This window comes from Pseudoalteromonas sp. Of11M-6, assembly GCF_022347905.1.
Taxonomy (GTDB): Bacteria; Pseudomonadota; Gammaproteobacteria; order Enterobacterales; family Alteromonadaceae; genus Pseudoalteromonas.
Map to the genome: position 1 here is coordinate 1 of NZ_JAKRFW010000045.1, position 57,671 is coordinate 57,671.

Annotated in this window: 48 protein-coding genes (1 of these 48 running past the window's edge); 27 read left to right on the forward strand and 21 right to left on the reverse strand. The window is 42.8% G+C overall.

Features of this window, described 5'->3' with window-relative positions; translation table 11 throughout:
• Positions 1-146 precede the first annotated feature (146 nt).
• Complete coding sequence (metE, locus tag MHN32_RS18490; protein ID WP_275440430.1) at positions 147-2,423, reverse strand: 5-methyltetrahydropteroyltriglutamate--homocysteine S-methyltransferase; 2,277 nt, start codon at positions 2,421-2,423, stop codon at positions 147-149.
• A 289-nt stretch (positions 2,424-2,712) separates the two neighbouring features.
• Here metE and MHN32_RS18495 point away from each other — a divergent pair, with 289 nt between their 5' ends.
• The 3 genes from MHN32_RS18495 to MHN32_RS18505 all read left to right on the forward strand — a co-directional run bounded on the left by MHN32_RS18495 (position 2,713) and on the right by MHN32_RS18505 (position 4,982).
• A complete protein-coding gene (locus MHN32_RS18495; protein ID WP_010606609.1) occupies positions 2,713-3,600 on the forward strand; it encodes a LysR substrate-binding domain-containing protein in 888 nt (295 codons plus the stop codon).
• Between the two features lie 100 nt (positions 3,601-3,700).
• On the forward strand, positions 3,701-4,465 hold the full coding sequence (locus MHN32_RS18500) for an ElyC/SanA/YdcF family protein (RefSeq protein WP_239422490.1): 765 nt from the start codon (positions 3,701-3,703) through the stop codon (positions 4,463-4,465).
• Between the two features lie 145 nt (positions 4,466-4,610).
• The gene (locus tag MHN32_RS18505; protein WP_010606607.1) at positions 4,611-4,982 is read left to right on the forward strand and encodes a hypothetical protein; all 372 of its coding nucleotides are present in this window, start codon (positions 4,611-4,613) and stop codon (positions 4,980-4,982) included.
• 59 nt (positions 4,983-5,041) lie between these two features.
• On the opposite strand, the gene MHN32_RS18510 is transcribed toward MHN32_RS18505, so the two are convergent.
• Positions 5,042-6,376, reverse strand: coding sequence for a PepSY-associated TM helix domain-containing protein (locus tag MHN32_RS18510; RefSeq protein WP_206473363.1), 1,335 nt, complete (start codon positions 6,374-6,376; stop codon positions 5,042-5,044).
• A gap of 354 nt (positions 6,377-6,730) precedes the next feature.
• Between MHN32_RS18510 and MHN32_RS18515 the strand changes: the two genes are divergently transcribed.
• Positions 6,731-8,887, forward strand: a complete 2,157-nt coding sequence (locus MHN32_RS18515) for a TonB-dependent siderophore receptor (protein ID WP_239422491.1) — start codon at positions 6,731-6,733, stop codon at positions 8,885-8,887.
• 239 nt (positions 8,888-9,126) lie between these two features.
• Here the strand turns inward: MHN32_RS18515 and MHN32_RS18520 are convergent, their stop codons facing one another.
• From MHN32_RS18520 to MHN32_RS18540, 5 genes are all read right to left on the reverse strand, one after another.
• Positions 9,127-10,752: a methyl-accepting chemotaxis protein gene (locus MHN32_RS18520; RefSeq protein ID WP_174169963.1), complete on the reverse strand. Its 1,626-nt coding sequence runs from the start codon at positions 10,750-10,752 to the stop codon at positions 9,127-9,129.
• Positions 10,753-10,970: 218 nt separating this feature from the next.
• A complete protein-coding gene (locus tag MHN32_RS18525; protein ID WP_010606603.1) occupies positions 10,971-11,162 on the reverse strand; it encodes a hypothetical protein in 192 nt (63 codons plus the stop codon).
• A gap of 40 nt (positions 11,163-11,202) precedes the next feature.
• Positions 11,203-11,370 (reverse strand): DUF1328 domain-containing protein, encoded by a 168-nt coding sequence (locus tag MHN32_RS18530; protein ID WP_010378934.1) that lies wholly within the window; start codon positions 11,368-11,370, stop codon positions 11,203-11,205.
• A 10-nt stretch (positions 11,371-11,380) separates the two neighbouring features.
• A complete protein-coding gene (locus tag MHN32_RS18535; protein ID WP_102057237.1) occupies positions 11,381-11,827 on the reverse strand; it encodes a PA2169 family four-helix-bundle protein in 447 nt (148 codons plus the stop codon).
• A 165-nt stretch (positions 11,828-11,992) separates the two neighbouring features.
• On the reverse strand, positions 11,993-12,877 hold the full coding sequence (locus tag MHN32_RS18540) for a mechanosensitive ion channel family protein (protein WP_010606601.1): 885 nt from the start codon (positions 12,875-12,877) through the stop codon (positions 11,993-11,995).
• 236 nt (positions 12,878-13,113) lie between these two features.
• On the opposite strand from MHN32_RS18540, the gene MHN32_RS18545 reads away from it, so the two are divergent.
• The 5 genes from MHN32_RS18545 to MHN32_RS18565 all read left to right on the forward strand — a co-directional run bounded on the left by MHN32_RS18545 (position 13,114) and on the right by MHN32_RS18565 (position 15,735).
• Positions 13,114-13,677, forward strand: coding sequence for a BON domain-containing protein (locus MHN32_RS18545; protein ID WP_010606600.1), 564 nt, complete (start codon positions 13,114-13,116; stop codon positions 13,675-13,677).
• Between the two features lie 61 nt (positions 13,678-13,738).
• A complete protein-coding gene (locus MHN32_RS18550; RefSeq protein WP_010606599.1) occupies positions 13,739-14,314 on the forward strand; it encodes an outer membrane beta-barrel protein in 576 nt (191 codons plus the stop codon).
• Positions 14,315-14,727: 413 nt separating this feature from the next.
• On the forward strand, positions 14,728-15,057 hold the full coding sequence (locus MHN32_RS18555) for a hypothetical protein (RefSeq protein WP_010606598.1): 330 nt from the start codon (positions 14,728-14,730) through the stop codon (positions 15,055-15,057).
• A gap of 2 nt (positions 15,058-15,059) precedes the next feature.
• Complete coding sequence (locus MHN32_RS18560) at positions 15,060-15,497, forward strand: hypothetical protein (protein WP_010606597.1); 438 nt, start codon at positions 15,060-15,062, stop codon at positions 15,495-15,497.
• Positions 15,481-15,735 carry a hypothetical protein gene (locus MHN32_RS18565; protein WP_045989359.1) on the forward strand — a complete coding sequence of 85 codons (255 nt, stop codon included), beginning with the start codon at positions 15,481-15,483 and terminating at the stop codon, positions 15,733-15,735. Before MHN32_RS18560 ends, MHN32_RS18565 begins: the two co-directional genes overlap by 17 nt.
• Before the next feature lie 28 nt (positions 15,736-15,763).
• Here the strand turns inward: MHN32_RS18565 and MHN32_RS18570 are convergent, their stop codons facing one another.
• From MHN32_RS18570 to MHN32_RS18595, 6 genes are all read right to left on the reverse strand, one after another.
• Positions 15,764-17,716, reverse strand: coding sequence for a response regulator (locus MHN32_RS18570; protein ID WP_102057238.1), 1,953 nt, complete (start codon positions 17,714-17,716; stop codon positions 15,764-15,766).
• 113 nt (positions 17,717-17,829) lie between these two features.
• Positions 17,830-18,279, reverse strand: coding sequence for a response regulator (locus MHN32_RS18575; protein WP_010606594.1), 450 nt, complete (start codon positions 18,277-18,279; stop codon positions 17,830-17,832).
• Positions 18,269-19,753, reverse strand: a complete 1,485-nt coding sequence (locus tag MHN32_RS18580) for a sensor histidine kinase (RefSeq protein ID WP_239422493.1) — start codon at positions 19,751-19,753, stop codon at positions 18,269-18,271. Before MHN32_RS18580 ends, MHN32_RS18575 begins: the two co-directional genes overlap by 11 nt.
• Positions 19,750-19,965 (reverse strand): histidine kinase, encoded by a 216-nt coding sequence (locus MHN32_RS18585; protein ID WP_010606592.1) that lies wholly within the window; start codon positions 19,963-19,965, stop codon positions 19,750-19,752. The genes MHN32_RS18580 and MHN32_RS18585 overlap by 4 nt, the downstream gene beginning before the upstream one ends.
• 15 nt (positions 19,966-19,980) lie before the next feature.
• Complete coding sequence (locus MHN32_RS18590) at positions 19,981-21,384, reverse strand: sigma-54 dependent transcriptional regulator (protein WP_029215868.1); 1,404 nt, start codon at positions 21,382-21,384, stop codon at positions 19,981-19,983.
• Positions 21,385-21,464: 80 nt separating this feature from the next.
• Positions 21,465-23,075 carry a diacylglycerol kinase family protein gene (locus tag MHN32_RS18595; RefSeq protein ID WP_239422494.1) on the reverse strand — a complete coding sequence of 537 codons (1,611 nt, stop codon included), beginning with the start codon at positions 23,073-23,075 and terminating at the stop codon, positions 21,465-21,467.
• Between the two features lie 360 nt (positions 23,076-23,435).
• On the opposite strand from MHN32_RS18595, the gene MHN32_RS18600 reads away from it, so the two are divergent.
• Both MHN32_RS18600 and smrA read left to right on the forward strand, forming a co-directional pair.
• Positions 23,436-23,675 (forward strand): hypothetical protein, encoded by a 240-nt coding sequence (locus tag MHN32_RS18600; RefSeq protein ID WP_010378899.1) that lies wholly within the window; start codon positions 23,436-23,438, stop codon positions 23,673-23,675.
• A 94-nt stretch (positions 23,676-23,769) separates the two neighbouring features.
• Positions 23,770-24,351, forward strand: a complete 582-nt coding sequence (smrA, locus tag MHN32_RS18605) for a DNA endonuclease SmrA (RefSeq protein WP_010606588.1) — start codon at positions 23,770-23,772, stop codon at positions 24,349-24,351.
• A 27-nt stretch (positions 24,352-24,378) separates the two neighbouring features.
• Here smrA and MHN32_RS23790 read toward each other — a convergent pair whose 3' ends face one another.
• Both MHN32_RS23790 and MHN32_RS18610 read right to left on the reverse strand, forming a co-directional pair.
• Positions 24,379-24,513: a hypothetical protein gene (locus MHN32_RS23790; RefSeq protein WP_010378895.1), complete on the reverse strand. Its 135-nt coding sequence runs from the start codon at positions 24,511-24,513 to the stop codon at positions 24,379-24,381.
• Between the two features lie 136 nt (positions 24,514-24,649).
• Positions 24,650-25,576, reverse strand: a complete 927-nt coding sequence (locus MHN32_RS18610) for a glyoxylate/hydroxypyruvate reductase A (RefSeq protein ID WP_239422495.1) — start codon at positions 25,574-25,576, stop codon at positions 24,650-24,652.
• A 116-nt stretch (positions 25,577-25,692) separates the two neighbouring features.
• Here MHN32_RS18610 and MHN32_RS18615 point away from each other — a divergent pair, with 116 nt between their 5' ends.
• The 6 genes from MHN32_RS18615 (at position 25,693) to MHN32_RS18640 (ending at position 32,991) form a co-directional block, all read left to right on the forward strand.
• A complete protein-coding gene (locus MHN32_RS18615) occupies positions 25,693-27,414 on the forward strand; it encodes a lysophospholipid acyltransferase family protein (protein WP_235366624.1) in 1,722 nt (573 codons plus the stop codon).
• Between the two features lie 83 nt (positions 27,415-27,497).
• The gene (locus MHN32_RS18620) at positions 27,498-27,980 is read left to right on the forward strand and encodes a TlpA disulfide reductase family protein (protein ID WP_211866660.1); all 483 of its coding nucleotides are present in this window, start codon (positions 27,498-27,500) and stop codon (positions 27,978-27,980) included.
• Positions 27,981-28,089: 109 nt separating this feature from the next.
• Positions 28,090-30,153 (forward strand): TonB-dependent receptor, encoded by a 2,064-nt coding sequence (locus MHN32_RS18625; protein WP_239422496.1) that lies wholly within the window; start codon positions 28,090-28,092, stop codon positions 30,151-30,153.
• Positions 30,154-30,213: 60 nt separating this feature from the next.
• On the forward strand, positions 30,214-30,492 hold the full coding sequence (locus tag MHN32_RS18630; RefSeq protein WP_039496854.1) for a peptidylprolyl isomerase: 279 nt from the start codon (positions 30,214-30,216) through the stop codon (positions 30,490-30,492).
• A gap of 291 nt (positions 30,493-30,783) precedes the next feature.
• The gene (locus MHN32_RS18635) at positions 30,784-31,047 is read left to right on the forward strand and encodes a GrxA family glutaredoxin (protein WP_010378880.1); all 264 of its coding nucleotides are present in this window, start codon (positions 30,784-30,786) and stop codon (positions 31,045-31,047) included.
• 129 nt (positions 31,048-31,176) lie between these two features.
• Positions 31,177-32,991 carry a DEAD/DEAH box helicase gene (locus tag MHN32_RS18640; RefSeq protein ID WP_206473350.1) on the forward strand — a complete coding sequence of 605 codons (1,815 nt, stop codon included), beginning with the start codon at positions 31,177-31,179 and terminating at the stop codon, positions 32,989-32,991.
• 67 nt (positions 32,992-33,058) lie between these two features.
• Here the strand turns inward: MHN32_RS18640 and MHN32_RS18645 are convergent, their stop codons facing one another.
• On the reverse strand, positions 33,059-33,889 hold the full coding sequence (locus MHN32_RS18645; RefSeq protein WP_239422497.1) for a M90 family metallopeptidase: 831 nt from the start codon (positions 33,887-33,889) through the stop codon (positions 33,059-33,061).
• 303 nt (positions 33,890-34,192) lie between these two features.
• Here MHN32_RS18645 and MHN32_RS18650 point away from each other — a divergent pair, with 303 nt between their 5' ends.
• Positions 34,193-36,529: a helicase-related protein gene (locus MHN32_RS18650; RefSeq protein WP_239422498.1), complete on the forward strand. Its 2,337-nt coding sequence runs from the start codon at positions 34,193-34,195 to the stop codon at positions 36,527-36,529.
• A 188-nt stretch (positions 36,530-36,717) separates the two neighbouring features.
• On the opposite strand, the gene MHN32_RS18655 is transcribed toward MHN32_RS18650, so the two are convergent.
• From MHN32_RS18655 to MHN32_RS18665, 3 genes are all read right to left on the reverse strand, one after another.
• Complete coding sequence (locus MHN32_RS18655; protein WP_174169953.1) at positions 36,718-39,633, reverse strand: TonB-dependent receptor; 2,916 nt, start codon at positions 39,631-39,633, stop codon at positions 36,718-36,720.
• A 493-nt stretch (positions 39,634-40,126) separates the two neighbouring features.
• On the reverse strand, positions 40,127-42,994 hold the full coding sequence (locus MHN32_RS18660) for a TonB-dependent receptor (protein ID WP_010606579.1): 2,868 nt from the start codon (positions 42,992-42,994) through the stop codon (positions 40,127-40,129).
• Between the two features lie 381 nt (positions 42,995-43,375).
• Positions 43,376-45,712 (reverse strand): DNA polymerase II, encoded by a 2,337-nt coding sequence (locus tag MHN32_RS18665; RefSeq protein WP_239422499.1) that lies wholly within the window; start codon positions 45,710-45,712, stop codon positions 43,376-43,378.
• 167 nt (positions 45,713-45,879) lie between these two features.
• Here MHN32_RS18665 and dinG point away from each other — a divergent pair, with 167 nt between their 5' ends.
• The 7 genes from dinG to MHN32_RS18700 all read left to right on the forward strand — a co-directional run bounded on the left by dinG (position 45,880) and on the right by MHN32_RS18700 (position 51,585).
• Complete coding sequence (dinG, locus tag MHN32_RS18670; RefSeq protein WP_102057249.1) at positions 45,880-47,949, forward strand: ATP-dependent DNA helicase DinG; 2,070 nt, start codon at positions 45,880-45,882, stop codon at positions 47,947-47,949.
• Between the two features lie 2 nt (positions 47,950-47,951).
• Complete coding sequence (locus MHN32_RS18675) at positions 47,952-48,731, forward strand: TSUP family transporter (RefSeq protein ID WP_010606576.1); 780 nt, start codon at positions 47,952-47,954, stop codon at positions 48,729-48,731.
• Positions 48,728-49,327, forward strand: coding sequence for a primosomal replication protein (locus tag MHN32_RS18680; RefSeq protein ID WP_010606575.1), 600 nt, complete (start codon positions 48,728-48,730; stop codon positions 49,325-49,327). The genes MHN32_RS18675 and MHN32_RS18680 overlap by 4 nt, the downstream gene beginning before the upstream one ends.
• Complete coding sequence (locus MHN32_RS18685) at positions 49,327-50,232, forward strand: histone deacetylase (RefSeq protein ID WP_010606574.1); 906 nt, start codon at positions 49,327-49,329, stop codon at positions 50,230-50,232. Before MHN32_RS18680 ends, MHN32_RS18685 begins: the two co-directional genes overlap by 1 nt.
• Positions 50,233-50,259: 27 nt before the next feature.
• Complete coding sequence (locus tag MHN32_RS18690; RefSeq protein WP_010606573.1) at positions 50,260-50,532, forward strand: late competence development ComFB family protein; 273 nt, start codon at positions 50,260-50,262, stop codon at positions 50,530-50,532.
• Positions 50,529-50,690: a DUF2496 domain-containing protein gene (locus MHN32_RS18695; protein ID WP_010606572.1), complete on the forward strand. Its 162-nt coding sequence runs from the start codon at positions 50,529-50,531 to the stop codon at positions 50,688-50,690. The genes MHN32_RS18690 and MHN32_RS18695 overlap by 4 nt, the downstream gene beginning before the upstream one ends.
• A gap of 100 nt (positions 50,691-50,790) precedes the next feature.
• Positions 50,791-51,585: an NPP1 family protein gene (locus tag MHN32_RS18700; RefSeq protein WP_010606571.1), complete on the forward strand. Its 795-nt coding sequence runs from the start codon at positions 50,791-50,793 to the stop codon at positions 51,583-51,585.
• Positions 51,586-51,647: 62 nt separating this feature from the next.
• Here the strand turns inward: MHN32_RS18700 and MHN32_RS18705 are convergent, their stop codons facing one another.
• Positions 51,648-52,112 carry a hypothetical protein gene (locus MHN32_RS18705; protein ID WP_102057251.1) on the reverse strand — a complete coding sequence of 155 codons (465 nt, stop codon included), beginning with the start codon at positions 52,110-52,112 and terminating at the stop codon, positions 51,648-51,650.
• 285 nt (positions 52,113-52,397) lie between these two features.
• Here MHN32_RS18705 and MHN32_RS18710 point away from each other — a divergent pair, with 285 nt between their 5' ends.
• Together MHN32_RS18710 and MHN32_RS18715 are read left to right on the forward strand one after the other, a co-directional pair.
• Positions 52,398-55,508 carry an efflux RND transporter permease subunit gene (locus MHN32_RS18710; protein WP_174169947.1) on the forward strand — a complete coding sequence of 1,037 codons (3,111 nt, stop codon included), beginning with the start codon at positions 52,398-52,400 and terminating at the stop codon, positions 55,506-55,508.
• A 14-nt stretch (positions 55,509-55,522) separates the two neighbouring features.
• Positions 55,523-56,596, forward strand: a complete 1,074-nt coding sequence (locus tag MHN32_RS18715; protein WP_239422500.1) for an efflux RND transporter periplasmic adaptor subunit — start codon at positions 55,523-55,525, stop codon at positions 56,594-56,596.
• Between the two features lie 86 nt (positions 56,597-56,682).
• On the opposite strand, the gene MHN32_RS18720 is transcribed toward MHN32_RS18715, so the two are convergent.
• Positions 56,683-57,671, reverse strand: the 3' portion of a protein-coding gene (locus MHN32_RS18720) for a tetratricopeptide repeat protein (protein WP_239422501.1). Its footprint extends 1,045 nt past the window's final position; only the last 989 of its 2,034 coding nucleotides appear in the window; the start codon falls outside the window, past its right edge; the stop codon is at positions 56,683-56,685.

Consider the following 57,671-nt stretch of genomic DNA (forward strand, 5'->3'; position numbering starts at 1 on the left):
TCAACTTTTGCCTAGATTACTAGGCGGCAAGTCGAGCGTCGCGACCAAAACACACTCAGAAGAACAAAAATCAAACAGCAAAGGTCAACAGGCCCTAGCAAATACCTCATTGTTTATAAACAATGAGGTATTTGAACCGGTTTAGTTTAACTTCTACCTAATTCGCTTCTAAGCTCTTTGGTTGCTGCCACCATATTCTCAAGTGCAGCCCGGGTTTCTGTCCATCCTCGGGTTTTAAGCCCACAATCAGGATTCACCCATAATCTTTCTACTGGGATTTTCTTCGCTGCTTTGTGAATTAAATCTTTTATCCATACCACCTCAGGTACGTTTGGCGTGTGAATATCATAAACGCCAGGCCCGATGTCATTGGGGTAGTCAAAATCTTCAAAGGCGTCGAGTAAGGTCATATTTGAACGTGACGTTTCAATTGTGATCACGTCCGCATCCATATCCGATATGGCAGCGATAATATCGTTAAACTCCGAATAACACATATGCGTATGGATCTGTGTTTCGTCATTCACACCACTTGCAGATACCCTAAACGCATATGCCGCCCACGCTAAGTAAGTTTTCCACTGACTGGCTTTGAGTGGCATCCCCTCTCTAAATGCAGGCTCATCGATTTGGATCACCTTAATCCCTGCATTTTGCAAATCCACTACTTCATCTCTCAGTGCTAAAGCTATTTGATTCGCGATGCTCGGCTTGTCTAAGTCATCTCTGACAAACGACCAAAATAAAATAGTCACCGGCCCTGTTAGCATGCCCTTCATCGGTTTTTTGGTTAAGCTCTGTGCATAACTCGTCCACTTCACTGTCATTGGTGCTGCACGCGAGACATCTCCCCAGATCACAGGGGGTTTAACACAGCGCGACCCATAACTTTGCACCCAACCAAACTGAGTAAAGGCAAAACCTTCGAGTAATTCACCAAAATACTCAACCATATCATTGCGCTCTGCTTCGCCATGTACAAGCACATCTAAGTTAAGCGCTTCTTGTTCTTCAACGGCATAACGGATCTCCGCTTCCATCTGGCTTTGATAAGCATCAGTACTCAACGTACCCGCTTTATAATCACGTCGCGCCTTACGAATAGCTTGGGTTTGTGGGAAAGAGCCTATCGTTGTGGTTGGCAATAAGGGTAAATTTAGCGATTGTGCTTGCTTTTTAATTCTGGTTGCGAATTCACTCGTGCGTTGACCGTCTTTTGCTGTAAGCGCTGAAACACGCTGCTGCACCTCATTATTATTCACTCGAGTAGAAGTCAAACGCGCTTTTACAGGCTTAGAATATTCGACCAACTGGGTAATATCACGCTGCTCCAATGCATTTTTCAATAATGCCAGCTCTTGCCCTTTTTGTTTGGCAAATGCGAGCCAAGACTTTAACTCACTATCAAGCTTTTGCTCTTGCTCTAAGTCGACTGGCGTATGTAATAATGAGCACGAAGGAGCGAGCCAGAGATTATCACCGCGACGTTCATGAACCAGAGCAAGTTGCTGATATACACCTTCGAGATCCGAGCGCCAAATGTTACGACCATTCACAATCCCGAGAGACAGTACGCTATCTTGCCCAACTACTTCCTCTAACGCAGCCAAGTCGTAGTTTGCCGTTACGCAGTCAAAATGCACGCCTTCTACGGGGTAAGATTGAATATCTTCAACATGCGGTTGTACGGAGTCAAAATAACTGGCCAACAATACTTTTACCCCTCGGCCGCTCAACGCATCAAAACTCCGGCGCAGCGCGCTGCGATAAGCATCGTCGATTTCCAATGCTAAAATAGGTTCATCAATTTGTACCCACTCAACACCTTGCTGTGCAAGCTTGCCGAGTACCTGCTGATATACAGCCAATAACTTATCTAATAAAACTAATTTATCAAACTCTTGACCAACGCATTTAGCTAAGTAGAGATAGGTTACCGGGCCGACCAATACGGGCTTTGCTTGGTAGCCAAGTAATTGTGCTTCTTCTACTTGAGTAAACAACTCCGTCCAAGTTAGGGAAAATTCCTGCGTTTGAGTTAACTCGGGGACAATGTAATGATAATTGGTGTTGAACCATTTCGTCATTTCACTTGCAGCACACGCACAGCCGCTTGGTGCTCGCCCTCTGCCAATCCGAAACAAAGTATCGAGATTTACAGACTCATCATTTTTGTGACGACTAGGAATAGCGCCGACAAGTAATGAAATATTCAACACGTGATCATACCAAGCAAAATCGCCGACAGGGAGAAGGTCAACACCAGCATCAGCTTGCAATGCCCAATTTTCTGCACGAATGCGCTTTCCTTCCGCGATTAAGTCGTCTTGCGTTAAGTCGCCTGACCAATAGCGCTCTACTGCAAATTTAAGTTCACGTTTTTTGCCTACGCGTGGAAAACCCAAATTATGTGTTAATGCCATGATTTTAATTCCGTCTAGGTGTATGGATGTCTAAATTTAATTATCATAATCAAAAACAACAATTGATGCTTTTTCAGATTTCATATGAATAAAATTAATTTGTAATTTTTTGCAAAATTTTTACAGAAGTAGTGACAACGCTGTCATTTTTAGTGTTATAGTGGATTTGTGAATTTTTGAACAATTCACCGTAGGTATTTAGACGTCTAGACATTGATAATAACTAAATAGAATCGTAATATTGAGTAATGCTGAGATTTGCTCACTTCAAATATGAGAATTGTTGATAATGATTGATATAAAGCACCTAAAGACTATCTCCACCTTGAAAGAAACTGGTTCTCTTGTGAATACAGCACGAGAGCTATTCCTGACTCAATCCGCTTTATCTCATCAGATCAAAGATCTAGAGAACAAACTCGACTGCCAACTATTCGAGCGCAAGACCCAACCGGTACGCTTTACCCCTCAAGGCATGTTGCTATTAGAGCTCGCCAATGATGTATTGCCTAAAGTTGAAGCAACAAAGTGTCGTTTGAAGGAAAGCCTTAACCAGCCCATCTCACAACTCAGATTAAGCGTGGAATGTCATGCTTGTTTTCACTGGTTGCTGCCAACGATTAAAGAATTCAATACCTTTTGGCCTGACATTAAAGTCGATTACGAACGAGGCTTTAGCTATGATGCGATTCCTGACCTTATTGAAGATGAGCTGGACTTAGTGCTTACTTCGGACATTCGAGAACCAGAACAGCTCGAATACGCGCATCTTTTTGACTTTAAATTAAAGTTAATCGTTGCACCAGATCACGAATTGGCCAAGAAGGCCTATGTCACAGCACTCGACCTAAAAGATGAAACCATCATTTCTTACCCTATTCCTCGCGAGCGTCAGGACATATTTAAGCACTTTATTCAAAATGCACGCTTTGATGGTACGCTAAAAACCGTCGATCAAGGTTTATTAATCTTCCAACTTGTGAGTGCGGGTATGGGGGTTGCGGCCTTACCAGACTGGTTGGTCACACCGTATGAAAGCCAAGGGCTGATTAAATCGATTCCTCTAGGCGCTCTTGGGCTAAATCGTCCAATGTATTTAGCAATGAAGAAAAGCATGAAAGATAACCCTGTTTATCGCCATTTCCTCAATACTTGCCGTAAAACCACGGCAAGATAGTTGACTGGGCTCTTTTTGAGCCCTAATTGTTATACATTTCTACAGCTCCCATCTCATGCTAGCATTGCGTCAGGCTTATCTAAATCTAAGGCATGTTTAAATGTTTGAAGTCAAAAAGGTTATCGGTCAACTTCTGATGCCGTTACCGTTATCTTTGGTTGCACTTATGGGGCTCATGTTTTTTATCGCCAAAACACGCAAAGGGCCGTATATCACAGTCTGGTTGGTCCTACTAACTACTTGGAGCATATCCACTCCTTATGTCGCGCAACACATTATCGAGTGGGATAAGGGCACGCTCACCGCATTCAATCCAAGCAGGCACAAAAACATAGACAGAATTGTTGTGCTTGGTTGTAATTTATACCCCGATGATTCCCTCCCCAGTAATGCTCAACTAGGTAGTTGCGGTTTAGCTCGACTAGTTGAAGGCATTAGACTTGCTAATATTTACCCAAAAGCCCAGCTGTATGTTTCTGGTTATGGCTATGGCAACGCAACAAGCGCAGGACTCATGGCTAAAACTGCACAGAGCTTAGGTATTTCCGCTACCCGTATCAAGCAAAACCCCAATGCCAAAGACACCGCAGACGAAGCGAAAATGCTCGCGCCCGTTTTGGTAGATTATGATGTTGCACTTGTCACGTCAGCTTCGCACATGAAACGCGCAAAAAACCTATTTGAAGCACAAGGCGTTGAAGTATTCCCTGCCCCGACAGAGTTTTATAATTTTAAGTCACTCCCATTAAGTCGGCAGTTTATCGCAAATGATAAGGCGCTAGATATAGTCACTCGAATTTGGCATGAACAAGTTGGTAGTATGTGGATCACGATACGTCGCATTATCGACCCTGAAGCACTTTAAGCGTCGAAAAAGGCATCAAAACCAGGCTAAAGTTCGATAAATTGGCGCTGAAAAACGTAAAAAATTGAAAATTTGCGCAAATATGGGTATAAATAGAGTTTAATCTTAACCCGCGTATCCGCGTACAACACGACTAGGATCTACGATGAGTAAACTAGATAAAACTGAAGTACTAAGCGCTTTCGAAGCTGCGTACGAAGCTGCACATGGCAAAAAGCCTGAAATCACTGCAAAGCCAGGTTGGTATAGCATCGATGGTGGCAAAAACATGCGTCTTGCTGAGGTAGCTGAATTAACAGAAGAGCTAACTTCAGGGTCAGCTGTAGCAAGTGAGACAACGCAGGCGCCTGCCAAAAAAGCGAAAACGACTAAGAAAGCGCCGAAGGCAGCAGCTGTAAAATCAGCAAGCTTTACTATCGTTACAGAAAACGAAGATGGCTTCAAAGCGGAAGAACAGTGGATTGCTGAACTAGCAGCAAAAGATCACGACTGTCGCTTACCTCGTGGTGTTGTGTAAGCACAGTTTCATGAGTGAAGAAACCTCGCTGCTGCGAGGTTTTTTTTGGTCAGCTGCAATTAATACCGATTCAACCTGAGCGAAGAAGAGCTATTTTTATGACGTAAATTGAGCAGGGCGGCGCTCCAAACCAGAATAATCAAGCAAGTTAGTGACACCCAGCCTAATAAAAAAGTCAACGAAGCAAGCGGCAATTCCGGCCACTTTCCTGCCATACCATAACCCGCAATTGTGCGATGGGCGTAAAAACAAATGCATAAGACCAATCCGAAACTCAACGCTAGTGATACCATTACACCTCGGTACTCATCTTTGCGGCGCAATTTAAACTGCCGCTTGATATACATGTAAGTACCACTGAGAACCAAAAATGAGAGCACAACCCCAAATATAAACCACAGTATCTTCCCCCATATCCCCGCAAAATTGCCAAAATGTAGAGGGTCTGCGGTGTCGGATAATCGCCAATATAGCCCTTGGCTCGATGCTGTTTGGCTATAAACAACTTCCCCCGTGTAAGGGTTGACATAGATCTTGTTTGCCCTATCCCGAACTATCCAATCCTGCGATTGTCCTTCAGCATAAAAATAACCCCCAGAATAGCGAATAGCTTTCACCTCAAGATCGGGTCTCGTCGCTTTTACTATTGCGAATAATTCCACAACAGACAATTGTGGTTTATCCTGTCTCGGCAGTTCTGCCAAGGGATTAACGGCAAAATCCCCAACATCAGTATAAGCTGTTTTACCATCGACCATATCCATTCGTACAAACTCAAATAGATACCAGATACTCGTAAGCGAAATAACAACCGCAAGCCATAAGCCCCACGTCCCACTTATTTTATGCATACTTGCCATTTTGGCACGTGCATCCCCGCTAAACGTAAATACAAATAACTTTTTCCACCAGAGGCGATATACATAATGCGCACTCACGGTCGAAATACACAAAGGAACTGCAAAGATAAGCACAAGATAGTATGAAATGATGCTGTCAAACACGCCGAAAAAATGCATGTGGAAATCGCGAAAAAAGCGCTGAATATTAAAAAAACTACTTTCACCTTGGATAGCTCCTGAAAGTGGATCGACATAAACGTGTTGCCAAGGACTATCAGGCATCCGCATCACGATATCATACGAAAAATAGGTATCAGGACCTGTAAAGGCAATCCCTATTCGGGCGTCAGGATACGCCTTTTGTACCATCTCGTAAGCTGCTGCTAAGCTTATGTTTGATTGCCCGTCTACTGCCCTCACCTGATCGTTGAATAGCCAATCTAGTTCGTGGGCAATACTCGCAAACGCGCCAGTCCAGCATATTATGAACAGCAACACCCCAAACCACACGCCACTCAAACTATGCCAGTTGAACCATTGTTTTGCCGTCATGGACCACCCAATAGCGAAGACATAAAACGACTTCACTTCCTTGCCTTGTATTAATATTCAAACATAGATAAGCCCCTATGACAGCGCCATCCAACCTAATTGACATCCCCCCTAACAATCAGATCCTAACAACTATGAGATTTGGGTAAGCCATTATTTTTGCAATAATTCATTTTTTGCATTACCCCTTATAGTAACAAAAAGAATTATCATTTAGAATTGAAAATAATTTCTGTTTTCAGTTAGAACTATTCAAAAGCTTGGTTCAATCTCAGAAAAATAGCTCCTACATATCATAGGAACTTTCATCTTTATCTCTTGTGACGAAAAAACAATTTAGGAAAGGAAACACCCATGCAAACCAAAGCGCATCAATCTACAGCACTAGCTCTGATGTTATCACTCCTTTATTTTTCTCCAAATGCGGCAGCAAAAGCCGAGCGCGACAATATTGAACGGATCAGTGTTGTAGGCCAGCCAATCAAGCGTAACTCGGGTCCAACAGGACTTGACCTTACCATTAAAGAAACCCCCCAGTCTGTTACCGTGTTAAGCCACGATTATATAAAAGACTTCGAACTGAATGATCTTGAGGACATCATGGTACAGGCAACAGGCATCTCAAGATACAAATTTGGAGCGGGTGATAATACTGAGTTTACTTCTCGTGGGTATCTCGTCAATGCATTGGTTAAAGATGGCTTACCGACCTCAATTGCTGGACCACAAGAGAGTCGCTTAGACACTATTGTCTATGACCGAGTAGAGGTTCTTCGGGGCGCTGCGGGGTTAATGGCGGGTGCAGGACAACCATCGGCAACATTAAATGTCATCACAAAACAACCAGACCGAAGTGGATTTGTTGAAGTTGGTGCTGAGATTGGCTCTTGGAATAAAGTGCGTACACACATAGATGCAACAGGCTCCCTAACGAAAGATGAAGCATTGGCCGGACGAGTTATTCTTGCCTATGAGGAAAGAGATAGCTTTGTCGACAAAGAAAATAGTAATAAGATCGTCGCATACACCCAATTACATCATTATTTCTCCGAAGATACCGAAGCCTCGCTTAGTGTTCATTACCAAGACAATGAACTGAAACTATCACCCTGGGGATTACCCATTTTTTACTCTGATGGTAGTTCCGTCGAAATAGACAAGAAAACAAATTTATCATCGCCAGATAGTCACAACGGCAATACCCACCAAAGTTATCATTTAAAATTATCTCACCAAATCAATTTAGATTGGGAACTTAACTTTGGCGCACAATACAGTAAAACAGAAGCTGACATTACCTTGACCTACTTTAGTGGTAACCCAGACAAAGAAACAGGTCTTGGCCTTCAAGGCGGTGACAGACGCTGGGTTGAAACGGTTGATGGGACTAATTTTATTTTGGGACTGGTTGGTCGGTTTGAGTTATTTGACCGCGCACATCAGGTGAATATCACCTATTTAAATGCCGATTTTGAGTCCACAGACGATCGCTTCGAAGAACTGGATGAAAACGCGAGAACAGTATTTTATCCACTCCAATCGATTAATAACCTTCACCCAGCCGCTCATTTAACTGCGACAGATAAGCAATTTATTGGCTATTGGGACAAAACGACGAAAGAACAGAGCATTGCCCTTAGCAGTAAGTTAACGTTAACGGATGCCCTTCACGCCATTGTTGGTGTCAAATTTTTTGATTATGAACGTACCAATGAGCGTGACTTTGCTTGGAGCGGGTTCTCAAGCGATAAAGGTGAAGAAACCGGTGAGAGCTTATACTTGGGGCTGGTTTACGATCTCAATGACCAGATCAGCACGTATGCAAGTTATACCGATGCTTATGAGCCGCAACTGGATAAAGTGGATGCCAATTTAAATCAATTAGCACCAATCACCGCCCGGAACTTAGAAGTCGGCATTAAAACCACACTTTGGGATGATAAACTACGTCTAAACGTCGCTTACTTTGATAGTTTAAAGGAAGACTTCGGTGTTGTTATCCCCGAATATGCAGACGAAAGACCTGCTAGGTATCGACCCGTAGATGGTGCAGAAGCTGATGGATTTGAAGTTGAATTAGAAGCAAAACTGACAGATGATTGGCAAGTAAACTTTGGTTACAGTGATTTTGATGTTGTCGATGAGCATGGCGAAGATATTAACTTGTATGCACCAAGACAAACGCTCAATGCGAGCACCAAGTATACTTATGGGGCTTGGCGATTAGGGCTAAATGCAACTTGGGATACGGACAGAAAAGTCGATATTTTAAACGTCCCAGGAGTTGACCTTGGACTTCCAACAGGTGGTCGTCGAGGCGCAGTGCGTGCAGATCAAGATAGCCAGCTTTTACTAAATGCACACGTCAAATATCAATTCTCTAGCCAGCTGAGCGTTAAACTGAATATCAGTAATCTCACAGATGAAAGCTATTACGATACTTACGGTTTCGTGCCGAAAAAGTACAGCGAGCCTAGAGCATACAATTTAAGTATGGAATATCTGTTTTAACGTAAAGCACTATGCAAATGCTGTGGCGTGATAAGGTTACAACGCCTTTAAAACTTAGCTGCAGCAAAATGCCTATAATACCAATTGAATTAATTCTCTAATCAATTTGAAGGGTGAAATAGCATATTAGCTTCGTTAAAAATTTCTCATTTAGAACAACTAAATAGCAAAATTTACGTAACTGTGTTTTCAATCCCAAGAGCCGAACCTCCCAAATTAAGTACTAAGTCGAGTTGCCATTAAACCTTAAATACCGACACTTGACCGTTTAACTGCTCAGCTAACGCCTCTAAGTCATTACTCACATCTGCATTACTCTGCGCACTTCGAGTAATTTCAGAAATACTGCTACTGAAATCATTAATATTTTCGCTGATTTCCGCAACCACCGTTGTTTGTTCTTCCGTTGCCGTTGAAACCTGAATATTCATACCGACGATTTCATCCACCGCCTTGTCTATATCAGTCATGATTTGAGCTGACTCATTGGCCCTATCAACTCCTGCAGCTGCACTCGACTGTGCATTCTCCATTGACGACACGGCATTTTGTGCCATGCCCTGTAACTTACTGATCATATCTCGGATCGATTCCGTAGCTTTTTGCGTGTTGTGTGCCAATTGCCTAACTTCATCAGCAACAACCGCGAAGCCTCGACCTGATTCCCCAGCTCTCGCCGCTTCTATTGCAGCGTTTAATGCCAAAAGATTTGTTTGTTCAGCCACACCTTGGATCATTAGCACGACTTGGTTGATTTCATTCGACTGGTCGTTCAACGCTTTAATTAACTGCGCGTTATCTCCCACCTCACTGGCAAGACGCTCGATGGCCTGAATATTTTGCGAAATAACATCCATCCCCTGCTTTGCAAGCTGACCCGACATCTCTGCTTTGTTTGCGGTATTCATTGCATTATGTGCAACCTCCTGAATTGCACTACTCATTTCTGTCGCTGCGGTTGCGATCATTACCGTTTGCTGCTCTTGTTCTTGTGAAGTGCCCGCAATTGACTGACTAATTCCATTTAGCTCGTTGGATGTTGAGGACAGACTATTCACCATCGTAACTAGGTTGGTAACTAACTCATGTAAGCTCGACACCATAGTATTGAAGTCGTTTCCTATCTCACTCAGCTCGTCCTGCCCCTCAACCACTACACGTTGGGTTAAATCAGCATCTCTTGCAATGTTACCAATACGCATACGCAAACGACTGAGTGGTTCGTTAATTGACCTAAATATCAACATACCAATCATCACCATTACGATCACAATAGTAACGGAAGAGATAATCATCGCCGTTTTTGTCGCACTGGCTTCTGAGCGGCCAACATCTCTTAGTGCACTTGCCTCTGCAAGTTGTAACTCAATTAGTGCATTGTAGCTTTCACTTAAGGGGTCAAAGGCGGCATAGAGATCGCGTACAAATTTATCATAAGGAATTTCTTCAAAAGTATTTGCGTTAACTCGGTTAATATAATTAGACAGCAGTTGCTTGACACTTATCTCTGCTTTTTCAACTTGCTTTACTAAGCTTCGCTCTTCGCTCGTAAGGTCCGTGGACAAATAGCTATTCCATTCTTTTTCAGCGATATTTTTAGCTTCTTCGATTTGCTTTAACGCGGCACTGTTGGATAATTGATGGCCTCGTAACTTGTGAAAAGTATCTACAATAACCACCGCATAGTTGTCTGACACGACTTTTATTTGCCTCAGCGGTACAACTCTGTCGTCATAAATACGGTCAATGTAATTGATAAGATTTGATAATGTTCCAATTGTAAAGATAGTAGCGAGAATAAAAAACACAGCAGGTATGCCCGAAAGCGACAACAATCTGCTTTTAACTGAAACCCTATTTAGCATAGTCTGATTTTTATTGAGTAAACATAGAAATAAAGTATTACTCAAAGTTCATAGATTACAATAATAATTGCAAATTAAGCAGCGCATTATTGATATGCATCATACTTCGTAACTGTGTCTCTTAACTGTATAGGTTTGATTTTTAAACCTATTACAAAAAAAGAGGAGAAGCTTTTATCGGCTTCTCCTCTTTTATTCCACGTCGAAATCACTTTCGCTTAACACTCTTCGTTTTCAGCGTTCATGTTCTCTTTTACATCTTCACACGCGTCTTCCACGCTATTTTCTACTTCCTGAACTGTTTCATCGAAACGCTCACCAGCATCTTCCGCCGGACCTTCGCTACAACCAAAAAGTGCTAAAATTGAAACAAAACCAAATGCTTTTGCTAATGTAATTGCTGATTTCATAATCTATCTCCTAAAACCGTTTTTGTACGTTAATTCCCTTTTACCTGGGAGCTCGTGCTTTGCCAAAAATAAACGAAATAATCATAAAGGCGATAAACACAAAGAATAGAATTTTCGCCATACCTGCCGCAGCGCCAGCGATTCCAGTGAAACCTAGCACGGCTGCGACAAGTGCTAGGAATAAAAACATTACAGCCCAACTCAACATAACATTCTCCTTAGGCAGTTAGCTCTTGCAACTGCTTCATTTGATCGTGACAAGCTTGCATTCTGGTTTGAATTTGCAGTAATACACTCTTGCATTTAGGTGGAAGATCTTTGCTTAATGCTTTATCAAGCTTGCTTAACACTTTGTCTTCCACTTCTTCTAGCTGAGAAATATAGGTGTGCTCTTTGTCGGTGCTCACCATACCAACCAACTTGGTGTACGATTCACGAATGTCGATGCTAAGCGCTGAATCTGTCTCAATTTCACCTTCGTCAATAAGAACAAATGGTTGTAGATCCGAGATTGCTTGCGCTTTATCTACAATCATTTGGTCAAATACGCGGTTTAATTCGATATTATCTAGCTTCTTTTTAGCTTCAGTGTAAAAATCAACACCACCATTTAATACTTTGATGAGCTCTTTTACCGGCCCCATGTCGTAATTTGAATCTGCCATAAATAACTCCTTTCGTTGCGATATTTAATAAGTGCATTTTGCAAATATTATTTTCTGTCCCTTTCACTAATGCAGATTAAATGCCAAACCATAAACCTTTATTATATAAGGCTTTTTAATCTAAGCACCTTCAGACCGGTGAAAATATTACAAACTAGATGTAAATTATTCCTGTGATAATTGCGTACTTAAGGTTGTGCTCCCTTTAGCATTGAAATCCATAGTCCTAATTGGGAAAGGAATTAAGATATCGTTATCAGCTAATACACGGTTAATGGTGCAAATTGCTTTGTGCCTGACCACCATAAAGCCCGGATCTGCTGGGTAATCTATCCAAAACCACACTAATAGATTAATAGAGCTGTCACCAAAAGACTCTGCATAGACATCTGTTTCTTTTTGGCTTACTACGAAATCAAGCTTGTTAATTGCCTCAACAATCACCTCTCGGGCTTGCTCTGGGTCGTCCGCATACGAGATACCAACTGGTACTTCTATTCTTCGCTTGCCAAGCTTAGTGTAGTTTTGTAACTCATTCTTAAAGAGAATTTTGTTGGGGATATAAGACAGCTGGCCATAAAAGTTTTCTACTAAGGTGTTTCTCAAATTGATTTTGCTTACCGTGCCAAAGCAATCCTTGGTTCTTATAATGTCACCGACCATAAAAGGTTTTCTGACCCCCATCACAAATCCAGCGATGAGGTTCTCGGTCATGTCTTGGAATGCAAAGCCAATAGCAAGGCCAATGATCCCCGCCCCAGCCAACAATGACATTACAGCACCTGATAGTTTTACTATATCTAAAGCGAAGAAAATCCCAATGGCAATAATAGAGACTTTAAATATGGAACTAATAAGTGAAGCCACTTGTTCTGTCTTTATTGCTTTTTTAATTGCCTTTGAAAACCAAATTGAAGATATTTTAGCCAAAACAGTGAAGAATATGAGTATCATTAAGGCTAGGATCATATTCGGTAGTAACTGCACACCGGATTCAAGCCAAGAGATTAACTTATCATTAATTAACGTCCAGAATTTTTCTAAATTCATAATCAAATATTCCTATTTAAGTACTCGACAAATCTAGAATGCAGTAATCATTCCTATTGATATTAATTAGCCGTTCATGGAAAAGGTAATTATTACAAACTAATTTACACATCTTCTCGGTAAATTCTTCCTTAAAACTTACTCAATAAAAATAAATCACATAATTATCAATAAGTTAAAGGTTGGCACAACAGCTGCAACAGATAATTCGACTACGAAATTAAAGGAGTTTAATTATGAAAAAGACATTAATTGCAACTGTACTAGTATCTTCACTTACTACTGCTTCAGCATTTGCTGCTGATAACTCTTGGGAAAAAGAAGCGAGTGACGCTTGGATAGACGGTAAAGCAGAAGCAACACTGCTTTTCAACGGTGAACTGAACAACTTTGACATTAACACTGATGTAAAGAACGGCGTTGTAGTGCTAACCGGTAAAGTTGAACACTCAGTAGATAAAAAGCTAGCTGAAGAACTGGTACTAGGTATCGATGGCGTAAAAGAAGTGAAAAACGACCTGACTATCGTAGATATGTCAGATGAGCGCAAAAAAGAGCGCAATTACGAAAGCGATAGCGGTTTTACTGACGCAAAAATCGCAACAGTAATTAAGTCTCGCTATCTGTTCGACACAGATGTAGATGGTACTGACATCGATGTTGATGTGGAAGGTTTAGTCGTAACACTAAACGGTCATGTAGGTAGCGAAGCAGAGCGCAAACTTGCTGTGCAAATCGCGAAAAACGCCAATGACGTTAGAGATGTAAAAGATAACCTTCGCGTTACCACAAAATCATAAGCCAATTTTGATTTGAGGGGGCTTTCCCCCTCCCATACTTATATTGATTTAAGGAGTAAAGATGAAACAATTAACAATTGCTGCTGCGCTACTTGCCTCTCTAGGTCTTGCATCCACAGCCGCTCACGCGGAGTCTGATTTTGGACTAGATGATTATAAAATTTACACAGGTATCGGCTATGGCCAATACTCTTTCCAATGGGAAGATCGTGAGAATGACACTTCATTCGACGACGACTCTTCTATGCTAAAAGCGTATGTGGGTACAAAAATTAATCCATATTGGAGTTTTGAACTTGCCTATGAGAACTTCGACGAAGCAAGTGACATTGACAACTCTGCTGAAATAGACGGTATTTCTTTATCTACACGTATTTCAGCTCCACTAAACGAACATTTCTCAGTGTATGCAAAAGGTGGTTGGCTTGAGTGGGATGCTGATATCTACGCGGATATTCCAGCTGTAGGTCGAGTTTCATCTAGCCTTGAGGGTGGCGACTGGCTCTATGGTGCCGGTGTTGAGTTTCACCTCAATGAAAACGTTAACATGCGGTTAGAATACACTCGCTATGAACTTGAAGACAATATCGACCCTGATATGGACGTAGCTGCCGTCTCTATCGAGTATCAGTTTTAAGCAGTAATTTTGGCTCTATAGCCTCCCAATTATTTCCCCTTTGACTCAGTCCTGGCTCTTCCACAAGAGTCTGGTTTTGGCGCTACCACTTGGTAGCGCTTTTTTTGTTTTCAGTGTACGGCCTCCATATTGAATAATGTAAGTACTTTCTCGCTATTTCTTATTTTCAGGAAACAGAATTTAAAGGTAAACAACCTCTAGATGTAATAGTTGCCATTCAGTGCAAGAAATGAAATCTGTCAATTTTTCAAACTCTACACCCTGTAGGTTCTGCTATGTAACATTTACACCCTTCATTTCGCATCTACCGACAAACGACACCGAAAAACATTAACCTTATGAATTTAAACAACTTTTAAGTTGGCAAAGGGTTTGCAACCTATATAGTGAACTAAACGAATAAGGAGTAGTTTATGAGTAATCAAGCAAACCAAACACAGACAAGCAATACAGCTAAACCACAGCCAAATGGCCAAGACTCTAGCCATCCTGTTACGGATCAAATTGCAGATACATTGCATGCATCAGTAGATTCACTGCACGCTTCGGCATCTCGTACTGAAACCTCACTACGTGAAAAAAGCCATAATTCGAGTGAAGCGATTGGTGCCAAGCGCAAGGAGTGGGAACGTGCGTGGAATACATCAGGTGTGAAAAAGTATGCAACGGAAAACCCAGTAAAAACGGCTGGTATCGCATTCTCACTTGGTATGTTAGCAACTATGCTGTTAAGGAATAAGTAATCATGCAAGACCAAGCTCAAATAAGAGACCGTCAAGCAGCAGCTCACGAGCGCACTCCAGCGCTCGCTGAGCTTAAAGATTCTGTGTCTCTATTATTCAACAGCTATCAGCAAATCGCAGAAGCACAACTAAACCTATTAGGTGCTAAGTTTAGAGCTAATCTAAAAACCTTATGTATTGCGCTCGGGTTAATTCTATTTTCTCTAATCTTGACAGCAATGGTGTGGGGAAGCTTGCATGTGTTATTTGCTTACGCGTTAACCTACGCGGGACTAAGTTGGTTTGTTTCGGCGGGTATCGTACTGACTATCAATATCGCGATGATTTATTACCTAATCATAACAGGGCTGAAGCTCTTTAATAATAGTATTAACGACCTGACGTCTGGGTTTTATACCCCAGTTGCGAAGCAGGAGGCTAGCAATGACGAAGCTCGCTGAATTCATCACTGATAAGTTGCACCAAGAAGTGGTGATTGAGAAGAAAAAGCTCATTACCGCTAAACATTTTAATCAACTTACCCAAGTGAAAGCCAAGAAGGTATTCACCGGCGCGATTAGCTCTCCTCAAGGGTTGGGCTTCATGTTTATGTTTGGCGCACTCAGCGCTAAATATGGCAAGTTTGGCGCACTAAGAAAAATAGTACTTTTACAAAGAATAGCTCAAGGTATCATTTAACTCCTTGAGCTATTCTTTGGCTCTCTATCTAAACTAGCTTTTCTTTAATTTCTTTCAAATCCACAAGTGTAATTGGCTTTAATAACACTTCATCCACTTGCGACTCAGCCAACTTTTCCGGCTCTGGATCAAAACCACTAGCAATCACAATATGCTGATTAGGATCTTGTGCTTTAATTTCTCGAGCAAGCGTAAGCCCGGACTTATCAGGCAGACCTATATCCAGTAAAATCGTGTCAAAGCGCTCAGAACCAACAAAATGCTGCCAACAAGTTTGCGCGCACTCTGCCGTAACCACATTCACTTGCAGTGAATTAAGTAACAGCTTAAGCAGATTGCGTGTATCTGCGTCGTCTTCTACCACTAAAAACTGCAATGTGCCGCTAGCTTGCTCTACGTCATTGCTAGAAGCTACCAACTCCCCGCTCAAGTAGTGTGTTAAACATTCTCCTAACTCAGAGACATTAACAGGTTTGCTCATCATATCGCTAAAGCCTAATGCCATTAACTCCTCTTTTGTGCCTTTTTGAGCTGCTGCTGTCAGTGCGACAACAGGTAAGTCAATACCACGCTCTCTGAGTGCAACAATCGTGTCTCGGCCATCCATTCTAGGCATATGCAAGTCCATAAAGACTAAGTCATACTTATCAGGGTTATCCTTTAGCATCGCAAGCGCTTCAATACCATCACCCGCAATTTCAGCGGTTGCGCCAGTTTGACCAATCAAGGTACGCATTAACATTTGGATCTCACTGATATCTTCAACGATAAGGATATGCCCTTTCAAATCAGATGGAAGCGAGTTATTAGCCGCGTTGTGGGTCTTATCAAGCATTAATGGCGCCAGAGTCATTTCATCAATAGTATCAAGGTCAATACTAAAGCCAAATTCACTCCCCTCTCCCAAAGTCGACTCAACCGCCAGCTCCCCCCCCATCAATTTAATGAGTGCCGAGCTAATAGCCAAACCAAGACCTGCACCTTCGTCTGTACGAGTCGTAACATTTTGTACTTGTTCAAAAGGTTTAAATATACGTTTTAACTTCTCGCAAGGAATACCAATACCCGTGTCAATCACCTTGAATTCAAGTTTTGCATCCGCTTGTAGTGTTATCTCAACCTTCACAAAACCGGAGCTTGTGAACTTAATCGCATTATAAATAATGTTGATAAGTACCTGCTTCAACCGCGTCTTATCTACTTTTACATCCTGCGGCAATGGCGTTTTAGCCTCGATACTAAAACTCAAGCCTTTCTTAGCTGCGGCCATTTTAAACAAACTATACAAATCACTTAAAAAGCTACTCAAACACGTGTTTTGTTTATTGAGCTGTAACCGATTTTCATTTAGCTTGGATAGGTCAAGCACATCGTTTAACAGGTTAAGTAAGTGCTCACTATTATTATTGATAATAGAAAGCTCAGGCTTAACATTCTGCAATTCTTCCCGAGATAGGAGGAGATTAGTGTAACCTAAGATAGAAGTTAAGGGTGTTCTCAACTCATGGCTTAAATGGGCCAAAAAGCGGTCTTTTGCTCGACTATCAGACTCTACACGCAATCGCTCTAGGCGCTCACGTTCAAGCTCTTTGCGTGCCAAAGCGTAGCGAATGGAACGAATAAATCGTGCGCTACTGATCTCTGACTTAAGTACAAAGTCTTCAGCACCAGCTTTTAGGGCTTCGTTATCTAACACTTCGTCTGATTGCCCCGTCAGCATGATTATCGGTGTATGGACCTGTCTTGCTCGCGCTTCTTTTAACACGCTCAAACCGGTTTGTGGGCCTAATTGATAATCCAATAAGCAGAGATCGAAGCCATTGCTCTCAAGTGCTTCTAGCGCTTGATGGTATTGGCTTTGCCAAACGAGATTAAATTTAAAGTTAGGAATAGACTGTAAATAATCTAAGGTTAAAATATAATCGTCTTCGTCATCTTCAATGAGTAGCACATTGACTTCACTGACCGACTCCTTTGTCATACTGTCCTCCACAAATGAAGTGATACTAATTCGTTTAGGTCGCCACGTTATGTTGATACAGATATAGGGCGACTTGGGGTGAGGTAGCGCTTGCTTGCACAAGCGCGATAGGATTAGTTTGGCAGCTCTACTATTTCAATCCAGTACTTGCCTAAATGTTTCATCAAATCAACTAAACCATCAAAATCAACAGGTTTAGTAATATAAGATGCAGCGCCTGAGTCATACCCTCTCAATTTGTCCTCTTCTTCCTTTGAGGTCGTTAAAATCACCACAGGAATAGAACGTAGTATCGGGTCTTTTTTGATTTCTTGTAGTGCTTCTCTACCATCCATTCTTGGCATATTCAGGTCAAGTAAAATAAGGTTAGGTCTTGGGTACTGTTGCTTATCAGTAAACTGGCCCTCATTTCTCAAGTATTCCAAAAGCTCAACCCCGTCTTTAACAAACTGAAACGCATTGAGTACTCGGCTCTCTTCTAGAGCATCTTGAGCCAATAAACGATCATCTTCGTCATCATCCGCCATCAAAATATGGATCGGCTGAGTTTTCTTATAGTTCATTCTTCAATTCCTGAATAATTGGTGTTGGTTCAGCGAGTAGTGTTATCGTGAATTTAGCACCTTTACCATCTTCACTGGTCGCTGAAATCGTTCCGCCGTGTCGCTCAACAATGCGTCTACACACGGTTAAACCAATGCCAGTACCAGCATATTTTTTTCTGTCATGCAGTCGTTGAAAAGGCGAGAATATCTTCTCAGCGTATTCAACGTCAAAGCCAACGCCATTATCTTCCACTACAAAGGTATAGGCATCTTGACTCATCAATTGACTGTTTTCAACCGCGATTGTAATAATCGGATTGCGCCCTTCTACTCTGAATTTAATTGCATTGGAAAGTAGATTTAAAAACAACTGATGTATTTGACTGGCATCACATTTTATTGTCGGTAACACGTCCGAGTTTACGCTCGCTCTACTGTCATGAACTGCTATTTCTAAATCATCCAACACAAACTGTAAAACTTGATTAAGATCCTGATCTTCAAAAGGCTTTGCTCTGGTGGTAACTCGGGATAACTCAAGCAAGTCAGTGATAAGCGTTGACATCCGTTGCGCGGCGCTCGTCATTCGAGCCAGATAATCTCTGCCCTTATCATCAAGGTGTTCGCCATAATTCTTTTCGATGCGATCGCCAAAAGCACGAATCTTTCTCAGCGGCTCTTGCAGATCGTGAGAAGCAACAAATGCAAAGTCTTCTAGCTCACGGTTACTACGGTTTAACTCTTCAGCATAATGTTCTAACGCTTCGGTACGCGCTTGTACCTTTTCTTCCAGGTGATCGTTCGCTTTTTCTAACTCATTCTTTGCTTTCTTTGCACTGCGTAGATTGACAACTAAAAGTACCAAAATGGCAAAAATCATCACGGCGCTCAGCAAAGTAAATACAACGATATTCATTTGTGCTTCTTTGCGGACGCGTTTTAACTGATTAAGCTGAATGGTTCGAATATCCACTTCTGCGGCCATGATTTGAGTAAACTCTTCTCGTAGGTCGCCACCAGAGTCCGCAGCTCGGTCAAGTAATAAGTTTTCATTACCTGTATCGGTGTTACGCGCAACGATTACCGTACTTTGTAAAGTTTTAAATCGCGCTTTTACACCTTCAACATAACGATTGATTTTTTGCTGCTGTACTTCACTTTCAGAGTGATTGCTATCAACCCTAGATAGACTTTCATCAAGGTTTTGCAACGCCTTTCTAAAAGGTGCCAAATCGCTTTCTTTATTTGAGATTAAAAATGCTCGTTGTCCAGCCTCTGCATTTAGCATCGCAATATGCAGCCTGTCCAATGACATCATCACTTCGCTGGTGTTACGGATACTCTCTTGAACTTGGTTTAATTCTTTAACATTGTTAAAACCGATTAGGGCATTGGACGCGACAAGGCCAACGCTCACAACCACCGCAAACCAAATAAAATTAAGCTTACTACTCAAATTCATAAAGTAATTCGACTTTGTTTCATTGTTCACTCATCATTTCCTTGCTCCACCAGCGTTTGTAACAACTCGCTGCACTCTTTGGTTGCCTTAATAATCGTATTCGCTATCTCGATCACCTGTTGCTGAGAACCAGGCTGTTCAGCAATAAGCTTAATCAACTCTGAGTTCATTGAAATTTGATTCAAAGGTTTGCGTGCATCGTGTACTAGCTTCGCGAGCTCACCTTGATCATGTTGTGTCATTGTTCCTCCCCGAAATTATGACTGTGTTTCTCCCTCATAGGCGTTTAAACGGTTGTAGAGCGTTTTTGTACTGATCCCAAGCATTCGCGCGGCCAGCGTCTTATTACCTTCTACTGATTCTAACGTTTGATAGATCAATTCTCTTTCTACTTCTTCAATCGTTTTACCAGGCTTCATTTCAGGCGTTGGTACTTGAATCGCATTTGCTCTGCTTGAAGTCCCCACCTGTGGTGGAATTGGAGTACGATTAAGCTGCGCATGCTCCATCATACGTTTAGCCTGTGCGAATGGTGAAGCGAAGTTCGCATCAAATACTAAGCTATGGTCATCGTGATCTGCCATAATATAGGCACGATGAATTGTGTGCTTGAGTTCACGCACGTTACCAGGCCAGTCATATTCAACCAAACGGCTCATATCCGCCGCCTTGATCACATATTGGCTATTACCTTTTTTATTCAAGCCTTGGAGAAAATGCTCGGCAAGCAATGGAATGTCTTCTTTTCTCTCTCTCAGCGGTGGAATATGGATTGGAAATACCGCCAATCGGAAATAAATGTCTTCTCGCAGTACATCATTGGTAGCAATATCTTCAACGCTACGGTTAGTCGCTGATATTACCCGACAGTTTACTTTTATCGGCTTTGTGCCACCGACCCGTGTCACCGTATGCGTTTCAAGTACACGTAACAAGTTTGGCTGTTGCTCTATCGGCATTTCGGTTAATTCATCTAAAAACAAAGTGCCATTTTCTGCTTGTTCAAATACTCCGACTTTTTGAGCATTTGCTCCCGTAAACGCGCCTTTTTCGTGACCGAATAGTTCGCTACCGATCAAGTCTTTCGGAATTGCACCACAGTTTACGTTAACCAAGTCCCCTGTCACTGTGCTGGCATTGTGAATTGCGCGGGCAAACATTTCTTTACCTACACCGCTTTCCCCCATCAACATCACATTAGCATCAGTACCCGCAACGCGCTCTATCATCTTATATAGATGTTTCATTTTGGCAGACTCGCCCAGCAACACACCAAAATGTGCTTGACTCTCGGTTCGCTTGGCTTTGTTCTTAGAAGGGCTTAATGCGTTTCTAAAATCGTCTGCATCAACTGGTTTAGTGAGATAATTTAACCCATCATGACAAAGCTGCGACAATGCTGACTTTACTGATGGATGTCCCGTAACCATAGTTATTGGTGTACGGATCCCTGCTGCTCTGATTTCATCAACTAAATGTAAACCACTGCCATCTGGCAGCATGAAATCAAGAAAGATATGATCAAAACTTTGTGTTTCTAGCCATTGTCTGGCCGACGCTAAGTCATTCGCTAAACACGCGTCATGGCCTAAGTATTCGACAATGCGACAGGCCAGCTCTGCAAAATCATGATCATCATCTACTAATAAAACGGTTTTCAATTGAGTCCCTCTCTCAATACTCCAATAGTGTTTCCACTTTTGATTTTTATCTCGCACACTAATGAATGGCCGCAAAATACCTAATTCGGAACCAATACGTTCAGCGCGTGTTTCTGGATCACTATCTCAATACTTTTTGCACTAAGCACTTCACCATCTAGTGCAAAGTGTTGTTCTTGTTCAAATTCTATGTTTATCTTTTCGCACTGCTCGGTGCGAATATTAGAAGGTTTGCCGTCCAATTTAGGTAAAATAAGTTCGGCTACCGTAAGATTCTGCGCACCATCCGGCTCAACCGGTAAAATCGTAATATCTAGTTTGCCATCGTCATAGATTGGCTCTCCATGACCTTGAGCAAGAATTGTGGTTTTTGGTGCTGCATTCGCTACAACCAGACTAACACATTCTATTTGAGATTGCTCAGCGCCATCAAAGCTCACTTTAAAATTAAGAGGCTTATTCTCACTTACCGCCTGCCAAAGGCCTCGAATATAGGCTAATTGCCCCGAGTTATTCTTTTCTTCACGCCCAGCCTTTTCGATCATTTCCTGACCAAAGCCAACGGCTGCTGCTAAAAGCGCGGTGCGGCCATTACAGTTCATTATATCAATAGGCTTAGTTTTACCCGCTAAAATTGCTTCACAGGCACGGTTAATGGGATCTATTTTGGACAGTGAACCAAGTAACACGGTCGCTAAGGAATTGGCAGTACCTAAAGGCAATATACCAAACTGTACATCACTTTGATGAACACCATGAGCAACACTTGCTAATGTGCCATCACCACCTCCTGCGATGATGATATTTGGCTGTTTATCAGACATGATTTGTTTAGCCAAAGCCGCGACATCAATGTCCTTTTCTGTAAAGTGAATGGATAAGTTATATTTTTCCGTCAGCATACCCACAATGTCGTTTTCATAGGTAAACCATTTACCCGATCCTGATACAGGGTTAATGACTAATGCCGCCTGCTCACTATGGGTAAAATTTTGACTGTGATGTAGCTTTGTCAGCCCTTTTAGCTGATGCTTGTTTAACCTTGCTGTTTCACGGCGGTTTTGAATTTTTTCAAGTGCTTCACGGACGGTATAATCGGGGTTGGTTGCAAGTAAATAAGCGGTACAAAAGAACACTGAGCGTCCTCGACCTAACGCACAATGCACCACAACCTTTCGCTTTAATTCGTGCTGCGCCGCTATCCATGCCATGCCATGCGCTAACTGCTCTGAGGTAGGCGCTTGATGATCTAACACTGGAATATTGAGGTAGTGTAAGCCTTGCTGTTCTGCTGACCAGTTTAACCCATCAAACTCCGCAGTTACGTCCAAAATGGCTTCAATCCCTTCCGCCTTAAGCATATCCACATCGCTTGGAAATAACCGACAAGCAACAAATAAATCATCGGTAAGCGGCTGAAATGCATCAACAACATCTCTACCTCTTTCAATTGCATTGTATAAATGTACACAGCCTAAATAAGGCCAAAATAGCCAAGTTATATACCAAGGAATTTTGCCTGTACCGTGCTTTCTAAATATGTGCGGATAGTTGGTTGCATAAGCAAAAGTAACTAAAGAAATAGAGACGGTAAACCACGCAAGCGGCAACATTAGCCAAGATCCAATACTGTAGATCGTGAGTGCGGCTAAACAGAGACTTGCAAACAGGTAGTACTTGAGCATTTTCATTGCCTTTCCTTAATTATTTTTGTCGCCTACGGCTTTTTATTATCGCCTTATGCGGAACTCTCTTAGGTTTGTACATATGTAACTAAGTATAGGTATGCATTTCTTAATCTGCGCTGATTCATCAACTTGTTTATGATAATCATGAAGATACTTAACTATAGCTGAGACTATTCACAAAGAAATAAAAAGTGCGTCTGGGTATTTGTAACGACTTATGCAAGCGCTGCTACATAAGTATTCAGCCATCATTAATCCATTAAAATTTCTAATTTGAAAATCATAAAATTTATCAGTTGAATGAAGCATAAATGATCACCATAATGGCGATCCTTTAAACGCATTTGGAGAACCAAACAGACAATGGCAAACGAGCTCGACTGGCTACTTAACTTAATATTACTTACTTTAGGTTTTGGTGCCTTTTTTATTAACCATAAAACGCTACTAAGAGTAGCTGCTGTGTGCGCATGTGGCGTACTTTTTATCTCGTTTAGCCTTGATCTGATGAACACCAGTGTAATTTCTAACCTTAGCTTGATTTTGATAAATACTTTTTATCTATTCAAAGTCTATACCTTTGGTCAGCTGGAAGTTCACTAGTTCTTTGCAGTAACTAGTTCATAGCGACTAGTTCCCTATTTCACTTCGGTGCGCTAAAATCATGGCCATCATTGCTTGTTAATGGAGAAGCAGTATGGCCATGACTGATGAAGAGCTATTTTTAGCTTCAATGGGCGACGTCACTCCGCTCGCCCAAGACAAAAAAGCAGAATTACGCCGTCATAAAAACGAACCTACTATTTCGCAACTCGCAAAACGCGAGGCCGCCGAGCAAGAACTTGAGTTTGATCCTAATTACTTATCTACAGAGTACGTCGATCTATTAGATCCACACGATCTACTCGCCTATAAAAAAAGTGGCGTCCAAGATGGTGTATACAAAAATCTCAGATTAGGTAAATACCAAGTTGATGCTACCTTAGACTTACATGGCAAACCCTTTCATGATGCCCGTAAAGCCTTGTTTGACTTTGTTACCGATTGCCATGCGAAAAGCATCCGAGTGTTGTTATTAAGACATGGTATCGGTTTAAACAGTAAACCCTTTCCCGCTGTATTGAAAAGCTATACAAATAAATGGCTGCAAGAAATGCCGCAAGTGTTGGCATTTCACTCTGCATTAAAATGCCATGGTGGTAGCGGCTCTACTTACGTACTACTAAGAAAGAGTGAAGAGAAAAAACAAGAGAATAGAGAGCGTCACGCTAAACGCTAAAAAACAAAAAGCCGAGTAAAACTCGGCTTATTTGCTATTTGCGGTGGGTGTCGTCCCCTGAAGTTCACTTGCACTAGCTTGATTAAACCAAGCTGATACACCTAACAAAATAACCGAAACCACAACAAGTGATAATTTCGCGCCACCTTGACTTTGCTTCATGGGTTAGACCTTTTTATTATTGTTTTTTTGTTAAATTAATGCATCATTCATAAACACTCAAGATGTTTTTTTATACAGTAGTTTATTCTATTCTCTTTACACTCTGCTCTGTGGCTAATTACAATCATTTAATCAATTAGTAACCCTGTTTTTTCTGGACTGAGTGAACGAGTGCTTTGCCCTCCTGCATCGCTAAATAGTTGTTAGCAATTTGCTGAACAGCCGTATTCAAACTAGTTAATGCGGCAATATGTGGAGTAATACTAATGTTTGGCTGCTGCCAAAAAGCATGTGATGCAGGGAGTGGCTCAGTGTCAAACACGTCTAAAATAGCCCCGCCAAACGTCTCAGCCGCTAATGCATTGAGTAAATCCGCCTCGTGAAGATGACCTCCTCTTGCGACATTGATGAGTACGCAATGATCTGGCGCGAGTGCAAATAGCTGGGCGTTTAATATCCCTTTTGTTTGTTCAGTCAATGGCAGAAGGCACACAAGATAATCGATGTCCGAAAGAAAAACAGCTAGCTCATCTTGCCCACTGAAGTGCTCAATATTGTCGAGTTGTTTTGCAGAGCCGGACCAACCTTTGATGTTAAATCCATTTACGTGTAGCTTGTGCGCGACCGCAAGGCCAAGTTGCCCCATCCCCATAATACCAACCGTGCGACCTGCTCTTGCGCGCCTTGGCTTCCATATTTGCTGAGATTGATTGTGCCCGTACTCTCTAACTCTAAGCTTATGACTTAATAGTTGGCCTAATACATATTCAGCCATATCATTCGCTAAATTTGGGTCAACGATACGCGCAACTTCCACATGTGGTGGTAATAGCTGCATCGGAATACTATCAACACCGGCACCGTAAGAATGCACAACTTTTAAATTAGGAAGCTGTGACCATAACGTCTCTGGCGCATTCCATGCCAGCACAAACTCGACCTCCTTTAATAAGCTAACATCATCAACGGGCCATTCAAGCAAGGTTTGCTGCGGCAGCAGCGCTGCTAGCTTAGCAACTAACTTGTCATTATTACGACCAGTAACACAAATAAGTAAAGCCATATCGTTCCTTTATTTTCGCTATACGCTATCACTGCAAAATAAATGACATACCAATGCAACATGCTTGTCATTAATAGTTTTTACTCTTGCAAAAAAGCGCCAACAGGTGATGAAAAATGATCAGTGTAGATAAAGTCATTGAAGCAAATCTTCCACAACTTGAAAACTCCCCAAAGGTAAAAGGTTTAGTAAAAAAAGGACTTGGTTATCTCTTGCATGAGCAAGAGTTTGTCGCGTTTGCTGACACCTACCCCCATTTGCAGGGGCTCGAGTTTGTTGAACAGGTGCTCGATGAGTTAGATTTTGACGCTCGCTTTAAACCAAAGCAAATAGAGCATATCCCAAGCGAAGGTCCGGTGGTGATCGTCGCAAACCACCCTATTGGCTCTTTAGATGCACTGGCACTAATCAAAGTGCTGGCGCAAGTACGGCCTGACTTAAAGGTTGTTGCTAACCGGATGTTGATGTCGGTTACACCAATGCATCCACTATTACTGCCTGTTGATAACCTCTCAGGGACCAGTAAAAAGCAAGAGCTGGCAAACATTCACAAGCATTTAAAATCTGAGGGGGCGCTACTTATCTTCCCAGCAGGTGAAGTTTCTCGCTTAAGCCCAACCGGAATTAAAGACTGCAAATGGAACTCTGGCTTTTTAAGAATGGCTAAAAAAGCCAACTGCCCCATTCTACCCATTTTTATCAAAGCGAAAAACAGTCCGCTCTTTTACGGCACCAGTATGATTTATAAGCCTTTAGCCAGTTTATTATTGGTCAAAGAGATGTTTAAACAAAGGCAAAAGTCGCTAGAATTTGAAATAGGCGCCAGCATTCCTCCAGAATCTTATCTTATTGATAACCTTAAAGACAAAGAGATAGTCGCGCTTATTCGCAAGCAACTTTATCGCCTTGCCAGTAAAAAGCCACTGCCACTCAAAACACAAACCCCCATTGCAGTTCCAGAAAATCGCAAAGAACTTAAAAAGGCAGTGGAAGCGTGCGAATGTATCGGTGAAACACCCGATGGCATGCAAATATACGTTTACCAATACACCGGCAGCTCGGTGATATTTAGAGAGCTTGGACGCCTTAGAGAAATTGCCTTTAGGGCCGTGGGAGAAGGGAGTGGTAATCGTCGTGATATCGATAAATACGATATGCACTACCACCATTTGTTGTTATGGGACACGAAACAGCTTGAGTTGGTGGGCGCCTACCGCCTTGCAAGTGCCAAGCAAGTGATAGAAGAACATGGGCAAGCCGGGCTTTATACCGACAGTTTGTTTTCGTACAGTGAAGCCATGGCCCCATACTTCGAAAAAGGCCTCGAACTTGGTCGCAGCTTTGTGCAGCCCAAGTACTGGGGTCGCAAGAGCCTAGATTACCTGTGGTATGGGATCGGTGCATTCGTAAAGCGCTACCCAGAACACCGTTATATGTTTGGTGCAGTCAGCCTCTCAAACGCGTTACCGGATGAAGCAAAAGCCATGTTGGTTTATCACTACCAACATTACTTTTCAAACCTTGCAGGTATCGCCACGCCGAACAACGAAATGAAGCTAAGTAATGATCAGCTTAACCGTTATCAACACATGTTCAGTGGCGATGACATCAAAGAAGATTTCGCAGAGCTCAAACATATTCTTGCTAATATGGGTGCCCAAGTACCAACCTTATTTAAACAGTATACTGAGCTTTGCGAAGAGCAAGGCGTGAACTTTCTGAGCTTTAGTATAGATCCCGACTTTAATAACTGTATCGATGGTCTGGTACTCGTTGACTTAGCGAAATTAAAAGAGCAAAAAGCGAAACGCTACCTAGGCGACAACCCCTACGGTTAAGCTCAAATACATTGATCCGCTGCAATAAAGATCGCTACACTGCGGTCTTTATTGTTGCCTATTGTTATCACGGGATCATTAGTATGTTCAAGCTACTTGGCCAAGCAGTCATCATTGTGCTGGTGTTTTTCGCCGTTTCAGCCTATCAAGAAAGAAACATGCTTGCCGACTCGGGAGAGCAAACGGCGCCGCCATTTCACCTACCCATTTTACAATCCAAGCAAACTTATTCGTCTATTCAGCTTAAAGGTCAACAAAGTGTCGTGTATTTTTTTGCGCCTTGGTGCGGCGTATGTCGAGTGAGCATGCCAAATATTGATAAACTACATCAGCAAGGCAAAGTCAAAGCGGTGGCGATTGCGTTGGATTATCGTTCCACTGAAGAAGTAACAAAGTTTGTCAGCGATCTACAATTAGACATGCCCGTATTGCTCGGTAATCAGACCACTGCACAAGCGTATAAAGTGCAGGCTTACCCTACATATTATGTACTGGATGAAAACTTCAAAATAACCGAGCGCTCTGTTGGTTACTCATCTGAGATAGGGATCCGAGCGAGATTGTAAGAAACCTCAGTATACCGCTTACAGTTAATTACAACTCTCTGAAATTAATCAACAATTATTTCGTTTAGGCTGACGCACATCTTAATAAAGGATGAATAGGAAGCCGACCATGCGCCACGCCCCACACTTTACGCTCAGCAAAATTTCACTCCTCGTGCTCTGCACTACCCTTACTAATCATGCATTAGCCGATGAGAAGAAAATTGAACACATCGAAGTTATCTATAAACGCAGCTCAGTTATTTCAGAAATTACCGAAGATGCGCAAAAACTCGTAGATATGCCAGGAGCCATGGGCGACCCGCTCAGGGCTGCTTTTGCTCTACCTGGCGTTGTTGCTGCGGGTGGATCTATGGGCGCACCTGCCGTGCGAGGCTCTTCTCCTGACGACAATATCTTTGAAGTGGACTTTATGCCCGCAGGATATATCTTTCACGATTTCGGCAGCTCTATTTTCAACCGCAATACAATTCAAGATTTTCAGCTAAATTCTGCTGGATTTGGTACCAGTTACAGCAATGCCACTGGTGCCGTGTTTGACGTCACGCTGCGTAATCCAAAGTACCAAGATATTGCCACCACACTTGATTTAACCATGTTTAACGCAGGTATTTTTGTTGAAGGTAAAGCAACTGAAAATTCTGCATTCTATGTGTCAGCAAGAAAAAGTACCTTACCACTGTTTTTCAGTGATGGCGAGGAGCTTGAGGATGATGATGGCAAGCCAACAGGGATCACCATTAACGATCCACCGGATGATCACGACTATCAAGCCAAGTGGCTGTGGGATATCAATGCAAATAATACCTTAACGGTAAATATCAATGGCGCGGAAGATTCGGTTGCGGCTGGGTTTTCAGGCACGTCAGATCTTGCCCTTAAAACCCCAGAATATCAGGGCGATGCTCGCTATATTCGTAAATTTAATAGTCAGAACATTTTGTGGGACCACTACGCCAAAGACTTACATATTCGCGCAGGCGTCGGTTATCTCAATCACCAAGCCACCATGCGCTACGGTCAACGCGCGACTTTATCTGATGGCTACTTTGAGAATTTTGAAGAAGAACAACTCAGTTATAAAGTACGAGCCAGTTATAAGCTAAATAAAGAGCAACGTGTCATTGCAGATGCCGGCTACTACGACAAAAAATCCACCTACCGCTACGACGCTTTTAATTATGTTTGCACTGAGTTTGACCCCGACTGTGATCTAAATAAAGGTGAAAGGATTAAGGGCACATCGAGTGCTGGAACAGATTCTGCCTTTATTGGGGTTAATCACGTTTGGCAATTTTCACCAAACTGGCAAAGTGAACTAGGAATAGTGGGTGAATATTATGATTACAGTGATGAGACGATTGTCCATCCACGCCTTGCGCTCAATTACTTCTATAACGATGACACAGTGATCTCAGCTAAGGCTGGCACTTACAGCCGCATTCAAGACCTTGAATACATTTTACCTGTTGTTGGTAACCCGGAACTTGAAGCACAGCGTTCAACTCACTATACCTTAGGTTTTAAGCAGGAGTTGAAAAATGAGTGGTCATATTCCGTCGAGACCTATTATAAAACCATGGATGATCTGCCAAAAAGCGCCCCCTTATCTCAAGTAAACTACATCAATGGGACTTCCGGTACAGCCTACGGTGTTGATTTTATTGTGAACAAAAACAAAACCGATGACTGGTATGGCTGGATTGCGGTAAGCCTTGCAAAAAGTGAACGTGAGGATGAGCTAACCGGCATTAAGCGTGACTATTATGCCGATACCCCTTTTATTCTGAATGTCGTGTTTCACTATGACTTTGGTGAAAAGTGGTCTGGAGGCTTTAACTTTACCGCTCGCAGCGGTCAAGCCTACACCCCAATTGTGGGTGTAAAAGAGAACCCTGAATTTGCAAACCGCTACTTGCCTGTGTATGGCGACCCATTCTCAGAGCGCTTTGATACTTATCATCGCCTAGATATTCGCTTTGAACGCAAAACAGAATTATTTGGTCTCGATGGCAAGCTAATTTTGGAGCTAATGAATGCATATGGCCAAGACAATACAGCCTATGTTGACCTTGACTACGATAGGGTCAAATCAATCAATGATTTATATATAGAAGAGGAAAGCGATGACTTTGAAATGCGTCCTTCTATTGGCTTCAGCGTAACATTTTAACTTGCCATAGGCGCGCAAGCTCTGCATGATCGCATTTATTTTTATAATGAGAGTCCCTTCATGCCTAAAGCGTGCGCCTATCATATTTTAGTAAAAACCGAAAAAGAGTGTTTAGACATCAAAGCCAAACTAGCCAAAGGTGCTGACTTTGGCAAATTGGCTAAACAATATTCCCTTTGTCCTTCAAAAAAGCGCGGTGGCGACCTTGGTGAGTTCAATAAAGGGGATATGGTGAAGGCCTTTGACGATGTGGTATTCAAAAAGCCGTTATTTGAAGTGCACGGCCCTGTGAAAACCAAGTTCGGCTTCCACTTGATCAAAACCGTCTATCGGAGTTAATCGCTTTTTTGGATTAATTTCATCATTTTAATTCAATTTACCTTCATGATTAATCCTCTATACTGAAGTTAATCATTTAACCTGAGGTTTGGATAAGGAATAAGCCAACTCATTGTTTTTAAGCTCACATTAAATTATTTCCTTATCTAGCCAGAGAGTTTTGGAGATAATCAGGCGAATTTACGCACCAATAGCTGGCTATTGGAAGTGAATTCAACGCAGTTAGCGCTAAAACTGGCTGCTAGAAAGGCATTAATTATCCGAAGTTCAGGTTCATTTAGGAGAAAGAATATGTTTACTGTTATTTTTGGTCGTGAAGGTTGCCCGTTTTGTGTTCGTGCAAAAGAAGTGGCTGAGCGTTTAACGCAAGAGCGCGATGACTTCAATTTTCGCTATGTTGACATTATCAAGGAAGGCGTAAGCAAAGCCGATCTTGAAAAGTCAGCGGGTAAACCTTGCCCTACCGTACCACAGATTTTTATCGACCAAGATCACATTGGCGGCTTTACTGAATTTGAAGCCTATGCAAAAGCAAATTTAGGCCTTTACCAGTAAATTAGCAAAATCACATAGATTAAATTTTAACCAATATCAGGCACATATAAAATAGTGTGATTTTATGCAAGCTTTTATTTTATCTTTCCTGTACAATGCGCGCCTCTTTAAAATAGTTGAGGCGCATTAATGTCAGAACCAGTTACGTTTGAATCTTTAGACCTTTCTCCTGCAATCTTAAAAGCAGTCGAAGAGCTGGGATATAAAACACCTTCTGAGATCCAAGCTCAATGTATACCGTTATTGCTAGAAAGAAAAGACGTACTGGGACTAGCGCAGACGGGTACAGGTAAAACGGCAGCATTTGCACTGCCATTGTTAAACCAAGTAGACGCATCCGTTAAACAACCACAAATTCTTGTGCTTACGCCAACGCGTGAGCTGGCTATTCAAGTTGCTGAAGCATTTCAGCAATATGCTAAATATACTAAAGGCGTTGAAGTACTAGCGCTTTATGGTGGTCAAAGCTATGGCATTCAGCTAAGTGCTCTACGCCGTGGTGCCCAAATTATTGTGGCGACACCAGGTCGTTTGATTGATCACATCAACCGCAAGACGATTGACCTTTCTGGTCTAAACGCACTTGTACTTGATGAAGCTGATGAAATGCTACGCATGGGCTTTATCGATGATGTTGAAAGCATCATGGAGAAAACACCGGAAGAGAAGCAAACTTGTTTGTTCTCTGCGACTATGCCTAAGCAGATCCAATCAATCTGTAATAAATATTTAGACAATGCTGAACAAGTTAAGATCACTCCGCGTAACTCTACAGTATCTACGATCGAGCAAGTTTACTGGCGTGCAACTGCACACAAAAACAAAGCTATCGTACGTTTCTTAGAAGCGGAAGATTACGACGGTGCTATCGTGTTCGTACGTACACGTAATGACACTGTTCAGCTTGCAGAGCTACTAGAACGTGAAGGCTTCTCAGCTGCACCGCTCAACGGCGACATGAACCAGCAGGCGCGTGAGCGCACAGTAGACCGTCTTAAGAACGGCTTGCTAGATATCGTTATCGCAACCGACGTTGCAGCACGTGGTCTTGACGTAGAACGTCTAAGCCTTGTTGTTAACTACGATATCCCACAAGACTGTGAAGCTTATGTTCACCGTATCGGTCGTACCGGCCGTGCTGGTCGTCAAGGTAAAGCAATCTTGTTCGTTAAGAACAACGAGCGTTATTTACTTAAGAACATCATGCGCCATACGCGCTCTGATATTGCACAGGTTGAATTACCAAGTGCGAAAGTCGTTGAAGAAAAGCGTATTGGTGCATTAGAGACTAAGATCTCTACAGCGCTTGAGCACAAAGACATTGAGTTCTTCTCAAAAGTCGCATCAGGCCTTGCACAAAAGCTAGAACTGAGCCAAGAAGACTTAGCAGCAGCGCTATTGTGTCTTGCACAGCAGCAAACGCCGCTGAAAGTTGAAGATATTCAAATTCAACAGCGTGAGCGTAGAGAACGTGACGACCGTCGTGGCGAGCGTCGCGACAGAGATGGTAGCCGTGGCGAGCGTGGTGAACGCAAATCTCGTAGCCGTGACCGTGCATCAGGTCCAATGGATACTTACCGTATCGAAGTAGGTCGTGATCATGGTGTTCAGGTTAAGAACATCGTTGGTGCTATCGCAAACGAAGCAGATATCTCAAGCAAATTCATCGGTGAGATCCGTCTGTTCAATGAACACAGCACGGTTCAATTGCCGCAAAATATGCCAAGTGATGTACTTAGCCACTTCAAGAGCGTTCACATCTGTCAACGCCCTATGAACATGACTAAGAGCACTCACCCTGCCGACCAAGGTCAAGGCAGAGGCGAAGAGCAAAGAGACCGTAAGCGTAGCTTTAAAGACCCACGTAGTGGCGGTGGTGATAAACGCCGTCCTGAAGGTCAAAGAAGAGAAAAACGCGAAAGAAAAGAAATTAGCTTTTCTTAATCGAAGCTCTTAAGAAAAAGCCGCTCAACCGAGCGGTTTTTTTATTTTAGCTAGCGTCAGTTATGCTTTAATGTTGTTGCCAATCTCTTGGTTCAAACTGATAGTAGTCTTTTAACAAATTATATAGTTCTGGGTTTTCCTGTTTGAGTTCATGGGGCTTTTCAATAAAGGTTTCTGTTACCACGGCGAAAAACTCCGCTTCGTTTGTTGCGCCGTATGAATGAATAGCATGGGGCATATTGTAAGACAGCTGCATTTTTAAGTGCTGGTAAGCCTTTGATAGCACCCTCCCCCAGTCTTGGTAACTCATTCCTACAGGTAACGCAGGCGTTCCATTCGTCGCACCAGTTTGTTGGTCAAGTTGATGGGCAAACTCATGAAACACCAAGTTGTGGCCATCCTCAGGCAATCGATTTCCCTCAAGTACATCGTGCCAACTCAGCACTAAAGTACCTCCAGGCCAAGACTCTCCTTGACGAACTGTTTGGTGAAAACTAACCAAACCTGCACCATCTCTAGAGGTTTGTGGCGCGTAATAGCTACTGGGATAGAGTAATATTTCTTTGACGTTGGGATATAACGGCCAAGCGTGCTTAAGAACCAGTAAACAGGCATCTGCGGCAATAATTAAAGTCATCGGCCGTGACACCGTTAACCCATCTCTACCCAACACCCGTTTCTCGCCAAGAAACCAGACAATATGTTTTTCCAGCTGTGCGCGGTCAACATCTGTCATCTTACGATAGATAGGCATGTATTTTAGCAATACTTGCTTATCTGAGGCGCTCAGCGTTTGATCTTGGTATTTACTTTGCCACTGCAGTCTTTGAATTTTTTCCCAGTTCCAATACAGAGAAACAAATAGAATAAGGCCGATAATAAGCACTATTTCTATCATGACTGTTGGCCTTTATAAAATTACCTGAACTAGGAATAATAACTTGTTCTCTAGCAGTTGTTATCCCTTACTACTGAGTTAAATTTGTTTGCAATAGGCTAGCTATTGACGCACAAATTTGCCTTGTATTAAGAAAGAACATCTGGCTAGAGTTGAATAATGTTAGAAGGCGTATTTTATATCAGTTCCCTAACTTCTTATTCCGAGTTCAGGTTGAATAATCCGTCAAATATTAATTGGTACTGACTCCGACTTTTTCAAGCAAACTTTGTTACTATGGCGAAAAAATGCAAATGAACTGCTATGTCTTTACCCATTGAATCTTTACAGCCTCAGTTTACTCAAACACTAAGCGAACAAAATGCGATTGTTGTATGTGCCACAACAGGTTCTGGCAAATCAACCCAACTTCCGCTCTGGGCCTCACAACATGGCAGAGTATTAGTCATTGAGCCTCGGCGTATTGCTTGTACCTCTTTAGCTGAATATGTCGCGGCTCAAAGTGGCTCACCGCTTAGTGAAAAGGTGGGCTTTGCTATTCGGTTTGAGGGGAAGTTTTCACCAGACACTCAGGTAGTTTATGCAACACCTGGTGTGGCATTAAGGTGGTTTTTTGAGAGCAAACTTGCAGAATTCAGCGTCGTTATGTTGGATGAGTTTCATGAAAGACGCTGGGACATGGACTTATTATTAGCGCTCTTAAAGCAGGCTCAATCACACAAACTAATTGTTACCTCGGCGACGTTAAACAGCCAAAAATTAGCCTCTTATTTAGGCGCCCCTATCTTCGAGTCAGAAGGATTCATTTACCCCGTTGAAGAGTGTTTTCACGCGCCCGATCCAAGAACTATGCCCCAAAAAGAGCAACTCGATACTCGAGTTTTTGCAGCTTGCCAATACGCATTGGAACATTGCCAGGGCGATATTTTGGTCTTTTTACCTGGCAAGGCCGAGATCCAAGCAAGCTTAGCTAAAGTAAAAGCGCTGCCAGCGACTATCGTTGGTTTATATAGTGGCTGCAGCCCAGAAGCTCAGCGCATTGCATTAACCGCACAAAGTACACGTCGAATTATTCTCGCAACCAATGTTGCCGAAACCTCGCTCACTATTCCCAATGTCACTTGCGTGATTGACTCAGGGCTTGAGCGTCGTACTCATTTGCGCCTTGGAAAAACCGTATTAGGCTTAGATGCGATTGCAAGAGATTCGGCAAAGCAACGTCTAGGACGCGCAGGACGCACGCAACCGGGACTATGTATCCGGTTATATGGCCAATACGCGCCATTGATAGACAGCCCCCCGCCTGAGATCCAAAGAGAATCATTGACAGAGCTTGTACTTGCGGCGGGCTGCGCAACAACAGGCGTCTCGTCTATTGATTTTATTGACCCACTTCCTGAAAGCTCACTAAATAAAGCTACACAACAGCTAATTACATTAGAAGCCATTGATGAACAAAATATAGCAACTCCGCTTGGCAAGCTGCTGTACCCGCTACCAGTCGATTTTGAGTTTGGTTATGTGCTCCATAAATTGGCTTCAAACACGCTACGCCAAGCGGCTATTGACCTTATTTCGCTACTGTCTGTGCCAGCCCGAGTCTACCAGCTACCTAATGATGTAGAGCGTTTAACAAGATTAAATAGCCGATTTACTCGAGGCTCAGATATAGAAATCGCTATCGCGGTGGTGAGAGGACAAACTGAAGAATTAATTGATATTACGCCTGAGGCGCTCACAGAAGTACAGCAATTTAGCACGCAATTGCGTGAAGCATTTGCACTACCGCCTTTAGATAAGGCAGCTAGTTTTGACCATGACAAACTGGTCATTGAGTTAGCTAAGCTAATGCCACACTGGGTTTATATTAATAAGCAAAACCGTCGCAACGGCTTTAACAATGGCCTAGCTGAAGTCATGCCTTCAAACCATACTCGCGTCTCGGGACAGGCAGAAGCATTACTGGTATTAGATACTTTTTCTCTCGCAGGTAAAGGTACCAAACAAGCCAAGACGCTCGCGATGTGTAATGCGCTACTAACGAAAAAGCAATTACTTGAAATGGGCCTCGGCAACCAAACATTGCGCTCTGCCCATATTGATAATGGTGAGCTTTGGGGTGAGTTTATTACACATTACAGTGACGAGGTTTTAGGCCAACAAACTAAGCGCCTTGAAAAGCCTAAGGATGTTGTTTATGCCTTAGTATTTCTTATCCATAATAATACGCTCTTTTCAGGTTTGGCCAAGCAAATAGAAGCCAGTATTGAGCAAACTGCATTGTTCTACCAATTTCATGAGCGCGATGAACTTGTGCCCACACTCAACTCCTTTTTAAGTGACAAGCTAACGGCCCTTGGTATAGAAAGCTATGACGATATAGAACTAATCAGCGAACAAGACTTGTTATTCAAAGAAATTGAAGCGTGGGAATTAACACCGTTTATTGAAAAGTTTCCGCTAACCTGGTCAATTCCAGAGCTGACTATGGCGGTAAGCTATAACTTTAAAGGAAAAAGAATCGAGCTTACTCATATCAACGGTACAAGGAAAGGCGCACCAAAGAGGTGGGAATTGCCAGCCTGGAGTGGTTTTAAAATACGCTATCGTAAAGCGAGTAAAGTAGTCGATGTGACTTAACTTAACCTGAACTCGGGATAGTAACTTGTTCTTTAGCAGCTATTATCCCTTACTACTGCGTTAAATTTGCTTGCAATAGGCCAGCTATTGACGCACAAATTTGCCTTGTATTAAGAAATAACTTCTGGCTAGAGTGATATTAAAAAAGGGCTAACCAAAGTTAGCCCTTTTTGTATGTTAATTCATTTTTAGAATCGGATATTAAGACCAACGTTTAGGCGACGGCCGTAAACATCAAAGAACTCACCTTCATCATATGTTCCTGGATTTCTCGGTGGTGTAATATCAAATAGGTTAGCTACACCAGCACGGACCTCAATCATTTCATTAACTGTATAGCGAGCATTCAATGTCCACTCAGTATATGAAGGAACGTCATTGTAGTTATTGACTTCAGCAGTCCACTTTCTATCGTTTACTGTCGAATGACGATACTTACCAATTAGACCAACATACAAATCATCGTATGTGTAGCCAATCGTCAAGTTACCTTGCCAGCGAGGGTATCTAACTTCGCCAACTGTTGGGTTAAATTCATACTCTTCGTTCGCAACGTCAGTGTTAAACTCGCGGTGCTCTAAGTATGTAGCAAGTAGACGGAAATCAAATGAACCAAACTCAGTCTCATACTTATATGTTGACTCGATATCAACACCTTTAAGTGCATAAGACGCTAAGTTATATGGTGCATTACGTACAATTGAGATCTCTTTGGTCGCTGGGTCACGGTCTACTAACTCGCAAGATGTGTTATCAAGGCTCGATGCCTCGTAACAATCGTTTACCACACGCTGCGCACCTAGAGATGCAATAGCGTCTTCTACATCGAAGCTCCAGTAATCAACAATTAACGTTAAGTCTTCTGTCGGTGTATAGATAAAACCAAACAATGTATCGTCAGAAGTCTCTTCTTTTAGATTTGGATTACCAGAATTCACACTTGGAGGTGTAACACCACGCCAATCAACAGATGGTCTCCAATTTGACTCTAAAGGACCTGGGTTAGGGATACCCGCGGCTTTACAGTTTGCGATAATATTCGATTTCTTTTCAGCATCAGCGGTTGCAATTTCAACTTGGTCACATGGATCTCTATACGGAGCAAATGACTGAGTACCCGCTGCATGAATTTGTGATAATGAAGGAGCACGAACTGACTGCGATTTAGTCGCACGGAAACGTAACTGGTCATTTACCGCATAGTTGAAACCAACCTTCCAAGCAACATTATCACCAACAGACGAGTAGTCCATGTAACGAGCTGCAAGCTCTAGGCTCAACGACTCAACAAATGGCGCGTCTGCTAGTAGAGGGATTGAAGTCTCTAGACCAATCTCATCAACCGTGAAAGATCCTTCCCAGCCATATACAAAGTTACCAAATACTAGGTTATTTTGCATCGCAGCTCCTGGTTTGTTAGAACCAGTTTCTTTCCTGTGCTCTGCACTAAGTGCAAACGATACGCCACCGGCTGGCATTTCGAACGCATAGCCAGATAGTACACCACCGATAATTTGCTGTTGTTTCACTTTCGAGATTGAAGCCGATGTAGTCACATAATCCATCGCTTCTTGAGAAGCACCGTTTAAGCCAAACAGACTAAGCGGTTGACAGCCATCCAACGCACCTAAAAGTTCACCTTCTTCATTACGGTTAGCACAACGAACAACACCATCAATCAACACAGCATCGATCGCGTTATTGTAATTTTCTTCTAGGAATTCACCATTCCAAACTGTGTCGTTTTTATTACGACCATAGCTGAAATAGACTTCATAATCATAGTCATCTAGCAAAACACCTTGGAAAGAAAGCGTCGTGTTTAATGAAGTACGATCATCTTCATAAGTACGGTTACCAAAGCCCTGAGCTAGTTTATAGACTCCGATTGTGTCGTCATCTTCGTAGCCTGCCTCTGCAAACTGTGCTTTTGCATCTGGGTGCCAAAATGCGTTATCCGCACGTAGGGTACTATATAAGAAAATTGGGCTACTTTCAGAATACGCACTCGCCTTAGAGAATGAGATCTCGAAGTTCATTGAGTGGTCTTCATGGTAGTTATTTACAACATTTGAAAATACGTTGAAACGTCTAAGTGGCGTTGCCAAATATTGGTGTTCAATAAATTTATAACCATTAGCAAATTCATCACCGAAATAACGGTGTTGATCGTTAGGAGCTGGCTGTGGACCTCCACCTGTCGCAAATGGAGTTAGCTCCCCGTTGTCACCAAATACAAAGTGACCATCAGGTAGAAAAGCATCACCAGCACGGTCATAAATACCTAAAGTTTGAAGTCCACCGTATTGCGCCCATTTACCATCGGCAAGTACACGCTCTGGCAAGCCATCTTTGTCACTTGTGTTGTCTGGGTTACGTAAAGTCGTTACTGGGTTACGTAAAAAGTCACGCTGTTCTGCTGACAATTGCTCTGTTTCTGAGTATGACAAACTTGTAATAAAGCTTGTTTTCTCACCCTCATCACCAAAAGTGAATGAGAAGAATTCTGAACCACCACCACTTTGTTCTGGAGTAGATTTTTTATAGTTAAAATCGATTGTATCTTGAGACTTCTTCAAAATGATGTTTACAACACCTGCAACCGCATCAGAACCGTATACTGCTGATGCACCGCCGTGTACAACATCCATACGTTCGATCATTTCTGTTGGAATACCATTTAAGTCTACAGCAGGGTTATCTACAGAAGCACCAACATAACGACGACCATTTACAAGTACAAGTGTGCGACCCTCGCCCAATTGGCGTAAGTCAGTGGTATTAATACCCGCACCGAAGATAGAGTTTGTAGTAGTTGTTGGAGATGAACCAACACCTGAAGCTGGAAGTTTTTGAAGAAGGTCTGCAACGTTAGTAATACCTGCGTTTACTAACTCAACACCTGTAATAGAAGTAACTGGAGTAGGTGCAACTTCTGAAAAACGCTTGATACGCGAACCAGTTACTTGGATGCGCTCAACGCTCTCGCCTTCTTCGGCTTGCTGTTCTTCAGCTGAAACAGCTGTACTGGCGAATGCTGCTGTTGATGCAGCTCCGAAAGCTAATGCTAAGCGAACAGCTTTGCTTACTTTATTATTAAACATGATTGATCCCTGATTTTATTTTTATATATACAAAAACCATATGAAAACAATAATTTAATATTAATCAAATCCTGTTTCCAAAGTTGGTCGATTTATCGTATCGAAGGTTATACTACTTTTAGTACCAACATAGGGTCAACAATCATTTCATAAAATAAACGTAAAACACCACTACTTTAACATAAAATATCAAATTTCTCCTTATAACTCATGAAGTTATAAAATTAAAAATAAGTTCACTTTTTTTACCCATTTTGTTATTCATCGCAAACTTTCCTTCTTTGCGCAACAATATGGGGACAAAAATCGCACTAGACCATCAAGTGTTGCTATGTATCAGTTGTTCATTGTAAGCATCACTGTGTAAAAGCAATCAATACGCTGTTGGAGTTGTTAAGGAAAAGTGTTTAGTGAGATCGGACTCGGACTTATTTTTGAGACAAAAAGTCGGCCTCGATTTGAGGCCGACTTGAGTCGAAATGCTAAACTTTGTTTAGAACTTTTGAGTTACACCCAAGAAGAACTGACGGCCGAATAGCTTGAAGTTACTTTCATCAGTGTTCGCATTGAACGCTGTTTCAATATAAGGAGGTAGCTCGTCCGTTAGGTTACGAATACCGGCTTGCACCGTTGTGTTCGTGTCAAATGAGTATTGTGCTGTTAAATCGTGATACACATATGAATCAACTTTAGCAACTAAACCTGCTAGTGAATCGTAATTATCACGCTTAATGTAAGTTAGATCACCGTACTCAAGACCAGACTGATAGTTTGCAGCCCACACAACACGTAGGTTGTCTAGGTCATAACGTAGATTGAATAAGATTTTGTCTTCAAAGTAAGACGTGTCATCTTCAAATCTGCCAACTAGATCTTCAACGATAAATGTACCTGTTTCACCATCAAAGTTTTCTTCTCCACGCTCTAAGAAGTGAGTCCATGATACGCTAGCAACAAATGCACCGAAGTCTGTGTCAAATGAATAATTCACATCAAGGTCGATACCGCGAGCAGTCATACTTTGTAAGTTTGTAGTGCGACTGTCTACACGGTCAACTGAACCATCAAAGCCACGTGAGATTTTTGCACACATATCTTCGATAAGACCAGCATAACAACCCTGCAGAATATCATCAGTTGCTAGAGAACCAATTTTACCCTCAATGTTGATATCCCAGTAATCAATAGTGACACCTAAGTTTTCAACAAAATCAGGAGCCCACACAAAACCAATAGTGAATGTTTCGCCTTCTTCAGATTGAACACCTGTGTTGCCACCTAAACGTGTACGAACTTGCGCGTCAGCACTGTTGTGACCGCCTGCTGGAGCCCCCATTTCAAGACATTTAGCCTGACCGGCTGCAGATAAACCACCAATGTTTGCCGCAGAACACGGATCTGAAGCGCTTTCAAATGAATCAAGCTCTGGCGAATACAAATCGCTTAGCGTTGGTTCACGGTATACTTCGGAATAGTTTGCACGGAACTTTAAGCCATCAAAAATGTTTGACTCAATTTTAGCCATCCAAGAGAAGTTTGAACCAGTTGTGCTAAAGTCGTCATAACGTGCACCTAGCGTTAAATCTGCAGATTCAACACCTAAATCACGAACTAGTGGGATCAAGAACTCTGCCGATGCAGCTGTGTAGTTCTTAGATAGACCTGTTAGTGGCTTACTAGTGTTACCAGTCACTGAATCAAAGAACTTACCAGAATCATTTACTTGTTCAAACTCAGTGGTGTAATACTCAAGGCCAAATGCACTTGAAACATAACCTGCTGGGACTTCAAATAGCTCACCAAACACGTCAACACGAACTTGGTGGAATGAATCATTATAGTGATCGCCTAGTGGAGCAGTAATGTAGTCAAGCATCTCTTGCGTCACAGTTCCTGGGCCACCAAATACATTTAACGATACACAATCAGAAATAGGTGCGTCAGGCGTACCACATACCACATTGCCAGCGTCATCTTTGAATGATGGGCCTAAAGCTTTTGCTAGGTGTGGACCGTATAGCTGACCAAAGTCAGTATCTTGAAGGCTATTTGCACCATAGTTGTAGTAAGCATCGAACTGCCAGTTATCGTTAATTGCGCCCTTTAGACCTGCAACTTGTTGGAAACGAACATAATCTTGTTCAAAGTAACGACCACCCTCTAGCATACGACGACGAGAGCGATAAACATCTTCACCGAATGGGTTATAGTAGTTATCAGCTGACACACCGTTAGCCGTCGAACCATTTGACAGTGTAACTACATAGCCTGGGTCATAGGCTGTGTCGAAAGGTACAGCCGCAAGTTCCTGTTTTGAGGTACGCTTATTGATGCGTGTTTCTGTATATACAACAAGGTCATCGTTTAACTCAAATGAAGTATCAACAAAGAAGTTAACGACTTCAAAAGGTGTTTGCATTAAGTTTACTGGGTTGTAATTGTAAGTATCGTTTACCTCTCCACCGCCGACAAATGGACGCATGTCGCTTAGAGAAGGCTTACCGTCACCACCACTTGGGCATTTGTCGTTGGTAAAGTTACCTTTACCTTCAACGTAGAAATTACCACAAGGAGTAGAACCAGACCCTAAAATGAATACGTTCGCATTGTCACCATCTGGAATTAAACCGTTCTCGTAAAAGCTCTTAGCACCTTCTTCTGAGAGCACCTGCCAAGGGTATTGGAAGAAGTTAACATCTTTCACATCACCCTGATAGATTGGATCCTGCTTGGTATAATCGAAACCTACTGTGATATGACCTGCATCGAACTCTTTACCACCAACTAGTTGGAAGCTTTGCTCTTTACCACCACTAAACATGTCATACCAAGACGTTGTTGCTTTAACTTCAACACCAGTAAGTTCTTTTTTGGTGATGATGTTTACAACACCAGCCATTGCTGACGAGCCATACGCAACCGAAGCACCATCTTTTAGAATTTCGATACGGTCGATCATCGCAGCAGGAATATTCTGGAAGTCTGCACTTACAGGCTTACGACCATTGATAAGTACTAGCGTACGCTCTGAACCTAAACCACGTAGTTCTACAAATACACCACCACTACCGCCGTTGTTACGCGTTGTTGTTGCTGGTGATCCAGACATAACTGGGTTTGATTGAACAAATTCACCAACGTTACTGATACCCATATCGCCAAGCGCTTCGCCGCCGATAACAGTAATTGGGGCAGTAGATTCAAGGTCGGTGCGCTTTAAGCGAGAACCTGTAACTTCAATACGCTCAACGCTTTTCGCGCCTTCTTCTTCTGCAACTACATTGGTTGCAAACACGGCAGCGCTAGCGCCACCAAACGCGATCGCTAAGCGAATCGCCTTAGTTAACTTATTGTTTAGCATGTGAATCACCCTGGATTGTTTTATTGTAAACAGCTTGTATTAATTATTATTTTGTCGCCTTGTTAATTTCTAAATTGGCAACATTAGGGGCAAGATATTAAACAAACACCCGAGTAATGATCAAGGTTAATTATACCATTTTTTGCAATTACCAATTGCAGGCACAAACAAACCACAACGTAAGGTATTGAATTAAAATAACAAAACTACACAACCGTGAGCTTGATAAAAATAAAAATCCACAAAAACGGGACTAACTATGAAAATAAGGTGAAACACACCATTTTAGTTAACAAAAAAGGAACTTCATTTTAGTGTGTTTTTGCTGATCAATTAATTTTGAGACTTGAAGGTGGCTGCAATTTGAAAGCACGATCCCTATTAAATCAAATCGAAACTTTGTTGCCCATCGGAACGGATTGATAGCTTAGATGCATTTGGAAGCATCTGATATATAGGAAGAATTTGTTTTTCAATGTATTGATAATAATCAATATCTACGAGCTTGCCTTGCTGCGCGAACTTGGGTCCATCGGTACTTAAATAATACGGTATTTGCGCCCCCTTTTTAGCAGTTTGCAACAATCCATCTTCGATAGCTTGTTTCGCCGCTTTTACCTGAGGAGGGATATTTTTTGTATATAACTCAACAGACTTACCAAGCTTCTTTTTATAAATGAGTTTTTCGTCTACTTTTCCAGCGAAAATCTCATTTATGTATTGATGAGTGATCTCAACGGTGTCGAGCCCGTCAAACAGCGCGCGAATAATTGCTTGTTGATATTCCTTTGCAATTTCCGTCCAATCACTACGCACGGTCTCCATTCCTTTAAAAACCAGCTTTTGCTCGCCAAGATCTGTGATCTGCCCAACATATCGCTTTTTAGAGCCGACTTCTTGACCACGAATGGTGGGCATAAAGAATGGGCTATAATGTGTTTCAAACTCTATTTCTAAATAACTGTGAAGACCAAAGCTTTCCGTAAGTAAAACGCGCCAGCGCTCGTTAATTTCTATCATCAGCTGCTTGCCTATTGCTTGGCACGCTTCGCTACGCAAAGACTCGGGTAAACAGACGAAAGTTGAGTCGGTATCGCCGTAGATCACCTCATATCCAAGCTGTTCAATCCAGGTTCGCGTTTGTTGCATTATTTGATGACCGCGCATCGTTATTGAACTCGCAAGACGAGGATCGTAAAAGCGACAGCCTTTTGAACCAAGTACGCCATACAAGCTATTCATGATGATTTTAATCGCCTGTGAGAGCATCATGTCTTTGTCTAATTTAGCTTGCTCACGTGCGCTGGAGAGCGCGGCGACTAAACCCGGTAAGTGATGTTCTGTGCGGCTAAATTTACCTTCATTAAAGCCCTCTATGGCATGTTCAGGATGCTGTAATCCTTCTATTAACCCCATAGGGTCAATGCAAAAAGTGCGGATAATTGAGGGGTAAAGGCTTTTGAAATCGAGTACCAAAATATTTTGGTAGAGGCCTGGCTTTGAGTCCATGACATAACCGCCGGGACTGTCAAAGTTAATACCATGCTCAGATAAATTTGGTGCAATGTAACCGCTACGGTGCAGTAACGGTAAATACAAGTTGGTAAACGCAGCGACTGAGCCGCCCATTTTCTCGAGTTCCAAACCCGTCAACTGAGTTCGAGCGAGGGCAAATTCAAGTAAGTTTAGTTTGCTAAAAATGTCGAGCACCAATTGACAATCTTGTAAGTTATACGCTGCGAGCGCCGGTTTATCATGATGGAACTGCCTGATGATTTCCTCAAGCCTGTCATCCTGTGCGATAAGCTTGGTAGTACCTAAAATCTTCTCAGCCACAAAGCTCAGTTTAAATGTTTCAAAGTGATAGGTCGCATTTTTCATCATATCGATGCCATCTAGCATCACCCTCCCCGGAATAAACACCCGGGTATAGTTACCTTTGAAAGTCGACATCACTCCGCCATCTCGCCCTATCGCAAGTGCGACGCCGTTAGCCTGCGCGCGTTCCACAAGTATTGCGGCATCGAATTCAATCACGTTCCACCCGATTAACACATCAGGGTCTAAACGATTCACTTGCTTGACCAGCTCTTCTAATAACGCAATTTCATCTTCAACCCAAACGACATTGACGGCAGCATGTTGCGCCTCACCTATCATGATCACCAGCTTTTTGCTATCGGTCACTAAACCCACCGAAAATAAGACTCCCTCGCCGTTACATTCTATATCGATAGAAAGCATTTCAAGGTGTGGCCTATAATCATCACAAGCCTTAAATTGCGCCTGAGTAATTTCGATATAGCCCGGTTTTTGCGTGGCTTTACCTTTGACCCAAGCAGCTCCGCGAATAAAGCGCTCCATTAAATAGCGGTCGGAATGGCGAATATCCTCTTCATATAACGCGATTTTATTTTCAAGTAGCTGTTTTGCCTCATAGAAGTGATTCAAGGTGCGAAATTTCACAACACAAACAGGAGCTTGATCGAAGTGCTTTAGTTGACTTGGCGAGATGCTAAACTGCAACTGAGCGCGACTTAGCAGCAGCTCTACTTCCGTTTTTTTATCTTGTTTAATGAAAAAGAGTGGCTGCTCATCCTCTACCCACACCTTGAGTAACTGATGTTGCGATTTGAGCCAATAACACAAGCGCAGTTGGCCATTTACCTGCATCTGCTGTCTCGATAAAATAAAGCCCTGATATATCGCTTGTGCCAACTCCAATACCACCCTAAAATAGACGAATCACTGTAATTATATCCACCTGTTTATTGAACATAAAGTCACAAACAGAATAAAACCTATCCGTTAACGCAGTGATTAACTAAAAATCGAGACTCAAGTGGTAGGCTTGCTTCATATCAGAACTCTAGGCTAAATAGATTATGCTCTCAGACAAACTAAAAAAAACCATCCGCCAAGCACATCAAAATGTCGCCTCCGCTTTAGATGGCTTTCGTCCTCGTCCGAGTCAAAATTATCTGGTCGCCGAAATCGCAAAAACACTCTCTGGTGATTATCACCGCACTCAACGTATTTGCGTGATTGAAGCAGGAACAGGTACTGGAAAATCTTTAGCCTATCTACTCGGCGCGCTTCCTGTTGCACTCTCAAGTAAAAAGAAACTCGTCATCTCGACTGCAACCGTCGCTTTACAAGAACAGCTGATCAACAAAGAGTTGCCATTTTTAAAAGAACATTCAGGCATAGACTTTAAATTTGACCTCGTAAAAGGCCGTCAACGCTACATCTGTGTACAAAAACTGATGGCTGCCGTCAGCGATGATGAGATGCAAATGTCGATGATGCCGACAACCAGCAGTCCGCTTTCTCAAATGGAGCAAAGGTGTTTAAGAGAGTTAGCACTTGCTTACCAAGAAAAGCGCTGGCAAGGTGATAGAGATAGCTGGGAAGACACAATTCCAGATAAAGTTTGGAATGTTATCGCTTGTGATAAACACGCCTGCCAACGGCAACTAAAATCTCATCACTTATGCCCTTTTCATTTAGCTCGACAAAAGATTGCACAAATGGATGTGTTGGTGATTAATCACGCTTTGTTACTGGCCGACTTAGAACTAGGTGGCGGAACGATATTACCGGAACCAGAAGAAACATTTTACGTAATTGATGAGGCGCACCACCTGCCTCATATTACCAGAGATTTTTCTTCTGCAGCGGCAACGATTAAAGGCACTATCGAGTGGCTTGAAAAGCTACTTAAGTTTAGCGGAAAGATGGCAAACACCGTGGTTTCGCAAAAAGCCATTGGGCAGAATTTCAAACTGAATGATGCAGCCAATGACGCTGCGAAGTACCTTAGAGCGGTAAGGGATATACTCGATCAGAGCGACTTTACTTATAACGATGACGATACCTACCGCTTTAGTCATGGCGAAGTACCTGAAGCGCTCACCGTAAAAGCAAAAGATATTGCGGATGCCACGCAAGATGCACTGCGTTGCCTTACCAAGATGCATGATGCTCTGTCGGGCGATGTTTCAGACGGCGATGTACAAGCTTTTTTAGCCGACCCATTATTGGTTGAAAGCGGTCAATATATCAACCGACTTGAGCAACTCAACAAACTCTGGTTTAGCTATGCTCGAAAAGGCGACAGCGTGCCACATGCAAGGTGGATAAAACGCTTAGAATACAAACACCATCACGACCATTTACTTTGCGATTGTCCGATTGAAGTCGGCTATTATTTGAAGGATCACCTCTGGCGAGAGTGTGCAGGCGCGGTGCTCTGCTCCGCAACCCTCAGTGCTTTGGGCACATTCGATCATTTCGCCCACGAAAGTGGGCTGGCAAAAGAGCCTGGTGTTAAATATATCAAGGCTGATTCTCCGTTTGATTATCCCAATCAAGCGACATTGCATTTGCCAAAAACCCAAACAGATCCAACGGATAAAGCCTTTAGCGATTATTTAGCGGATGCCCTGCCAACCTATTTAGACACCAGTAAAGCTAACCTTGTACTGTTTGCTTCTTATTGGCAAATGAATCATGTGGTAGAAAAATTAAGAGGTAAAAATCTCAATATTTTGGTACAGGGTGAGCTTTCCCGTGACGCCCTACTCACTCGTCATAAAGCAAATATCGACTTAGGTCGTGGCAGTATCTTATTTGGTACACAAAGCTTATCCGAGGGACTAGATTTACCCGGAAAATACTTAGAGAACCTCGTGGTGACTAAGATCCCTTTTGCCGTGCCAACGTCCCCTATTGAGGAAGCCCAAGCGGAATTCGTGCAAAGTAAAGGGGGGAATCCATTTTTATCTATCACGGTACCCGATGCTGCAAAGAAATTAGTACAAAGCTGTGGTAGACTGCTGCGTAAAGAATCAGACTCCGGCCGTATCACCATCTTAGATAGACGTTTAGTTACAAAACGTTATGGCAAAGCCATGCTTGATACTCTGCCACCATACAAAAGGCAAATTGATTAATAATGTTTGAACTCGCTTTAGATCCCACAACTTGGGGGTTACTTTGCTTAGTCGCACTGGCTGCTGGATTTATTGATGCAATTGCAGGTGGTGGTGGGCTGCTAACCGTACCAGCTTTGCTTACTGCTGGCCTTCCTCCGCATTTAACCTTAGGTACCAACAAGCTCGCCGCGAGTTTTGGCTCCTTAACCGCGAGCTTTACCTACTACAAAAAGCAGTTATTCAAACCTAGCTTTTGGATTGGCTCTATTATTGCCACTGCGATAGGTGCCGTATTGGGCACATTACTTGTCGACTTTTTAAGTATCGAGTTTTTAAATAAACTTATCCCCGTTATTATCATCGCTGTCGCAATTTATAGCTTAGTCGGTAGGCTAAGCCCAACAGATTCCCATACTTTGCCAGAAGCGAATCGAGCACTCAAAATCAAGCAGTGGGCGCAAGGTTTATCGTTGGGATTTTTTGATGGTATGGCAGGACCTGGTACTGGCACGTTTTGGACTGCGTCTAACAGTATGCTCTATAAAATGAGCTTACTTTTAAACTGTGGTCTTGCTCGTTCAATGAACTTTGTTTCCAACTTTATTTCGCTTATCACCTTTGTAGCCTTGGGTCATGTTAACTTTATGCTGGGTATCACCATGGGCGCCTTTTTAATGTTTGGAGCTTGGCTTGGTGCGCATTCTGCGATTAAGTTTGGCAACAAACTAATCAAACCACTCTTTAACACTGTGGTTATTGTACTTGCTGGCAAGCTCATTTTTGAGGCTTATTTCTCGTGAGCACAGGGCTTATCAAGCTTGAGCAACAAGTCAGCCGCTTAAAGCAACAAGCAGCGCAATTTGACTCCGCGAAATGGTTTGATAAGAATCGTTATATGCAGGCACAGCCCAGCTTATTTGATGCCCGTGTATTTCGAACTAAAAGCTTAAAGCTCAGCGACTATGTTGAAGAAATAGCAGAAGCAATGTCCCACCTGCCGCCAAGTGCGCAGCGCCACGCCTTTACATTTGCCATCGAGCGGATAGGTTCACAAATGGAAGCCGTGTTGAAGGTGTTAAAATCAACCCCCGTCTGGGCGAAAGAAAACAAACTGAATACACCAAAAAAAGCCAAAGTGTATAAGAAGGCAGTGCAGAAGATTATGCAGTCGTCCCATGAGTTATATCAGGAGCTGTCACAAAATCATGAATTTGAGCGTCGACTGCAAGAAATGATTGATCTCAGAAGACTACAGATGGACAAAGCAGATCCCACTCAAGCTGCCAAACTCAATGCCGAAATATTAGCCCTTCATGCCCGCCTTGGCCGCTGTAGAAAAGCCATTTCCGCCACCGAGCAAAAAATTCAAGAAGTTGAGAAAAGTCAGAGCCGTTAATGCTGTACTACCACCCTATTTATAGCGAGTTGAGCCTGCCTGAAAAGCATCGCTTCCCTATCAGCAAGTATAAAAAATTATACCAACGAATAAACGCCAGTAGATTTGCTAAATTTATCAAAGAACCCGAGCAAAAAATCACAGCTGATGCACTGCAACTTTGCCACGACAGTAATTACGTTGATGGCTTTCTAAACGGCACGTTGAGCGAAAAAGCAATTAAGAAAATGGGCTTTCCTTGGAGTGAGCAACTAGTTGAACGCACTTTGATTTCTCTAGGTGGCGGTTTAGCGGCAGCAAAGTATGCGCTCGAATATGGATTTGGAGCAAACTTAAGCGGCGGCTATCATCACGCACATCGCGATTTTGGCAGCGGCTTTTGCATATTTAATGATTGGGCGGTGGTCGCGGCAACGCTCATTGCCCATCAACGGGTTGAGCGAGTGCTGATCTTTGACTGTGACGTGCATCAAGGCGATGGCACAGCAACGATCGTTGCAGATAGAAACGATATCATTACCTGCTCCATCCACTGTGAAAGTAACTTTCCTCGCATTAAACCGCAATCCGATTTGGACTTTGCCTTACCTGTGAATACACAGGATGCGCAATATGTGGCAACCGTCCGCGAAGCCTTACAACTAGCGGTTCGATTATACCAGCCAGACATCATCCTCTATAACGCTGGTGCAGACGTCTATCAAGGCGATGAACTAGGACACTTTAGTGTTTCAAAGCAAGGTGTTAGGGCTCGAGATTCGATTGTTTTTGAGTATGCTCATCACCTCAATATCCCATTAGCTTTTGCTCTGGGTGGGGGCTACCAGCGCGACGTTGATCATCTTGTAGATATACATCAACAAACCTTTTTGGCTTTGTTCGATAACCCCGCTATTATGATATAAACTTAAAAGGAATGTGCAGGAGGCTGTATGAAGTTACATGATGATATTCATAATTATTATGAGAAGCTGGTCGTCGAACATATCGTCCGTCGTAAGTTAGATAAAATTTATGATGAAGACGTAATGGCTGACTTTTGTTGTACTGTATTGAACCAACTACCATCGCGTTATATTCGCTACGATGTCGATATGGAGTTTTACCTGCCTCAGCCCGAGCGTGTAAAAATGGAACAGGCGGTAGAGCGTGCGATTGATTTTGCCATTTCACAAATCGCTAAAAAGGAACAATTTCAAGTATGAGTACCCCTTTAGAACAAGCGCCAACTCATGTAAAGCTTGCCGTCGACCTCATTATGTTGTTAGAGGAGCATGATCTTCCTGCGGAGGAAGTCATGGCTGCACTTGAAATTGTCAGATCTGACTTTCAAAACAAGCTGAATAACCAACAAAAAACTTAACATTAAATATACATTTAAGTCATACTTATTTTTTAACCTTAGATTCTAATCAATAGCGGTTGTGCAAAACGGCACAACCGCGTTTATTAAGGAAAGCTGTATGACAACAACACAACTCCCTTTATTGTCCCTCGCGATTATTGCTGCGTCTGCACAATATGCTTACGCCAATGACTTTGCTGCATTAGACGAAGCCCTCCCAGCACCCTACATTATCAACGGTACTGAACCTGTGTTTGATTTTGATGGTGATGGTTGCCTGCCGAGTGCTGGGATCAGTAGAACTGGCGCGCAAAATTCAGGGCTAAAAACATCGGGCCGCATCACAGGAGATTGCAGAGATAATCAATTTTTAAATACCTCTAATACTGTGCACCGCTACGCCTGTAAAACAACAACTAACGGCGAGTATTGTGGACACTTCTATGCACTTTACTTCAAAAAAGACCAAGTGTTTGACTACTTTGGTGGTGGTCACCGCCATGACTGGGAATATGCAGCGGTATGGACTCGAGATGGGATAGTTACACATGGTAGCTATAGCGCACATGGCGACTTATTCACTAAACCTGCTAATGAGCTACCATTCGAAAATGGCCACTTAAAAATTGTCTATCATAAAGACGGCATTTTGACCCATGCACTGCGCTTTGCCAAATCAAACGAAATCGCTGAAAACAACTATCACCGCTTTGTCACACCCGCTATCATCAGTTGGTACAAAATGGCTGGAGATGGAATTTCGAACACAGCATTACGAGAAAAGCTCAATCAATATGATTATGGCTCCGCCACCTTGCCCGTTAAAGACAGTCGTTTCCTCAATAACCTCAATCGCTTTAAACCAAGTGACTACCCAACTTACGCGCAAAGTGATATAGACAACGCTCAGTAACTGCTTAGACAAACTCACCTCATCAATCGATGAGGTGAGTCGATATGCTATACCAATTGGTATTAGCCTGCGTCTTGCTTCTGCCTAAGCAACCTTGCTCGCTCTAGTTTATATTGTGCAAAGAAAATACTATCCATTTCACTTGTTTGCGGATCGATAAAATAAGCAATATCGCTTCGATATGGCTCAGGTGAGAAGTGTTTGCCATCTTCCCAATAGAGCACAGCGTGCTTTACTAATTCACCGAGATAGGTGTGATCCCACGCATAGTGACAAAAGCCATGGTGCTCCCCCAAATTAGGTGAGTATTTTTTTTCAATATCCGCCATTTGCCCGGTATTTTTGTAATCCGCAAATTGTTTAGCATCTTGCTCCGCCGATTGAGGATCAGTGAAATAGGCAATATCACGCCTAGGTGGTAAGGCTTGAGGTAATCCAAATTTATCCGATATACCATTGCACTTTACGACAATCCACTGCACAAAATGTGCCCCGATAATATGGTCCCATTTCAACGCAACGTACATATAACCTCCTTTTGAACATCATTTATCAATTATTGCAAAGAACTGATCATGCCCAGCTAAGTTTAGCCACTTCTATTGATCTTACTAGTGCAAGTTCAATTGCCTTTAATTCAGATCAAAAAGTTTTTCAAACTATAAAAAAGCGTTACAAGGTATTACAGAACCGCACTTTATCGCTTATTTTTGCCAATTTAGCGCTAGCTTTAGCAAACGTAAATTTCACCTTACTGGCACTTTTTTTACATCACACTACAATGCAGAAAAAGCAAGATTGGAAACGTACCGATGAATGTGACACGCAGTTCGCTAAAAAACCCAGCGAGTGTAATTGTCATCTTGGTGTTAATTATTTTATTTGGGCTGTTAAGTATATTTAAACTGCCCATTCAGTTGACGCCAGATATTGAGCAACCACAGATCACGATTTTCTCGGGATGGCGCCAAGCCGCCCCAGAAGAAATAGAATCAGTGATCATCGAACCGCTAGAAAATGCGGTAAAAAACACACCTGGCGCACTTGAGGTTAATACCAACATCAATCGTGGTAATGGCTCTATTACGCTAACATTTGCGGTGGGTGCAAATATGCAACAAGCGATGCTAGATGTGCTAACAAGCTTAAATCAAGCCCCACCGTTGCCACTTGATGCGCTAGACCCAGTCGTATTCGCCGGCGGTAATAACGGTGAAGCAGCAGCCACTTTGCTGGTCACGCCCAAAGACTACCAGGCAAATAGTCTCGATTTTGATATGGCGCAGTTTCAAAAGCAAATCGACGAGTTTATTGAACCAAGACTTGCACGTATTCCCGGCGTGGCACGTGTCGATCTAGCGAGTGAGCGGCCAAAAGAGCTGCGTGTTACTTTTGATCCGCACAAAGCCGCCGCGCTTGGTATTAGTTTAGATCAAATCAGTAATGTGCTTGCAAGCTCTCGCGATACCTCTGGAGGTCTTGCCAACGTTGGGCGTCGTCAATATACCGTGCGATTCACTGGCCAATATGACCTTTCCAGTATGGCTCAAATGCGTGTCGGCTACTCTGGGGACAGGCCAATCTACTTAGGTGATATTGCAAGTGTTGAGCGCACCTTTTCAGACCGTTTGGGCATGAGTGGCCGCAATGGTAAACCGGCCTATTATATTCGGCTCTCTCGGGCCAACGAAGCAAATACCGTTGCCTTGCTTGATGAAATCAACCTTGCAATTGATGAATTAAACCAAGGGCCGCTGGCTGAAAATGGCTTATCGATTGAGCTCAGCTTTGATGCCTCCGTCCACATTCGTAATGCACTTTCTTTAGTAAAAAGTAACTTAGGCCTTGGGGTACTCTTATCTTGTTTAATTCTGTGGCTATTTTTTAGAGGCTTAAAAGCAACCTTGGTGATTGCAGCTACAATCCCCATTTCATTGATGGTCGCCTTTCTCGCACTTAATATCTTTGACCGTAGTCTAAATGTGATCTCGTTGGCGGGATTGGCATTTGCAGTGGGCCTTGTACTAGACGCCGCTATCATAGTCCAAGAGAATATCTCACGCTTAAGAGCTGAAGGATTCGATAACAAAAAAGCCGCCTTAAAAGGAGCTGCCCAAGTGACAGGAGCATTATTTGCTTCGACAACCACCAGCGTCGCCATCTTTTTACCTATTCTCTTTATGGCGGGTATTGAGGGACAGCTATTCTCTGATTTAGCACTGACACTCTCGATTGCCGTTATTGCGTCAATGTTGTGTGCTATTACCCTTATTCCACTGGCAAACCATTTGTGGCCAGACTCTGAACTAAAACCAGATCCTTATCATCAATACTGGCAAAAGCTCACCAACTTCATCATGAAGTTGACCAATAACAGAGTAAAGCAACTTACTTGGATTGGCGTATTACTGGGTGGCTCGGTGGTTGCAACCATGACCATGCTGCCAAAAACTGACTTTATGCCAAGAGCCCCCACCGATGGCTTTTTCTTTAACCTAGTAACACCACCTGGTGGCAACGTACAGTTTATGGAAGAAGAATTGCTGCTGCGCGTGAAAAAACGCTTAATGCCCTATTACCAAGGCGAAAAAGAACCTGGTATTAAAGACTTTAATTTCTATGCGTTTGGCTCTAATGCTGGCGGTTTTATCTATTCAGCCGACCCTCAACGTGTTGAAGAACTGATGAAAGTGGCCAGAGAAGAAATCTTCGTTGACCTTCCCGATACTCAAGTATTTTTCTTTCGCGGCTCCATGATCCAAGTCGCCAATGGCGGCGATGGTCGCGATATCAATATTGACCTTACAGGTCCCAATATGGACGACTTAATCTCAGCTGCTCAAGTGGCTCTACAAGCTGTGCAAACCGCACTCCCTGAGGCAACGGCCAGACCTCAGCCGCGATTGGATATGGCAGAGCCAGAGCTTAGATTAACGCCTAACGATCGTCGGATCACCCAAGCGGGATTAACGCGTCGAGATGTATCTCAAGCGGTACAAGCTTATACCGGTGGATTATTCGTCAATGAGTATTTTGATGGTAACGAGCGTATGAACGTTATTCTTCGTGGTATCCCTTGGCAAAGCCCTGAGGAACTAAAAGCCTTGCCTATCGTAACCCCTCAGTCAGGAATTCAAACTCTCGGCGAGTTGGCAAATATAGAACGTACAGTTGGCCCGACGCAACTGCGGCGTGTTAATGGTCGTCGCACGGTCAGCATTGTTGTCACGCCTCCGGCTGATATGAGCCTGCAGCAAGTGCAAACCATCTTGAGTGAACAGGTGATGCCAAAAGTGCGCGCAAGCCTGCCGGCCAGTGCGGGTGCTATTTTGGCGGGAAATGCACAAAAGATGAATTCTGCAATGGAAGAAATGGCGTTGAATTTTGTCCTCGCGTTGTTCATTTTGTTCTTGTTAATGACCGCGCTGTTCAAGTCCGCCAAAGACAGCGCCTTGGTATTGTTAGTGATGCCACTGGCTATCGCAGGTGGCGTGCTGGCTCTGTATATCTTAAACCTCTTTACCTTCCAGTCCTTGGATTTACTGACCATGATAGGCTTTATCATCTTGCTTGGGCTGGTCGTTAATAATGCCATTTTGCTGGTGGATCAGACTCGCGTTGCGATGGCATCGGGTATGAGCCGTGAAGCATCGGTCAGACAAGCGGTGTTACTAAGAGCAAGGCCAGTTTACTTGAGCACCTTAACCAGTCTGTTTGGCATGCTGCCACTAATGCTCATGCCAGGCGTAGGCTCAGAAATCTACCGCGGCCTTGCGACCGTCATCGTCGGTGGCATGGCTATCAGTGCACTATTTACCTTAGTGTTGATGCCGAGTTTATTGCAACTTGGGCGGCAAACTCCGCCATCCGAAACAAACAAATCAACGGCCAAAGCCCCGCTCAGCCTAGTTGCCAATCAGTAAGTAGTGAGAACAGAATGAAAAACCCGATAAAACAGACACTTCAGGCCCTAGCACTATGTGCTGGGATCGTTGCGCCACAAGCCATCGCCGTGGTGCCAGTCACCGTCGCAGAAGTGACAAAAGCCCCTCTCACGAGCGAAATTGAAGTTAGTGGCACACTGTATGGGAAAGACGACGTGACGCTGACCGCCGGAGTTAGTGGCCGTTTGTTGTACGTAGCAGAACCCGGTACCAGTGTCGCAAAAGACGAAATCTTAGTACGTATGGACACACTTCCGCTGGAACTCGATAAGGCCCGCCAAGCCGAATTATTAAATCGAGCCAAGATCAATTTACGCTTATATCAACAAGAATTGACTCGATTAAAGAAGCTCGCAAAAGCCAGCAGTGCGGCAGAGAGTCAAGTCGATGAAATGCAAAATAAACATGACCTAGCGCTGTCGGATATCGCCTTAGCAGAAGTCGAACTTAAGGTTATTGACGATAAGTTGACTCGCGCAACGGTCCGTGCACCATTTGATGGCGTTATCAGTGAACGTTTTAAGCGCGCGGGTCGAGAAATAAACCGCGCCGACGAACTGCTCACCATATTAGATATCCATCATCTTGAAGTTCGCTTATATGTGCCCGTTAAATACTTAAAGTTTTTGCAAAAAGGCATAGCGCTGCCAATCCGTTCTGGTGATTTATCGCAGCCAGATAACACGTCAGCAAAAGTCACAGCGGTGATCCCCTCAACCGATCCGCGCTCACAAACCGTTGAAGTGCGTGCAACACTCGCAGCAGATCAAACCCATAGGTGGGCAATTGGTCAATTAGTTGATGTAGCGGTGCCGCTCACCAGCAAACAAGCCGTATTGCTGGTTGACCGGGACGCCTTAATATTACGTAAACAAGGCACCCATATCGTCAAAATAGATGAGCAAAATAAAGCCGAACAAATTCCTGTCACCGTCGGCAATGGCAAAGGCCAATGGGTGGAAATTACTCCCCGCACCAGCGATATCTTACATGCCGGTGATAGAGTCGCCGTTCGCGGTGCTGAGCGCCTGCAAACAGGACAAGACGTCGAGGTGACAAACCCTTAATAACAAACCAGTTACTAGCCCAATGAGCTCACTCATGGACGAGCGGCTCATTTTTAAAAGCATCACAGCTTCCGAAAGTAGTTGAATTAATTTTTCACAGCTTTGCGCCTACCATTTTTTAGCTGCTTGGGTAAGGTCAACAAAAACTCCACCCCTTTATCATCTGAATATGCCTTAATACTGCCCTGAAGCACATGGCTCACACTGTTAAATACAATGGTTAAGCCAAGTCCTAATTGCGCCGCTAGATTTGTACTAAAAAAGGGATTAAACACTTGCTCTGTATTATGATCAGGCAGGCCTCGGCCATTATCTTTATAGCTTAGCAGCCATGCATCATCGTATTCATTCACACGGATGGTAATTAGAGGTTGGTCTTCTAAATGATTGTCGATAAATCCATGTTGCACTGAGTTGTGCATAAACTCCTTCAATACCTCAAGCAAGATATTGGGATAGGTTTGTACCTCAAGGCTATCGTTATCCAACATTAACTTAGCGTTTGGCGCTGTGCGGATCAGCATCTCACGAATGTGCAAATTTAAAAAGTCTGATAATTCTATCGTTTTAAGTTCTGCACTACCAATTGAGGTATTAATTGCTTTAAACCTCTCGACTGTGGCATTGAGGCGATTGGCACTACGGTCAACAATATCTGATGCCACCAAAGCATCTCCTATAAAGTGATTAAGTTGACTAGGCGACAGCGTTTTTTGTTCAAATTTGTCTTGAACGTCGCGTAGCGAGCCATTAAGGGATGAGTTTGCGGTGATCACTAAACCTATTGGTGTATTGAGATGATGCGCCATCCCCGAAACCAATCCAGCTAGTGACGACATTTTCTCCGCTTCAACGAGCATTTCTTGCGTGTTTGTTAACTCTTTTAATGTGGCCCGTAGCTTGCCATTTCGACGTCGAATTATTTGGATCACTAAGATAGTTGATACGGCATAAATCAACATAAATATGATAATACTCAACAGCCACTTTTGTTGTGCGCTTGCCTCTGCAGCTTGAACCGCCTGCACTCGTTTAAGCGACTCTATTTCTAGCTCTTTTTCAACCATTTCAAGTT

Bases quoted from the DNA above. Each gene is read 5' to 3' on its own strand.
- metE (WP_275440430.1), bottom strand. From the start codon at position 2,423: ATGGCATTAACACATAATTTGGGTTTTCCACGCGTAGGCAAAAAACGT.
- MHN32_RS18495 (WP_010606609.1), top strand. From the start codon at position 2,713: ATGATTGATATAAAGCACCTAAAGACTATCTCCACCTTGAAAGAAACT.
- MHN32_RS18500 (WP_239422490.1), top strand. From the start codon at position 3,701: ATGTTTGAAGTCAAAAAGGTTATCGGTCAACTTCTGATGCCGTTACCG.
- MHN32_RS18505 (WP_010606607.1), top strand. From the start codon at position 4,611: ATGAGTAAACTAGATAAAACTGAAGTACTAAGCGCTTTCGAAGCTGCG.
- MHN32_RS18510 (WP_206473363.1), bottom strand. From the start codon at position 6,376: ATGACGGCAAAACAATGGTTCAACTGGCATAGTTTGAGTGGCGTGTGG.
- MHN32_RS18515 (WP_239422491.1), top strand. From the start codon at position 6,731: ATGCAAACCAAAGCGCATCAATCTACAGCACTAGCTCTGATGTTATCA.
- MHN32_RS18520 (WP_174169963.1), bottom strand. From the start codon at position 10,752: ATGCTAAATAGGGTTTCAGTTAAAAGCAGATTGTTGTCGCTTTCGGGC.
- MHN32_RS18525 (WP_010606603.1), bottom strand. From the start codon at position 11,162: ATGAAATCAGCAATTACATTAGCAAAAGCATTTGGTTTTGTTTCAATT.
- MHN32_RS18530 (WP_010378934.1), bottom strand. From the start codon at position 11,370: ATGTTGAGTTGGGCTGTAATGTTTTTATTCCTAGCACTTGTCGCAGCC.
- MHN32_RS18535 (WP_102057237.1), bottom strand. From the start codon at position 11,827: ATGGCAGATTCAAATTACGACATGGGGCCGGTAAAAGAGCTCATCAAA.
- MHN32_RS18540 (WP_010606601.1), bottom strand. From the start codon at position 12,877: ATGAATTTAGAAAAATTCTGGACGTTAATTAATGATAAGTTAATCTCT.
- MHN32_RS18545 (WP_010606600.1), top strand. From the start codon at position 13,114: ATGAAAAAGACATTAATTGCAACTGTACTAGTATCTTCACTTACTACT.
- MHN32_RS18550 (WP_010606599.1), top strand. From the start codon at position 13,739: ATGAAACAATTAACAATTGCTGCTGCGCTACTTGCCTCTCTAGGTCTT.
- MHN32_RS18555 (WP_010606598.1), top strand. From the start codon at position 14,728: ATGAGTAATCAAGCAAACCAAACACAGACAAGCAATACAGCTAAACCA.
- MHN32_RS18560 (WP_010606597.1), top strand. From the start codon at position 15,060: ATGCAAGACCAAGCTCAAATAAGAGACCGTCAAGCAGCAGCTCACGAG.
- MHN32_RS18565 (WP_045989359.1), top strand. From the start codon at position 15,481: ATGACGAAGCTCGCTGAATTCATCACTGATAAGTTGCACCAAGAAGTG.
- MHN32_RS18570 (WP_102057238.1), bottom strand. From the start codon at position 17,716: ATGACAAAGGAGTCGGTCAGTGAAGTCAATGTGCTACTCATTGAAGAT.
- MHN32_RS18575 (WP_010606594.1), bottom strand. From the start codon at position 18,279: ATGAACTATAAGAAAACTCAGCCGATCCATATTTTGATGGCGGATGAT.
- MHN32_RS18585 (WP_010606592.1), bottom strand. From the start codon at position 19,965: ATGACACAACATGATCAAGGTGAGCTCGCGAAGCTAGTACACGATGCA.
- MHN32_RS18595 (WP_239422494.1), bottom strand. From the start codon at position 23,075: ATGAAAATGCTCAAGTACTACCTGTTTGCAAGTCTCTGTTTAGCCGCA.
- MHN32_RS18600 (WP_010378899.1), top strand. From the start codon at position 23,436: ATGGCAAACGAGCTCGACTGGCTACTTAACTTAATATTACTTACTTTA.
- smrA (WP_010606588.1), top strand. From the start codon at position 23,770: ATGGCCATGACTGATGAAGAGCTATTTTTAGCTTCAATGGGCGACGTC.
- MHN32_RS23790 (WP_010378895.1), bottom strand. From the start codon at position 24,513: ATGAAGCAAAGTCAAGGTGGCGCGAAATTATCACTTGTTGTGGTTTCG.
- MHN32_RS18610 (WP_239422495.1), bottom strand. From the start codon at position 25,576: ATGGCTTTACTTATTTGTGTTACTGGTCGTAATAATGACAAGTTAGTT.
- MHN32_RS18615 (WP_235366624.1), top strand. From the start codon at position 25,693: ATGATCAGTGTAGATAAAGTCATTGAAGCAAATCTTCCACAACTTGAA.
- MHN32_RS18620 (WP_211866660.1), top strand. From the start codon at position 27,498: ATGTTCAAGCTACTTGGCCAAGCAGTCATCATTGTGCTGGTGTTTTTC.
- MHN32_RS18625 (WP_239422496.1), top strand. From the start codon at position 28,090: ATGCGCCACGCCCCACACTTTACGCTCAGCAAAATTTCACTCCTCGTG.
- MHN32_RS18630 (WP_039496854.1), top strand. From the start codon at position 30,214: ATGCCTAAAGCGTGCGCCTATCATATTTTAGTAAAAACCGAAAAAGAG.
- MHN32_RS18635 (WP_010378880.1), top strand. From the start codon at position 30,784: ATGTTTACTGTTATTTTTGGTCGTGAAGGTTGCCCGTTTTGTGTTCGT.
- MHN32_RS18640 (WP_206473350.1), top strand. From the start codon at position 31,177: ATGTCAGAACCAGTTACGTTTGAATCTTTAGACCTTTCTCCTGCAATC.
- MHN32_RS18645 (WP_239422497.1), bottom strand. From the start codon at position 33,889: ATGATAGAAATAGTGCTTATTATCGGCCTTATTCTATTTGTTTCTCTG.
- MHN32_RS18650 (WP_239422498.1), top strand. From the start codon at position 34,193: ATGTCTTTACCCATTGAATCTTTACAGCCTCAGTTTACTCAAACACTA.
- MHN32_RS18655 (WP_174169953.1), bottom strand. From the start codon at position 39,633: ATGTTTAATAATAAAGTAAGCAAAGCTGTTCGCTTAGCATTAGCTTTC.
- MHN32_RS18660 (WP_010606579.1), bottom strand. From the start codon at position 42,994: ATGCTAAACAATAAGTTAACTAAGGCGATTCGCTTAGCGATCGCGTTT.
- dinG (WP_102057249.1), top strand. From the start codon at position 45,880: ATGCTCTCAGACAAACTAAAAAAAACCATCCGCCAAGCACATCAAAAT.
- MHN32_RS18675 (WP_010606576.1), top strand. From the start codon at position 47,952: ATGTTTGAACTCGCTTTAGATCCCACAACTTGGGGGTTACTTTGCTTA.
- MHN32_RS18685 (WP_010606574.1), top strand. From the start codon at position 49,327: ATGCTGTACTACCACCCTATTTATAGCGAGTTGAGCCTGCCTGAAAAG.
- MHN32_RS18690 (WP_010606573.1), top strand. From the start codon at position 50,260: ATGAAGTTACATGATGATATTCATAATTATTATGAGAAGCTGGTCGTC.
- MHN32_RS18695 (WP_010606572.1), top strand. From the start codon at position 50,529: ATGAGTACCCCTTTAGAACAAGCGCCAACTCATGTAAAGCTTGCCGTC.
- MHN32_RS18700 (WP_010606571.1), top strand. From the start codon at position 50,791: ATGACAACAACACAACTCCCTTTATTGTCCCTCGCGATTATTGCTGCG.
- MHN32_RS18705 (WP_102057251.1), bottom strand. From the start codon at position 52,112: ATGTACGTTGCGTTGAAATGGGACCATATTATCGGGGCACATTTTGTG.
- MHN32_RS18710 (WP_174169947.1), top strand. From the start codon at position 52,398: ATGAATGTGACACGCAGTTCGCTAAAAAACCCAGCGAGTGTAATTGTC.
- MHN32_RS18715 (WP_239422500.1), top strand. From the start codon at position 55,523: ATGAAAAACCCGATAAAACAGACACTTCAGGCCCTAGCACTATGTGCT.